Here is a 57,080-nt window from a genome sequence, read left to right as displayed (position 1 = left end):
TTCATGACCGGTTCCCTGCTTCTGCGCGGCATGTTCGTCGGCATCCTTGCCGGCTTTCTCGCGTTCAGCTTCGCCAAGTGCTTCGGCGAACCCCAGATCGACCAGGCATTTGCCTTCGAGGAACAGCTGGACCAGGGCCCTGCTCCCGAATTATTGGGCCGCGAGCTGCAAAGTGGAATAGGCCTGATCAGCGGCGTGGTGGTGTACAGCGCCAGCATGGGTGCGCTGTTCGCCCTGGCCTTCGCCAACTGCGTAGGGCGTGTGGGGCGCCTGGGGCCGCGTGGGCTGGCGGCCTTGCTGGCACTGGCGGCATTCGTGGCGGTAATCGTGGTACCGGCGTTGAAATACCCGGCCAACCCACCGTCCATTGGCGACCCGGAAACCATCCGCGAGCGCACCCACCTTTTCTTGCTGATGGTCATGCTGTCGGTGGTGGCCATGGTCATTGCGGTGAACTTCGCGCGTAACCTGCTACCGCGCCATGGCGTCTGGACCGGGGCACTAATCGGCATCGCCCTGTACCTGCTGGTGGTGAACCTGGGGGGCTCGGTGTTCCCGCCGGTGAACGAGGTGCCCGAGGGCTTCCCGGCGGAAAACCTCTGGCAGTTCCGCCTGGCCACCCTGGGTATCCAGCTGGTGATGTGGAGCGCCCTCGGGCTTGTTTTCGGCTACCTGACCGAGCGTGATTTCAAGCGCCAACGTCTGTTGGCCGGGCGCTGAAACAGGGTGCTGCGAAAGCCGGCGCAAGGCCGGTTTTCGCTTCACAAAAGCGCCCACAAATCCACACATTTATATTTGCTCACGCCCCCCGTTTCCCTCTTCTCAACCGCGCGGCGATGCCTAGAATAGGCGCTCGGTTGCGGTCCTCGTCCTGAGTTCGCCGCCCGTATCGAATCCAGCCTCCATCATGTCTGATAACAACCCTTGCGTGAGTTGCGGCGCCTGCTGCGCGTTTTTCCGTGTGTCTTTTTATTGGGGCGAATGCACCTCGGGGGGCGGCCTGGTACCCGACGACCTGACCGTGCAGGTCAGCCCCAACCACGTCGCCATGCGCGGCACCGAGGTCAAGCCAACGCGCTGCACCAGCCTGGCGGGTGAAATCGGCTGCTCGGTGGGTTGCACCATGTATGAACAACGCTCCAGCACCTGCCGCGAATTCGAGGCATCGTGGGAGACCGGCGCGCACAACGAAGCCTGCGACCGCGCCCGCGCGCACCACGGCCTGCCAGCACTGGAGCCAGGCTGGGCACTGAGCGCCTGAAAACAAGGCGAACGCCTGGTACTGGCACATTGTCTAGAGTGATGGCATGCCGCCTTTTCCAGGAACCGACCGTGGACCCCAAGACCCTGCAGGCCTATGACCAGCGTGCGCCCGACTATGCGCGCGAATGGAACCACCAGGCGCCCCCCAGCGACATGTACGCCCTGCTGCTGCGCCACTTCCGCCCCGGCCCCACGGTGGACGTGGGCTGTGGCAGTGGCCGCGACCTGGCCTGGCTCAGCGCCCAGGGCTTCGATGCCCTGGGCGTGGAAGCCAGCAGCGGCCTGCTGACCCAGGCGCGCACCCTGCACCCCGACCTACGTTTTGCCCTGATGCACCTGCCCGAACTGGAAGGGCTGCAAGCCGGCAGTTTTCAGAATGTGCTGTGCGAAACGGTGATTATGCACCTGCCCGAAGACCAGGTGGCGGTGGCCACACGGCGGCTGCGCGCGCTGCTGCGCCCGGGCGGGACCTTGTATTTGAGCTGGCGGGTGACCCCGGAGGTGTCCATCCGCGACGCGGCCGGGCGCCTGTACAGCGCCTTCGATCGGCGGCTGGTGCGGGAGGCGTTGGGGAGTGTGGAGGTACTGCTGGATGATGAATCGACGAGCCTGTCGTCGGGCAAGCGCGTGCATCGGTTGATCGTGCGGGTGTGACGCGTGACGCGGCCTGTTGCATGTTGTGGGTCACGATGATCACGGTGAACTGCTCTTTGAGTTCGGTGATCAACTGCTCGATGCGGCCGGTGGAGATCGGGTCCAGCGCCGAGGTCGGTTCGTCCAGCAGCAGCACCTGCGGTTTCAGCGCAATGGTGCGGGCGATGCACAGGCGCTGTTGTTGGCCACCCGACAGGCTCTGGGCGCTCTGCTTGAGCTTGTCCTTCACTTCACCCCACAGGGCTGCGCCGTGCAGTGCCTGCTCGACGCGGTCGTCCATCTCGCGGCGGCCCAGTTTTTCATGGTGGCGCACGGCGTAGGCGATGTTGTCGTAGATCGACATCGGGAACGGCACCGGCTTCTGGAACACCATGCCCACGTGGCTGCGCAGGCGGTTCATGGAGTAGCTCGGCGCCAGGATGTTTTCGCCGTTGAGCAGTACTTCACCCTTGGCTTCCTGTTTCGGGTACATCGCGTAGATACGGTTGAATACACGCAGCAGCGTGGACTTGCCGCAGCCGGACGGGCCAATGATGGCGGTCACGCGCTTCTCGGGAATGTCCATGTCGATGGATTTCAGCGAGCGCTGCTGGTCGTAGAAAAATTCAAGGTTGCGCACACGGATTTTGGTGCGTTCCTGGGCAAGACTTGTCATTAGTGAGACCTATTGCGCAAAAGGATCAATCGGGAAAGCAGGCTCAGGCACAGGACGAACAGCGTCAGCACCAGGGCCCCGGCCCAGGCGATGGCATGCCAGTCGTCGAACGGGCTCATGGCGTACTGGAAGATCACCACCGGCACGCTGGCGATCGGCTTGAGCAGGTTGCTGCTCCAGAACTGGTTGCCGAAGGCGGTGAACAGCAGCGGCGCGGTTTCGCCGGTGATGCGCGCCAGGGCCAGCAGCACACCGGTCACCACGCCCGCCTTGGCGGCGCGCAACACGATCTGCAGGGTCAGTTTCCACTGCGGCACACCCAGGGCCAGCGCGGCTTCGCGCATGGTGGAGGGTTGCAGTTGGAGCATTTCATCGGTGGTACGCACCACCACCGGGATTACCAGCAGCGCCAGGGCCAGGGCACCGGCGAACGCCGAGAAACCGACGAGGTGGTTGGTGAGGTGGTTCAACGGCAGAATCACCGCGGTGTAGATGAACAGGCCCAGCACGATGGACGGCGCCGACAACAGGATGTCGTTGATAAAGCGCACGGTGTTGCCCAGTTTGGAATGGCGCGCGAACTCGGCCAGCCAGATACCGGCAGCCAGGCCAATCGGGGTGCCAATGATCAGTGCCAGCACCGACATCAGCGCGCTGCCATAGAAGGCGTTGGCCAGGCCACCCTCAGTGCCCGGTGGCGGGGTCATCTGGGTGAACAGGTTCAGGTTGAGGGCCTGGAAGCCGTTGATGACCGTGGTGATCAGAATCCACACCAGCCACAACAGGCCGAAGGCCGTGGCGCCACAACTCAAGGCCATGGCCAGCCGGTTCTTCAGGCGGCGAACACGGTACAGCCGCTCGTTGTCGTTCATAGTCCCTCTTTACGCGACAAGCGCATCAACATCAGGCGGGCAGCCGCCAGCACCACGAAAGTGACGATAAACAGCAGGAAGCCCAGGGCGATCAGTGCCGAACGGTGCAGGTCGGTATAAGCCTCGCTGAACTCGTTGGCGATCACCGAGGCGATCGAGCTGCTGGGCATCAGCAGGGAAGCGGAGAACTGGTGGGCGTTGCCCAGCACGAAGGTCACCGCCATGGTTTCCCCCAGCGCGCGGCCCAGGCCCAGGAAGATGCCGCCAACCACCGCCGAGCGGGTGTAAGGCAGCACGATGTCCCAGACCACTTCCCAGGTAGTGTTACCCAAGGCGTAGGCCGATTCCTTCAGGGTGGTAGGCACGCTGCGGAACACCTCATGCATCACCGAGGTGATGAAGGGGATGATCATGATCGCCAGCACGATACCGGCGGTGAGCATGCCGATGCCCAGCGGCGGCCCCTGGAACAGCGAGCCCACCAAAGGCAAGGCGCCCAGGTGGTCGTTGATCCACGGCGCCAGGTGCGCGGCCATGAACGGGCCGAAGATAAACAGCCCCCACATGCCGTAGATGATCGACGGGATACCGGCCAGCAGCTCGATCGCCGAGGCAATCGGCATGCGCAGCCACATGGGCGCCACTTCCGTAAGAAAAATGGCGATGCCGAAACTCACCGGAACGGCGATCAGCAACGCCAAAAGCGAGGTCACCAGGGTACCGAAAATAGGCACCACGGCGCCGAACTGGCCGTTGACCACGTCCCATTGGGTACTGGTCAGGAAGCCGAAACCAAAGGTGCGAAACGCCTCGCTACCGCCCCACAGGGTGGAACCGGCGATACTCAGCAGCAGGACCAGCACCAGCATCCCGGCGCCCATCATGGTGCGTCGAAACCACATGTCGTGGCGATGGTCGCGGGCCGCGCGGGCTTCGCTGGCATCGGTGGTGGAACTGGTCGAGGTCATGTATTGGGTGTTATCTGTCATGGCAATCCACTCGCAAGGCAGACGCCCCCGCAAGACTGTTCAGGGTCCGCGGGGGCGCGCCGGTTTACTTCACATCAATGGGCGAAATCGGATTTCCAGTAACCTTCGATCTTCTGCACCAGCGAGCTCGGCAGCGCTACGTAGTCCAGCGCGCTGGCCTGCTGCTGACCGTTTTCCAGGGACCATTTGAAGAAGTCGAAGGCGGCCTTGCTCTGCTCGGCGTTCTTGGACTGCTTGTACATGATGATCCAGGTAGTGGCAGTGATCGGCCAGGCGTTGTCGCCCGGGGCGTTGGTCATGATCAGGTTGAAGTCCTTGGCGCTGCCCCAGTCGGCGGTGTCGGCGGCAGCCTGGAAGGCCTTGGCGTTAGGCTCGACGAACTTGCCGGCGGCGTTCTTCAGCTGGGCAGTGGCCATTTTGTTCTGCAGGGCGTAGGCGTATTCGACGTAGCCGATGGAGCCCTTGATCTGCTTCACGTAGGCAGCCACACCTTCGTTACCCTTGCCGCCCACACCTACTGGCCAGGCCACGGTGGTGCCGAACTTCAGGGTTTCGTTCCAGCTAGGGCTGACCTTGGCCAGGTAGTTGGTGAAGTTGAACGAGGTGCCCGAGCCGTCCGAACGGTGCACGACGGTGATGGCGGTTTCAGGCAGTTTGACGCCTGGGTTCAGGGCTTCGATGGCCTTGTCGTTCCACTTGGTGACTTTGCCCTGGAAGATGTCAGCCAGGGTCTGGCCGTCCAGCTTCAGCTTGCCGCCTTCAACGCCTTCGACGTTGAACACCGGCACGATACCGCCGATGACGCTGGGGAACTGGCCCAGGCCGGCTGCTTTCAGGTCGTCAGCGCTGAGTGGGGCATCCGATGCGCCGAAGTCAACGGTAGCTGCCTTGATTTGAGCGATGCCGCCGCCCGAACCGATGGACTGGTAGTTGATGCGGTTGTCTTTTTGCTTGCTGTAGTCCTGGGACCATTTGGACAGCACTGGGTAAACAAAGCTGGAGCCCGCACCGGTTACATCGGTCGCGTGGGCCAGGCCCGAAAGGCACAGGGAGGCCAGCAAAAGCGACAGACGATTTTTATTCAGCAGCGTCACGGCAACACCTCGGCAAATTGGTTTGAGTGGGTCCTACCCACACTGGTTTGGCCGTGACGATTTAATGCTTTGAATATTTCGGTTTAATGACAGTTAGTCGAATGGCATGTGAAATTATTGCATTGGGCCAGCATCGCCTGCCCCCAATGGGCCAGAAAATCGCCATGACCAAGCCTTTGATTTGCTTCTGATCTGCTTGTGATCTGCTTGTGATCTGCTTGTGATCTGCTTGTGATCTGGCTTGTGATCTTGATTGTATGCCCCGTAAAGCGCCCGGGCCGACTGGAGGCGTCGATCAACGGGCTGCCCGAAGGGCCGAGGCCGCAGGCCGAAGAGACGGTAACCCGCAGGCTTCTATAGCGGGTGCCGTCTGCCCGTTGAGCGGCGCCGGAAGGAGGGGACCCGTAGCGCAGCGCAGGGCCCAAGCAGGGGCAAGCGTTTTTTGCTTACTTTTTTTGGCGTCTGAAAAAAAGTGAGTCGGCGTAAGGCCGAAACGGTCGGTGGTCGCACCGCGAAAATGGATATGTCTGAAATCGCCGAAGCGAGCTGCGCCAGGGGACCGCTTGGCCAACGCCTCCAGTCGGCCCTGGCGCTTTATGGGGCACACAATCAAGATCAAAGGCCTCACGGGATCAAGCTCAAGATCAAGAGCGGTGTGTATGTGACGCTGAAGCGTTTAAATGAATTTCACCCCCAGACGCGCCCTTTCATCCACCACCAACTCAAACACATCCGGCCGCGAATAGTGCCCAACCACGTCGAAATCATACCGAGCACGCACCAACTCCTCACTATCGATCTCAGCCACCAACAACCCCCGCTCCCCTACCAACGGCCCTGCCAGCACATCACCCAGCGGCCCGACAATGACGCTGCCGCCATTGATCAAAGGCCGTTCCAACGGCCAGTTGGCCACCTCTGTACCCAAGGCAGCCGGCGAGTCCTGCACCTGGCAGGCGCTGACCACGAAACAGCGCCCCTCACAGGCCACATGCCGCATGGTCACCTGCCACATTTCCCGCTCGTCCACGGTGGGCGCACACCACACGTCCACGCCCTTGGCGTACATGGCCATGCGCAGCAGCGGCATGTAGTTTTCCCAGCACACCGCGCCGCCAATGCGCCCGGCAGCGCCTTCCACCACCGGCAAGGTGGAGCCGTCGCCCTTGCCCCAGATAAGCCGCTCGGTGCCGGTGGGCATGAGCTTGCGGTGCTTGGCCACCAGGCCCTGTTGCGGGCAGAAGTACAGCACCGTGCAGAACAGCGTGTGGCCGCTGCGTTCGATCACGCCCAGCACCAGGTTGGCGCCGGTGCGTTGCGCAAGGGCGGCCAGGGCGTCGGTCTCGGCGCCGGGCACGTCAATGGCGTTGGCGTGGTAGCGGGCGAAAGCGTCGCGGCCTTCGGGCAGGCGGTAGCCCAGTTGGGTGCCGAAGGTCTCGCCCTTCGGGTAGCCGCCCAGCAGGGCTTCGGGCATGACCACCAGTTGGGCGCCGGCGTCGCGGATGGCGTCTTCGTAGCTGAGGATTTGCGCCAGGGTGTCGGCCTTGCCGCCCGGCAGCGAACCGATTTGCAGGGCGGCGACGATGGATTTCGACATAGCGGTGTGGCTCCGTGTGCAGGACTGATTGCACATTGTCGGCGCCTGATGAATCATGAATAAAGCCCAGTTCAATACTGAATGATATGAGCCATATGAATATCGTCGACGTCGATCTCAACCTGCTGAAAGTCTTCGAGGCTTTGCACGACGAAGTCAGCGCCAGCCGCGCGGCGCTGCGCCTGGGCGTGACCCAGTCGGCGGTGAGCGCGGCCCTGCGGCGCCTGCGCGAGGTGTATGGTGACCCGCTGTTCGTGCGCACCGGGCGCGGCCTGGCCCCCACGCTGCGGGCCAATCAGCTGAAGCCGCTGATCAGCGAAGCGCTGAACAAGTGCCGGCAAAGCCTGACCCTGCTCGACCCCAATGCCCTCGATTACCAGGGCCGCGCGGTGAGCCTGGGGCTCTCGGATGACTTCGAAATTGCCTTCGGCCGCGCCCTGATCGAGGAAGTTGACCGCCGGGCGCCGGGCCTGCGCCTGATTTTCCGCCAGACCCACACGCAAATCGTCGCCCAGGCCCTGAGCGAGCGTACCCTGGACCTGGCCATCACCGCCGGCGGCTTCAACGAACGCATGCTCAGCCGCCAGGTGCTGGGCGACGGGCATTACCTGAGCCTGGTGGACCCGGCCAGCCTGGCACCAGGCCAGGCGCATATCGATGTGGACGAGTTCGTCGCCCGTGAGCAGATTTTGATTTCTTCGGGAGGGTTCATCGGCATCATCGATGAAGCGCTGGCAGCCTTGGGCCGTGGCCGCCAGGTGCGGGCCTCGACCACGCATTTCGCCGCCCTGCCCTACTTGCTCAAGGGCTCGCGGGCGATTGCCACGGTGCCGGCGCATGCGGCGTGGCGCATTGCCGAGGTGTGCGGACTGGCGACCGTGCCTTGCCCGTTGACGCTGCCGCGCTACCCCATCGAGATGGGCTGGCGCACCCACGCGCAGATCGACCCGGCGCTGCTGCGCGTGCGCGAGGCCATCAGCGCCTGCGTGGGCGAGGCGTTACTTGTTGGCGGCCATTAGCCGGTTGACCTCGGCGCGCACCATGTTGGCGTACTCGGGCGGCGACATGCCGTCCAGCTCGGCGCGTACCCACTCGGCCCAGCGACCCTTGCGCTTGGACTTCTCACTGATCAGGCGGGTGGCGTCGGCCTTGGCCTTGCCCAGGTTGGACTGCCAGAGGTCGAACAGGCGGGATTTCTCGTCCTCGATCATCGCCCGCTCGGCGAGGCTCATGTTGGCCAGATTGAAACTCATGGGGTAACCCTGCAGCGTGAAAATTGGCCGCTATCTTACACTGTCGGGCAGGCGGACCTGAACACCGCTGCAACTTTCGCCAACCGCTGCAATCCATTGTTCACTGCCATCAATTACCAGGAGCACCGCATATGGCCCGTAAAACTGCCTCGCAAGCCGCCGATCAGATCAAGGATCAAGCCTTCAGTGAACTGCAGGCGCTGATCGAGGAATCCGAAGCCCTGCTCAAGAATGGCGCGGAACTGGTGGGTGAAGAAGCCGAGACCTGGCGCGAACAGGTCAGCCTGAAACTCAAGCAAGCACGTGAGTCGGTGAGCGGCGCGCGTGACCGTGCACAACCGGTAGTGGACGCCACCCAGGAATACATCGGTGGCCACCCGTGGCAGACCGTGGCCATTTCCGCAGGCTTTGGCCTGGTGGTAGGCCTGCTGCTGGGCCGCCGTTCCTGAAACGCCCCGTAGCAGCGGCCGCCTGGCGGCAGCTGCTACATCCTGTGGGAGCTGGCTTGCCAGCGAGCTGTTGGGGCCATAAAAGCTCGCTGGCAAGCCAGCTCCCACAAGACAGTTGCTGCTACGCCAGCGCCTTGAGGCGCGCGAGTTCCTCCACGCCGATCTTGATCCCTTCCTGCAATGCCTGGGCCCGCGCGCGATAGCGCCGCTCCCCGGCCATTCGTGTCACCCCCACCTCCTGCATGCGCTCCACCAGCTCGCGACTGCGCGCGGCGAAGTCGTTGCCGGCTGATTTGCCGGGGTCGATGACGATGATCAACTGGCCGGTCCAGGGCGTCTGCGCGCCGGGGTGCTGGCTCCAGTCGAAACCGAACGAGAAGTTGCCGCCGGTCAGTGCCGCTGCCAGCAGCTCGACCATCATCGACAGCGCCGAGCCCTTGTGCCCACCGAACGGCAGCAACGCACCGCCATCGAGAATTGCCTTGGGATCGGTGGTGGGCTGGCCGTGGCGGTCCACGCCGGTGCCGGGCGGCACGGCCGCGCCCTGGCGCGCAGCGATCTGCACATCGCCGTGGGCCAGGGCGCTGGTGGCCATGTCGAATACGATCGGGTCATGACCCTCACACGGCGCGGCGAAGGCGATGGGGTTGGTCCCGAACAGCGGCTTCTGCCCGCCATGGGGCACCACGCAGGTCATGCTGTTGACCACGCTCAGGGCCAGCAGCCCCTCGCGGGCGAACGGCTCGACGTCAGGCCACAGCGCGGCGAAATGGTGCGAATTACGAATCGCCAGCACTGCGATGCCGGCCTCCCGGGCCTTGGCCACCAGCAACGGCCGGGCCGCTGCCAGCGCCGGCTGGGCGAAGCCGCGGGCGGCGTCCACGCGCACGAACCCCGATGCCACGTCCTCGACCACCGGCACCGCTGCACCGTCCACCCAGCCGCTGGTGATGGACGACACATAGCCCGGCACGCGGAACACGCCGTGGCTGTGGGCGCCATCCTGCTGCGCGGTGGCACAGTTGTGCGCGAGCACCTGGGCCACCGACGCCGAGGCACCATGGCGCTGGAAAATCTGCCCTAGCAGTTGCACCAGCGCATCGAACGCCAGCGTCGTGGTTTGCGCATTGCCGACAGCCGTCATCACCTACTCCTTGCGTGGGTAAGCCCGATTAATCGCACCGCCACGGCGCGGGTGTCAATACCAGCAGCGGCCAGACGGCGGCGGTAAATAGCTAATGCCGCGAACAGGCATGGAAAAACTATCGTCGCGTTCCCATTTCGCGCCATCGGACCTTCACCATGCCAACCTTGAACGTACCGTTCTTTCACCCCGACGCGCTGTTCGCGCGCTTCAGCCACGATATCAACACTGCATTAATCAACGAGACGCTAAGCGAGATTGAACACGGCTGGCTCATGCAGTGCAGGCTGCCACCTGCGTTCATCCGCACCGACCAGCCATTGTTGGCCGAAGGCCTGCAACTGGACCCGCAACTGGCCTGCGCACTGGTGTTCAGCCACGCCGACGGGAATAACCCGGCAACGTACCTATGGACTGTCCTGGACGGAATTCAACCCTTCAACAACCGCGACGGCCTGCACGAGCGCCTGCGCGAGCTGCAAGACAGCACCTCGGTGGAGTTCGAGTTGGAGCGCACCGGCCCCACCCCCTTCGACGCCCTGGCTAACACCTACGTATTGAGCCGCGGCAAACATCTGGACGAGGTGGCGGCCTGGTTCGCCGCCCTGCCCAACCTGGACCAGCAACTGCAGGCGGGGATGGCCGTGCGCCTGGCCACCCACTTCCCCGGTGAAATCGCCGACCCGGAAATCGTCTGGCTGCAGGTGACCGACGAGCACACCCGCAGGGTGCTGCGCACCATGACCCTGGCCGAGCGCCACTTGCAGGTATTTGCCGGGCAGGCACTGGGCAAGGATGAACAGTTGCGCTGGCTGAGCCATGGCGACGACGTCATCACCGATGAGGAACGCGACGACCTGCAGCGCACCATGACCACCAGCCACGAATGGCTACCCGACGCCTACGTGAAATCCTTGGGCGTGGATTGGACAAACTACCGGGAAAGCATCGCCCGGCTCTACGGCGCAGGCTTCTACCAGGCGTTGCTGCAGGCCCGGCACAACTACGCCATCGAGGACGACCATTGGCCATGGCTGCGCGCGGCGCTGGTCGAAGGCAAGGTGGAGGGGGTGGCGGTGGCCGAGCATGGCGCGACCACGCCTTTGCTCAGCATTAACGGCGTGATGCTGATCAGCGATCCGACCCATGACGCCGTGTATATCTACGACGGCGCCGATGGCCTGCAACGTCATGCCAATCGCGCGTCCTACATGCACTACATGCTGGCCATGCCCGTGCTACCACCGTCAGTGGCTCGCGAGGACCAACTGGCTTGGCAACGCCTGCACCGCCCCCAGGTGTTCACCCCAGCGCTGGGGGCCACCCCGCTGCTGGCGTGCACGGATGCGATCCGCCAATGCCAGCTGCGCAACCTGCGCACCTGCCTGCTGCAGCAAGCCGGCAGCGGCGCCAGGGCCATGGTGCGGGTGGACGAGGCGCTGGATGTGCGTGAACTGATCGATACCCGCCTCATTGGCCTGGATACAAGCTACCGCTGGACCGCCGTGCCCCTGCGCAATCAATCGGGCTTGGTGCCACGCCCGGATGCCCTGCCCACCACTGCCCGTTGGATGAAGCAGATCAACCGCCTGGGTAACCGCTACCAGGGCCTGCGCAGTGGCGTCACCGACGTGCGACAGAGCGCGGCCGACGTGCTGGCCGCCCCCCTGTGCGTGATCAGCCCAATGCTGGGCAGCAAGACTGTGATCTTCGACCTGCCGACGACAGACGAACAAGCCGCCCGTTCGATCAACCTGGGGGATGTGCTGATCGAACGGCTCACACTGCCCGCAGGCCACACCCAGGCTCTGCCGCCCGCAGTGGGAATAGACGGTGCGCCCCTGCACACGCTGCCGGCTACGCTGGTGCAGGCCATTGTGCAGCAAGCTTCACAACAGTTGTCAGACCGCCTCAAGACGCGCCTGGAAAGTGATAGCGGCTGGTGCCTGCAGGGGCTCTGGGAGTGGCCGCAACGTGAGTCCCGGCAAATTCGCGAAGCGCTGTTGCGCATCGAACTGAGAATGCAACGCCAGTTCGGGCAGATACAGGCCAGTACCTTGGACCACTTGCAGCAAGTCCTCGACTACCCGCTGGAAAGCCAGCGCAAAAACCTTGTCCGGCGTACCGAGGCCTACGGTGTGTCGGTAAAATTCAGCGACCACGCCGGAGCCGTGCTGAGCAACGCCTTCGTGCTGCAGCTGCACGACGCCGCGAACGGGCCGCTGCTGCTATGGACCGTGCTGGAGGGGCTGCAAACCTTCGACACAGACCAGGCACTCAGCCAATGGCTCATTGCCAGCCTGCACAACCCGCCCGAAAACCGCGATTGGATGCAGCTGTTTGACCCCGACGACCAACAAGCCTTTGCCGCCGCGCTGAAAACCAACAAGGCGCTACCGCTGAAAATAGTGCTGTGGCGCATTACCGATTCACTTCCCCAACGCCTGCAGGAGATCGAGTGGCAGCGCCAACAGGCGTCATCGCTGGCTGCCTGGCAGCAAGCCTGCGACTTTCACTTTGAAGGCGACCTGGCACGCGACTATGTCCACAACGTGGCCCTGGACGGTGCCCTCAACAGCCACCTGCTGGGCCTGGCCCACGCCGTCGAATATTGCCACCTCAAGACCACCCTGCCCGCCTGGTTGACCACCGCGGGCATGGAAGACTTCACCACCTACACCGCCCTGGTGCAAACCTGCGAGCGCCTGCAACGCGAGGATAACGACTACCTGTTCGGCATCGCCGACCTCGGCACCTTTACCCACCGACGGGTCAGTGAGCGGCTGCGCAAGGACCTCGGCACGAGCGCACCAGACCCCGATTCCGTGCTGATCACCCTGCGCCATTTCGAGCCGGCAATGGTCGGCGCCGGGGACATCCCCTCGCACCTGCCTGGCCTGACCCAGGAGCGCCGTGAATCCCTGACCGAAGCGGCCATCGATCAGCTCTCGATGCTGCCCGGCACACCCTTGGTCCTGGAGATGAGCGACGCCAGCCCGTTGCCCCAGGCGCTCAACGCCGACTACGTGCACAAGCTGCTGCGCGAGCTGGACGTGGGTACCCACTACCGCGCCCTGCTGAAGGAAAAATTCGACGAGGGCCACCCCCAATACCTGGAACGCCAACGCCGCTTCGCCCGCCAGCTGACTGCCGAACTGTTGACCAACGCCTTCCAGCAGCGGCTGATGGGCACCCTCAGCGACAAGGCGTTCCGCTACATCCAGACCATTCTGGTGATGCCGGATGCGCAAGCCCGCACACCCTGGGAGGGCGTTGACATCGTCATGCGCCCCTTGCAATTCCAGGCCGCGTCGTTCCTGCCCCCGGACCAGGCCACCGGCCTGCACCTGATCGGCCCCAAGGACATGAGCCAAGGCCCGTTGGTTCTGTATACCGTGTACGCCGTGGGGCATGTTTTCCGGGAGTACGCCAACAAGGATGACCTGCTCAAGCAACTGCGCGCCGACGCCGAGTTGCAAGCGCTGGTGCTGGGCCGCCTCGACCCCGCCATCGACGGGCGTTACGCCCGCCATGGTTTCGTCAACCCGCACCTGACGGGGATCGGCGGCTCGGTGCTGGATGTGGAACTGCGGCCAGTGGGCACGGTGATCGCCGAAGCGCCGCCGGCGCCCGGCCACGCCTTGCACTACCTGTTTGTCGACAACCTGGCCTTGCTGCAACGCGTGACCTCAGAAGCAACTGTCACCAGCGACGAGGCCTGGTGGAAAACCTTTCGTTACCTGATGACCCTGGGCTTGGAACAGGGCTCTATCCTGCTGCCCGGGCCGTTGGCCAAGGTGGTCAACCTGTGGCAGGCCAGCAGTTGGTTCGAGGCATCGCTTGGCGATGCCGCGCAACAGCGTTGGGGCCAGGCGCTGGGCAAATTTGTCGCCGCGCTTGGCCTGCTGGGCGGCTCCCGCGAGAGCGCCGAGCGCATGATGAGCGGCGGCAGACAACACCTGCTGCCCTACCGTTCGCGGCCGCCCGCCGCAAGTACGCCAAGCCAGCAGGCCGCCAAGCTGGCCCGGGTCGGCACCTTCGAGATTCTGAACCTGGACCTGCGGCAGATGACATTCGACAGCACCCTGCGGCTCTACACCTGGCGCGGCCGTTACTACGCGGTGGTGCTGGGCAAGGTCTGCGAGGTGAAAAAGGTCGACGATGAGTGGCGCCTTGTCCAGGACGAACGCTTGGGCCCGGTGATCCGCTGGAAAGATGCGGCAAGGGACTGGCAGCTGCTCGATGCGCTCGCCCCCCTGAGTTGCGGCTACAACATCAAGCGAATCCTGCAGCAACGAGGCACCCAGGAAGAACTGAAGAAATGCTTCACCGCCCAGGCCCAGGGCATGGATGCGTTCTTTGCCCTGGACCCGCAGAACGCCCAGGGTTTCAGCCTGAGCTATGAGCAAGCGCAGAGCTACCTGCTGACGGCACTGGACAACCTCAATGCGCGCAAGCCCTGGAAGCCGTTGCCGGCCGCGACCGAGCAACGCTTGTGCGAGCTGTTCGGTGTGACTGCCAGCACACCGCCCCTGCTGGACAAGCTGCGCAAAAAAATGCGCACCTTGCTGCGACACCTCATCGACCCGACCATGGACCCGCAGCATTCACAACGCTATGTATTCGGGCAAAACATGCCCGGCTACGAGAACACCCATGCGTTCATCTTCCAGGCCGACCACTACCGGCGTATTTTCTTCACCGAACGCTTCCTGCGGGTGGACACACGTTACCTGCAGAACGTGGACACCACTCTGTCGCTGGTGGACCCGCTGCGGCACGCCCAGGCGGCCACGCTGATTCATGAGATTTCCCACCTGGTCACGGGCAGCGTCGACATCGCCTACCTGCACACCTGCATCCCTGACCCGGACATCATGTTCAGCAGCACCGCCGCGCAGCGCCAAATCGTCGACGAACTGACAGAAGTGCGTAATCGCCTGTCGACGGCAATCGACCCGGCCGACCTGTTCGAGGTCCAGGACAGAGTGACCGGGCTAATGCGCGACATTGACCTGGACGACGGCCGGACCCTGGACAAGATTCTTGAACTGACGGGTGCCGAGGACCTGGGCTTCGCCCGCGACGTATTCACCAACGACGAAAGCCGGCGTGCCGATGTGATCCTGGCCAACGCCGACTCCATCGCCCTGCTGGCCACCCAACTGGGGCGTGAACGCTGGTAACGGCGAGCCCGGCGGCGGCCGAACGGCAGTGTTCGGCCGCCGCCCATAAACAATTCGCGCCGGCCGATAAGCGAATTGCCATGATTGACGGGTTCCAGCATTTCGGGGTGAGAGGTTAGAATGGCGAACGTTTACCGGAGCTTGCCATCGAAATGCCCGCCACCCCTGACCACCCTGACGCCATCACCGAGGCCGCCGCCCAGTGGTGCATGCGCCTGCACGCCGACGACTGCACGGCCCAGGAGCGCGCGCAGTTTCAGGCATGGCTGGGCGAGCACCCGCTGCACGCCCAGGAGTTCGAGGCCATGGCCGAGATCTGGGACCTCTCCGACCAGTTGCCACGCAATGCAGCGCCCCCTGTTCTGCCGTTCACGCCGCGGCCACGGGCCTGGCGGCGCCTGGCTGTGGCTGCGGCAGTCACCCTGGTGGCGCTGCCCGTGGCGGCCTACACCGGCTGGAGCGCCGGCTGGCTGCCCAACGACTACCAGCACGAGGCCAGCCAGGGGGCGCTGCGCCACGTGGTGCTGGGCGACGGCACCCGGGTCGAGCTGAACCTGGACAGCGAGCTGAGCTACACCAACTTCAAGGACCGCCGCCAGGTGCGCCTGAGCCGTGGCGAAGCCTTCTTCGAGGTGACCCACGACGCCCAGCACCCCTTCGTGGTGAAGGCTGCCGAGGGCCGCATCAAGGTGACCGGCACCCGCTTCAACGTGTGGAAATACCAGGACCAGGTGCGGGTGACGCTGGTGGAAGGCTCGGTGCTGGTGAGCAGCGTCAATGCCGACCCCGATGGCGGCTTCCGCCTGGGCCCCGGCATGCAGGCGCGGTACAAGGCCGGCGACTATGAACCACAGCTGAGCCAGACCTATGCCGGCGACAACAGCCTGGCCTGGCGTGACGGCAAGCTGATCCTGGACAACCTGCCGCTGGCCGACGCCCTGCCGCTGATCAACCGTTACCTGGAAAAACCGCTGGTACTGGGCGACGACCACAGCGCACATATCCGCATTGGCGGCATGTACGACACCTCGCGCATCAAGAACCTGGTGGCCAGCCTGCCCAAGGTGCTGCCCATCTACCTAACCCAGAACAACGAAGGCGACACGGTGCTCAACAGCATCCCTGCCCAGCCTTGATGTGAATCTTTACCAACCTGTACACATGGAAATCACGAATTTTCCACAGTCGGGGGTTCATGATTCAAGCGGTCCATTCGTCCTATATGTAGGAGCGACATTTCACCGGACCTGCTCTGGAACAGGAGTTTTCTCATGCAAAATTCGCCAATGCCCACCTCCGCCCTTGCCGCCGCACGCCCACAGGCTGTGGCGCAGCCCGCGCCCGAGCGCTGCAGCAACAGCCAGATCAAGGAATTGCTCAAGGCCTACGGCCTGCGTACCAGCCTGATCCGGTTGAAGGTGATCGACGCCCTGCTGGGGGCCGAGCGCGAGGGCCGCAGCATTGGCGTGCGCGCGGTGCACACGCATTTGCAGGAGCTGGACATTCCGCTGTCGTTCCTCAGCGTGCGCGAGGTGCTCAAGCGCTTGGGCAGCGAAGGCGTGATCGAGATGCACACCGACAAGACCTATGGCCTGAGCGAGCACGCGCTGGCCATGCTGCGCCCGCACTGACGCAGCCTGCGGCAGCTGCTACGCGATTCCCCCGTAGCGGCGGCCACAGGCCGCGTCAAGGCACGCCTGGCTTCAGGGCTTGACCTTGCGGCGCATGATGCCATTCAGTACTACCACCACCACCGCGACGCCAATGGCGATGTACTGGAACATTTTCTCGCTGATCATGCCGTCCTTCTGCATCCACGACAGGCCGAGCATGATGGCCAGCACGGCGATGGAAATGAAGACGGAATAGATCAGGCGTTGCTTCTGGGTCATGGGGTACTTCCTGGTTCATTTGTATCGAATGGGTGTCAACAACCACACCAAGCACATACCCGATCGCGGGGATGCGCCGGGGTTTTCAGGGTCTCATAGTACAGTGCCCATCCTGCTTTGTGGACGGGTGCTTCACTCTATGAGGATTTACCCATGCTGCGTCGAATCACTCTGCTGATTCCCCTTCTCATGATCGCATCGCTGAGCGGTTGCTGGATGTTCATGCCACCAGGCGGTGGCGGTGGTGGCCACGGTGGCGGTGGTGGTGGCGGCGGTTTCGGTGGCGGCCATGGTGGCGGCCCCGGTTTCATGCAAGGACGCTGATTACCGAAGCGAGCCCCCGGGCTCGCTTTTTCATGCCTGCGGTATCAATTGTTTATGCCACACCACCTGGTTTAACCACCCAGCCCTCGGTAGCCATTCGCCACATTGCCAGTTCCCGCGACGCTCAAGCTCCTCCCGCCGATTAGCACTACGTAACAACGCCCACTTTCCTACCGCACGCATCACCGTTGCCGCCTGTAGCCGCGCGCGATACGACTTAGAATTTGCTTGGCACAACGCCCCCATTTGGAAGGGCGCCCAGCCCCCTTCGCCATTACAAGGACGTCACCATGGACATCAACGACCTCAAGCAAGTCGACATCAGCCAGCTGCCCCATTCCCTGCAACGCCTGATTGACTGCATTGGCGTGGAAAACGCCTATCACCTGACCTGCCTGTACGGCGGGCGCCCCAAGTACATCCCCAAGCACCCGCAGCGCACGGCGCTGGCCAAACACCTGCCACCCGAAGCCCTGGCACGCCTGATCGAGCGGTTTGCAGGGTTGGCGTTGGAGATTCCCAAGGCTGATCATTTCTGCCGGCAATTGCGCAACCGGCAAATCCAGGAGGAAAGCTCCAAAGGCAGCTCACGCAGTGAACTGGCAGACAAGTACGGCTTGAGTCTGCGCCAGATTGGCAACATCAGGCGCCAGGAAGCAGCGGCCCTGGCCGAGCAGTCGTAATAGAGGTGAGAAGGCAGTGTTTGTAGCCACTGCCGCGCGCGGCGCTGGCCCGCGACCAGGCTGGAGATATCCAACGTGGTCGGGGGCCAGCGCAACGTGCGGCAGTGATTACGCCGGCAGTCAGAAGTCGCGTTTGTAGAAAATATCCAACGAGCTGGCCACGCCGCTGGCCACTTCCACATACACTTTCTTGCTCAGCTTGTAGCGCAACGCGATGGTGTTCGCGGGCTCGAATACGCCCACGCCATAGCGCAGGGTGAGCTTCTCCGAGAGGTTGCCACTGGCGACCACGCTGGTGGTATCGCCGCTGCCCTGGGTATCGAGCTGGAAGTCCTGTATACCCAGGTCCTTGGCCAGCGTGTCGGTAACCTTCGAACTGCCCGCCAGGCCCAACCCCAGCGCCGCTTGCGCGAGCATGTTGTTATCCTCGCCCGTGGTGCTCAGCGGGCGCCCCAGCACCAGGTACGACAGCGCCTGCTCCTGGCTCATGGTGGGCTCGGAAAACACTTCGGTGGTGGGTTGTTCGGCGCTGCCGCTGAGGCGGATGCCGGCGATCACGTCATCGGTCTGGCGAATGGCTTCGATATCCAGATACGGCTGGGCAATGGGCCCGGCGAACAACAACCGTGCGCGGCGGATGGTCAGGCGCTGGCCGTAGGCGCGGTAGCGGCCGTCGTTGAGGCTCAGCTCGCCACGGGTGTCGAGGTTGTCACCAATGTGCACGTGGCCCGCCAGGTTGGCGGTGAGCCCGAAGCCGCTGAAGCTGAGCTTGTCCTGCCCCACCTCGACGTTGATGTCCATGGCCATGGCCATCGGCGCGGCGGCCGGCGGCGCCTGGTGGCCGATGATGACCGTGTCCTCGGAGACCTTCACCGTGGACGGCGGCAACTCGCGCACAGTAATCGCGCCGCTAGGGATCAGCACCTTGCCGGTGACCGCCAGCTTGTCGTCGGCCAACTGGATGTGCAGGTCGGGCGCCGCTTCCAGCTCGGCATAGGGCTCGACAGTGACTGGCAGCCGCGTACCCTTCAGGCTGATGTCCGCCGCCAGTGCCTGGCCCCATTGCAACTGGCCGCCCAGGCTGCCCTGCCCGGCCTTGCCGCTTTTCCAGTCGCCCTGCAGGTGCAGGCTTTCGCCAGCGATCTGCGCCTGCAACTGCAGGCCTTCGAAGCTGACCGGCAGCTGTGCACCGGAAATTTCGCCATCGCGCAAGGTGACCGTACCGTTGACCTGGGGCGCCACCAGTGTGCCGCCCAGCTGACCGCTGCCGTCGAGGTGGCCGGCGAGCTTCTCGACCATGGGCGCGAATGGCCGGCCGATGCCGATGTCCAGGCCCTGCAGGCGGAAATCACCGGTCAGCGGCTTGTTGCGCGCCAGTGGATCTATGCGTGCGTTTACCTGCAACTGGCCCAGCCGTTCACCCTGGAACTGCAATTGGGTGTCGATGCGCCGCGGCCCAAGGGTGCTGGTCAGGCGCAGGGTCTGGTACGGGAAATCCAGCCATTGGTCCTTGTCCTTCAGGCGCAACGTGCCGCCGCTGGCATCCACCAGCACCTGGCCTTTGGGCCCGCTGGCGGGCAGGTCCAGTTGCAGGTCGGCGTTCAGCAGGCCCTGCCAGGCGAAATCCTTGGGCAACCATTGGGCCAGGCTTTGCAGCGGGAACTGCTTGAGGTGGTAGCGCAGCTTGGGCTCGGGCATCAACCGCTGGTCTTCGCCGCACAGGCTGGCGCTGCCGGACTGGAAGCAATGGGCGCCCAGGTTGACAGTGCCGTTGGCCAGCCGCTCAAGCTTGGCGGGGCCGCCCAGGCGCCAGTCCTGGCCGCCGGCCTGGATATCGGCGCTGGCCAGGCGGCCACGCCAGTTGCCTTTGTCCAGGGTACCGTCGAGGGCAGTAGCAAGCACCAGTTGCGGGCCCTTGAGGTCCAGTTGCAACTGTTGCTTGCGCAGGTCACCGCCGGCCTTGGCGGTCAGGGTGCCCAGCGCGGTTTCACCAGCACGGATGCCGGAAGCCGTCAGCGCGAGCGTGCCCTGCTGGGCCTTGTTCAAGGTGGCGGCCAGGTCGATGGCCTGCAGGCGGTTGTCGCCCAGGGCCAGGCCCTGCCCTTTCAGGGCAAGCTCGCCCTGGGGCGCCTGCAACGTGCCTGCGGCGTCGATACGGCCTTTCAACTGCCCCTGCAACTGCGGCCACAGCTGGCCCAGGCGCGGCAGGTCGAGGTCGATGCGCCCTGCCAGGCGCTGGTCCAGGCTGCCGCTGCCATTGATATGGTTATCGCCCAGGCGAATGTCGAGGTTGGCCAGGGTCCAGCGCTGGTCGGCGCCTTGGGCTTTAACCTGCAGCACGGCAGACTGGCCGCGCAGGCGGCCCTTGAGGTCAAGGTCGGCGTTCAGTTGCAGCGCGCCGTTCACCAGCTCGCCCTTGCTGCGCAGCGGCCCTGCCAGGTTGCCGGGCAGCTCCGCCACCCAGAAGGCCGGGTCCAGGTTGCTCAGGTCCAACGCCGCCTCCCAGCGCAGGGCATCGGCGAAATACAGCTTCAGGCTGCCGGCGGCGGTGCCCTTGCCGGCGCTCAGGTTCAACTGCGGCAGGAACACCGCGCCCAGGTCGCCGCTGAACGGGCTGGCCAGGCTGAAGGCGCCAGCGGGGCCATTGAAGTCGCCGCTGAAGTTGCCCATGTACTTGCCGTTGCGGTACGCCACCTCAGTGCTGAGGCGGTGCACGCTGACCTGCGGTTCAGCGATGTCCGGGTACAGGTGGTGCCAGGGAAAGTCCAGCCAGTCCAGCCGCGCGTCAGCGCTCAGGCCATCCTGCCAGCTCAACTGGCCGTCGAGCTTGACCCGCTGGCTGTCGTTGGCACCCAATTGCAGGCCCTGCACCTTGGCCCCCTTGGCATCGGCGATGCCGCTCAACGCCAGGTTCATGGCTTCGCCCTCGGCAGGCAGCTGCGCCTTGCCGACGATCTGGTAGCCAGCCTTGAGGTCGCCCTTGGCGCTCAGGTCCAGCTGGTTGAGTTGCAAGGTATCGGGCAGGCCCGGCGCGGCCTTGAACGCATCGGCCACAATGTGCAGCTGCGCTGGCAGGTTATCGGCCAGCGGCTGCAGTTGGCCACTGACGGTAGCGGGCAGGTAGCCACTGCTCTGGCCGTGCAGTTGCAGGCTGTCGAGCAGGTTGCCGTCGATGTCCAGCGCCAGCTGCCACGGCTGCTCGCCCACCTTCGGCAATTGCAGCTGCGCCGTGGCCTTGAGCGGCCAGCGCCCGCCTGGAGCGATGGTGCCGCTCAGGTCCAGGGCCAAGTCGTCACGCTGGGCGTGCAGGGAATCGATGCGCAGGCCGTCGGCGGTCCACTGGGCCGCCAGTTTCAGCTTCTGCACCTGCTCGCTGCCGTCGATGGAGAGGCTGCCCAGGTAGATTTCGCCAATCTGCAGCTTGACCGGCAGTTTCAGGTCCGGCAGCTGCAAGGGGCCAGTGCTCTCGGACGGCGCGCTGGGCGGCAGGGTCAGGCTGATCTGCTCTACTTCCAGGCGCTCGATGCACAGGGTCAGGTGCAGCAGGCACGATGGCGACCATTCCAGCAACGGCGTTTTCAGCAGCAGCCGCGTACCGCCCTGCTCCCAGCGCACCTCGTCGGCGCTCCAGTGCCCACCCAGGTGGCCACGGAAATTGTCCACGGCAAGCCCGGGCACTCGGGCCAGGGCCCAGCGGCCGCCGCCGGTGGTTTCCAGCACCAGCACGGCGCCTGCCACCACCAGCCCCACCACGACGGCCACGCCGCCACCGGCCCACAGCAGGCCGCGTTTCAACACCCGGTTCAAAGCTCAGGCCCTATGGAGAAGTGAATACGGAAACCGCCCGGGTCTTCCAGGGCGTGCGCCAGGTCGACACGTATCGGCCCCACCGGCGACACCCAGCGGATGCCCACGCCGACGCCGGTCTTGAGGCTGGGCAGTTCAAGGTTATTGAACGAGTTGCCCTGGTCGACAAAGGTCGCGATACGCCATTTCTCGGCAATGGAATATTGGTACTCGACACTGCCGGCCACCAGGTAGCGCCCGCCGATCTTGTCGCCGTCGGAGTTTTCCGGGGACAGGGTCTGGTAGTCGTAGCCGCGCACGCTCTGGTCGCCGCCGGCGAAGAAGCGCAGTGACGGCGGGATGTCCTTGTAGCCGTTGGTGACACTGCCGCCAAACTGCACGCGGCCCAGCAGGCGGTGGTTTTCGCCCAGGGTGGTCAGGCCCTTGAGCAGCACGTTGCCGTGGATCAGGTTGGCGTCCGAGCCTAGTCCTTCCTTCGCCACCTGGGTGTCGAACTGCAGGCGGTAACCGTTGTGCGGATCGACCTTGTTGTCGCTTTTCAGGTACGAATAGCTGATGCCCGGCATCAACAGGGTGCTCAGGCCGCTGTCGTTGCCCAGCCGGTACTCCTCGCGCTGCCACTTCAGCGAGATCACCCGCTGCCAGCCGCTGGGCAGTTTACTGTGCCACTCGGGGCCCACGGTCAGCAGCTTGCTGAGGCTGTCGGTGTCGGCTATTTCCTCATACTGGTAACCCGCGGCCCAGCGCAACTTGTCGGTCAGTGGCGGGTCCAGGGGGCGGTCGTACCATAGGCCGATATTCTGCCGGGGCGCCGATATTTCGGCTTCGGTGCCGTAGCTGTCGCCGTGGGAATTGACCCAGTGGCGGGTCCAGTTGGCCTTGATGCGCGGCCCCACATCGGTGGAGTAGCCGGGGCCTATGCCGATGGTGCGTGGCTTGCGGGTCTTGAGCTGCACGTCCACCGGTATCACCTGCCCTTCGGCGGAGGTAGGCGCGGCGTCCACGCGCATGCTTTCGAAATAGCCGCTCGACTGCAGGGCCTGGTTGAGTTCGGCCACCAGTTGCGAGTCATAGGGGGTGCCGGCCTTGAACGGCACCATGCGTTGCAGCAGGTCGTCGTCGAATGGCGTGTCGCCTTCGAAGTGCACGGCACCGAGGGTGAAGCGTGGGCCGCTTTCATACACAAGCTCGATGTCGGCGACACCGGCGGCCGGGTCCACGGCCAGGCGTTGCTGGGTGAAGTGGCCTTTGAAGTAACCGTAGCGCGAGGCCTGGTTGAGGATGAGCTGCTTGGCGTCCTCGTAATGGCCATGGTTGAGCACCGCACCGGGGCGCAGGTCGGCGCTGTTGGGCAGGCGGAAGCCCTTGAACTGGCTGGCCGGCCCTTCCACACGGAGGGTGACGTTGCGCAGGTGAATGGGCTCGCCCGGCTCGATGCTCAGCACCAGTTGCGGGTTGGCACCCTCCTTCACCCGGCTGGCAATGTGCGCCTGGTAAAAGCCGAGGGCCTGGGCGGCTTTGGCGGCCTGCTCTTCGGCGCCCCGGCTGAAACGCTCAAGGGCTTCGGCGTCACGGGCGCCGAGGCTGCCAATGTAGCCTTCGATATTGGCCTTGAGCTCGGAATTGGCTGGTTTTACCTGTACCACCAGTTCGCTCTGCGCTTGCGCGGCAAAACTCGTGAACAGCAACACCAGACCGCGGGTAAATCGTCCTGAAAACTTCATGGCGCGGATGCTATCACGGTAAAGCGGCGTTTTAAGAGCGGATCAGCCCTCGCAAGATTCTGATTCTAGACGCGAATGTGTTCCAAATGTTGCGGGCTTGCATGAAAAAACACATGTTCCCGGACCGGTCCCACGGCAATCTCGCCAATTTCCTCGTAGCCCTGGCGCTGGTAGAACGCCAGATAACGAGGGTTGCCGGTGTCCAGCACCACGCCATCGGAGTGCTCGTCGTCGGCGCACCAGTTATGCACCGCCGTCAGCAGTTGCTCGCCGAAGTGGTGCCCCTGGTATTGCGGGTGAATGGCCAGCAGCGGCAACACATGCACCGCTTCGCTGGGCAGGCAGGCCAGCACCGACTGGTAATATTCCAGGTAGCGACGGGTGCAGTTCAGGCCCGTGCTCAACAGCATGCGCAGGCGCCACGCCCAACTTTCGGTGATGCCCAGCCGGCGCTGCGGCGGCGCGATGAGCGCCACGCCCACCAGCCGGTCCTCGTGCAGCAGGCCGATGCCGGGCAAGTCCTGGAGGAAATGCTGTTTGACCAGTTCGCGCACCGTGGCCCGTACCCGTTGCTCGTAGCCTGTGCGCTGCGCCTCGAATACGTAGGCAAAGGTCGGTTCGTGACGGTAGGCGTGGTACAGCAGCGAACGCACTTCGCTGGCGTAACCGCCGTCCAGCATCACCACCTGGGCCGTTTCGCTGGCAGTCTGGGACATGGTCAAGCTCCTGTGCACAACGGCGCCGCTTGAGTGCGGCACGTTCTTGTATTGGGGTACGGCAGGGTTGCGAGGTTCCATCTATCTGGACGTTAGCAGTGCGCGCAGTGGCTCGCCATGCTGGCCCCGGCACGGCCCATCCGTTAGCATCGGCGTTTTACCCAGGACTGCCGCCTCCATGAAGATTGTCTCGTTCAACATCAACGGCCTGCGCGCCCGGCCCCATCAGCTGGCGGCGCTGATCGAAAAACACCAGCCCGACGTCATCGGCCTGCAGGAAACCAAGGTCAGCGACGAGCAGTTCCCGCTGGCCGAGGTGCAGGCCCTGGGCTACCACGTGCACTACCACGGCCAGAAAGGTCACTACGGCGTGGCCCTGCTGTCGCGCCAGGCGCCGCTGGCCCTGCACAAGGGTTTCAGCACCGACGAGGAAGACGCCCAGCGCCGCTTCATCTGGGGCACCTTCGCCGACGCCAACGGCAACCCGGTGACCATCATGAACGGCTACTTCCCCCAAGGCGAAAGCCGCGACCACCCCACCAAGTTCCCCGCCAAGCAGCGCTTCTACGCCGACCTGCAAGCGCTGCTGGAAGGCCAGTTCAGCAACGACCAGGCGCTGGTGGTGATGGGTGACGTGAACATCTCCCCTGAAGACAGCGACATCGGCATCGGCCCCGACAACGCCAAGCGCTGGCTGAAGACCGGCAAGTGCAGCTTCCTGCCCGAGGAGCGCGAGTGGATGGCGCGCCTGAAGAACTGGGGCCTGGTGGACAGCTTCCGCCACCTGAACCCGGACGTTGCCGACCGCTTCAGCTGGTTCGACTACCGCAGCCGCGGCTTCGAGGACGAACCCAAGCGTGGCCTGCGCATCGACCTGATCATGGCCTCCCAGGGCCTGCTGCCGCGGGTGGCGGATGCCGGCGTGGACTATGAACTGCGCGGGATGGAAAAGCCGTCGGACCATGCGCCGATCTGGTTGAAGTTGAGCTGAGTGCAACCCGTGCCGCGATAGCCCGGTAGCCGTTGGCGAAGGCGGCGCCGGCCCTTGTTCACGTTGGAGACCTCCAGTGAACGCCAGGGCCAGCGCAGCCTGGCGGCAGCGGCTACAAGCCGCCGGGTCACGTCGGGGAGCAAACCCAGGCGCCCTGCTCGTTCACATACTGGTAACCTGCTTGTCTTATTCTCCCCGACACCCCTTCGGCCTCCCCGGTGCCTGCGACGATGCCCCGCCTTCCCCGCCTTCTGTCTGTACTCTGCCTGGCATTGCCCCTGGCCGCCTGGGCCCAGGTGCCGGTCCTGCGCATCCAGGGTTCCAATACCATCGGCGCCGAGCTGGGCCCCGCGTTGGTGCAGGCGATGCTGCAGGACCAAGGGCTGAAGCAGGTCGAGGTGCAGCCTGGCACCCATGCCAACGAACAGCAGGTGTCAGCCGTAACCGTGGATGGCCAGCAGCTGCGCATCGAGATTGATGCCCACGGCTCCAGCACCGGGTTCAGCGCCTTGGAGCATGGCGAGGCAGACCTTGCGGCCGCCTCACGCCCCATCAAGGACAGCGAACTGGTGGCCCTGGACCGCCTGGGCGACCTGAGAAGCGCCGAGGCCGAGCAGGTGATTGCCATCGATGGCGTAGCGGTGATCGTGCACCCCGACAACCCGTTGCGGCAGTTGAGCACCGAGCAACTGGCGCGCATTTTTGCCGGCGAGGTGCGCGACTGGGCCGAGGTGGGCATGGGCCACGGCCCGATTCACCTGTATGCCCGCGATGATCAGTCCGGCACCTGGGAGACGTTCAAGGAATTGGTACTGGCCCCGCGCGGCAAGGCGCTGGCGCCCCAGGCGCGGCGGCTTGAGTCCAGCGAACAACTGTCGGATGAGGTCAGCCATGACCCCCAGGCCATCGGTTTCATCGGCCTGCCCTATGTGCGCCAGGCCCGCGCGCTGGCCATCGGCGACGGCGCGGCCCAGGCCATGGCGCCCAGCATCAGCCTGATCGCCACCGAGGACTATCCACTGTCGCGGCGCCTGTATTTCTACTTGCCGCCGGCGCGCAACAACCCCTGGGCGCAATCGCTGGTGCGCTTCACCCAGAGCGACAAGGGCCAGGCCATCGTCGCCCGCTACGGTTTCGTCTCACAGACAGTGCAGGCCATCCAGGTGCCTGCCACCGCGAACATGCCCGCCGACTACCGTCAGCTGGCGGCCGAAGCCCAGCGCCTGTCGGTGAATTTTCGCTTTGCCGAAGGCAGCGCCAGTCTCGACAACAAGGCCCTGGCGGATGTGCAGCGGGTGCTGGCCTACCTGCGCGCACGCGGCAAGACGTTCAAGGACGTGACCCTGGTGGGCTTTGGCGACGCCAAGGATGACAGCGCCCGCGCCCTGCTGCTGTCGCGTTTGCGCGCCATGACCGTGCGCCGCGAACTGGCGCGCAGCGGCGTGGTGCTGCGCGACATTCGCGGGCTGGGGGCGGAGATGCCGGTAGCCACCAACGACCTGGACGAAGGCCGCATCAAGAACCGGCGGGTGGAAGTGTGGGTGTATTGAGTGCGGACGCGGCCTACGGCCGCTGCTACGGGGCCCCGTGTACCTCGTCTATTGCGGCGGCTGCATCGCGGCCAAGGCCGGCTCCTACCAGGTACGGTGTAGGAGCCGACTTTAGTCGCGATGCAGACGACGCCGTTTCAGGACAGTTGCTGCTACGCCGGGGGGTCAACCCTGCTCGCGCGAGCTGCGCAGCAGCTCCTTGGGCACGTACTTGCCAATCTCGTATTTGCCAATGGCCGCGCGGTGTACTTCATCCGGCCCGTCGGCCAGGCGCAGGGTGCGCTGCATGGCGTACATGTAGGCCAGCGGGAAGTCGCCACTAACGCCAGCGCCACCGTGGATCTGGATGGCGCGGTCGATCACCCGCAGCGCCACGTTGGGCGCCACCACCTTGATTTGCGCAATCTCGCTCTTGGCCACCTTGTTGCCAGCGGTGTCCATCATGTAGGCCGCTTTCAGGGTCAGCAGCCGGGCCATGTCGATTTCCATGCGCGAGTCGGCGATCTTGTCGATGTTGCCGCCCAGGCGCGCCAGCGGCCGGCCAAAAGCGGTGCGCGCCACCGAGCGCTTGCACATCAGCTCCAGCGCGCGCTCGGCCATGCCGATGGAGCGCATGCAGTGGTGGATGCGCCCCGGGCCCAGCCGCCCTTGGGCAATCTCGAAGCCGCGCCCCTCGCCCAGCAGCACGTTCTCGTAAGGCACGCGCACGTTGTCGAACAGCACCTCGGCGTGGCCGTGGGGCGCATCGTCGTAGCCGAACACCGGCAGCGGCCTTACGATCTTCACCCCTGGGGTATCGACCGGCACCAGAATCATCGAGTGCTGCTGGTGGCGCGGGCCATCCGGGTTGCTCAGGCCCATGAAGATGAGGATCTTGCAGCGCGGGTCGCAGGCGCCCGAGGTCCACCATTTGCGGCCGTTGATCACCCACTCATCACCCTGGCGCTCGGCGCGCGCGGCCATGTTGGTGGCGTCGGACGAGGCCACGTCGGGCTCGGTCATGGCGAACGCCGAGCGAATCTCGCCGCGCAGCAGCGGTTCCAGCCAGCGGCGCTTGTGCTCCTCACTGCCGTAACGCACCAGCACCTCCATGTTGCCGGTGTCGGGCGCCGAGCAGTTGAACGGCTCTGGGCCCAGCAGCGAGCGGCCCATGATCTCCGCCAGCGGCGCGTATTCCAGATTGGTCAGGCCGGCACCCAGTTCCGATTCGGGCAGGAACAGGTTCCACAAGCCTTCGGCGCGGGCCTTGGCTTTCAACTCTTCCATGATGGCGCTGGGCTGCCAGCGGTCGCCTTCGGCCACCTGGCGTTCGAACACCGGCTCGGCGGGGTAAACGTATGCATCCATGAACGCGGTCACGCGTTCACGCAATTCCTGAACCTTGGGCGAATAAGCGAAATCCATGGGGCGGCTACCTTTGAGCAAGGGTTGTCGTGGGCATGGATTCGATGCTAGAACAGGCACCAAGATTTATCTAACCTATTCTCGGCGTCTATTATCATTCATCACCGATATAGGATGACGCGATGCATCGGCATAACCACAACAAGAGCGCTGCCACATGAATCTGAGCAAGGTCGACCTGAATCTGTTCATCGTCTTCGACGCCATCTACACCGAGGCCAACCTTACCCGCGCCGGGCAGATCGTCGGCATCACCCAGCCGGCGGTGTCCAACGCCCTGGCCCGGCTGCGCGAAACCTTCAATGACCCGCTGTTCGTGCGCACCGCCCAAGGCATGGTGCCCACGCCCATGGCGCAGAACATCATCGGCCCGGTGCGCAACGCTCTTTCACTGTTGCGCGTGTCGGTACAGGAAAGCCGCATCTTCAACCCGTTGCAGGCCAGCAAGACCTTCCGCATCAGCATGACCGACCTCACCGAGGCGGTAATACTGCCGCCCATGTTCCAGCGCCTGCGCCGCCTGGCGCCAGCGGTGGTCATCGAGAGTTTCCTGTGCAAGCGCCGCGAGACCACCAAGGAGCTCGCTGCCGGGCGCCTGGATTTCGCCGTGGACGCGCCGTTGAACACCGACCCGCAGGTGCGCCACGTCAAATTGATGGAAGACCAGTACGTGTGCGCCCTGCGCAAGGGCCACCCGCTGACCAAGGAGAAGATCACCCTGGACGACTACCTGGCGCTGACCCACATCCACATCTCCAGCCGCCGCAACGGCCTGGGCTACGTGGACCTGGCGCTGGGCAAGATGGGCCTGCAGCGCAAGATTGCCTTGCGCTCGCAGCATTACCTGATGGCCTCCCAAGTGCTGCAGCAGACCGACATGGTGATGACCGTGCCCGAGCGTTTCGCCCGCCGCCACGACCTCAACTACGTGGCCCTGCCGGTGAACGACGTGCCACCGGTGGAAACCCACCTGTATTGGCACGAAAGCACCGACCAGGACCCGGCCAACCGCTGGATGCGCGAGCAGATGATCGAGCTGGGCCAGTTGGTGACCCGCGCCGACCACCTGCCCCAGGCCGCCAACGCTGGGCGCTGACGGCCGCCGGGGTTACGCCTCCAGGGGCTGGAAGTGCTGGCGCGCCTGGGCCGGGCTGATGGGGCTGCGCCACACTTTCGCCGGTGTATTCTGCGCTTCCCATTGCGCACCCAGCCGCGCCTGGTCGGCACGCTTCACGTGGGCGGCGGCAAAGTTGTCGAAGGCGTGGCGCATTTTCCCATAGTGGAAATGCGCCACCCACAAGTCCTCGCCGCTGGCCACGTCGACCATCACGTACTCCTGCAGGAACTGCTGCGTGTCGAGTTCCGGCACCCGGCCGATGCGCCGCTCCAGGCGGATGGCCTGCTGGCCCAGCAGGTACTCGGCGTGGGCCATGCTGGGCTGTGGCATGCCCTTGCTCAAGCGAATGCGCAGCCCGGTGGCCTCGGTGATTAATTGCGCACCCCGCCCACGCAGGCGCGCCACCAGCGCCACGGTGTCATCGCTGGCAGTGGACAGGCGCTCTATGCTTGCCGCCAACTCCAGCAGCCCGCGCCCTTCGTTGCTGATCAGATCATCGACACTGGCCAGGGCCATGCCGCGCCGCGCGTAGCCTTCGGCACGCAGCACCAGGCCGTCGCTGTTGGCGAGCTGCATCCGCGCCTGGGCTTGCAGGTCGGCCAGCCGGGCCTGGGTCACCGCCGCTTCACGCAAGGCCCAGCGATTGTTGCCCTGCAAGTCATAATGGCGGACGGTGCCGTCACTAACCTCGACTTGCATGGAGCGTTGTGCGCCCTCGCCGACCTCGGTGCCGATCAACACGCGGTCGTCCACCGTCTCGAACACCCGTTTGCGCGCGCCGCCCTCCGGCTGTGGCCGGGCCGGATGGTCGATGGCCCCATCCAGATCGCGCTGTGCTTCATTGAGCATGGCCTTCAGCACGCGTAGCAGGCGCTTGCGGTAGCGCAGGTCGATATACTGCGGGAACATCGCCGTCCATTCCTCGACCTGCCAGCCAAACGCTTCAATGGCAGTGACGAAATCAGACAAGATGCGCCGCCGCTGGGCGGCGCTGAGATTGAGCACCTCGGTATCGCGCCAGGTGGCGAGCAGTACATCCAGGTGCCGGACGTCGCGCACGATCATGCCGCTGAGAAACATCCGCTCCGGGTCAAGCGTCATCTCGGGCTTGAGCACCAGCTTGAGCAAGTCATCCGCCTGGTCGGCACTGTATAACCTGGGGCGATACTGGTAGCGGTGCTTTTCCAGCAAGCGGGTCAGATCGGCATCGTCGCCAGACCCCAGCTTCCCGCGACTCGACTCCTGATGGAAGCGCAGGCTCCATTCGGCAATGGCATCCGATTGCGCCAACACGGCGACCCGCGCATCGCGAAGCGCGACCAGCTCGCCGCTGATACGGCTGACGAACTCGTCGACGCTGAGGGTGCCTTGCTCGACCGCGTCGATCAGGTGCTGGTGCGCAGCATGCCGCACCATGAATTCGGCTTTCAACGACTGGCGCAGCAACTGACTGGCATGAATCATTAATTGCAAACGGTGCAGCAGCTGATAGCGCACCTTACCCAGCATGGTCGGGTATTTTCGGGCTTGGAACAGCGCTTTGTTTTCCCGGATACCCAGCAAAAACCGGTCACACGCCTGTATATGCTCGACTACCACCACAAAGGCGGCTTCACGCAGCGTCTCGTCCCGCGGGTTGGACCGGGCATAACGGTCCCAGGCGTCATTGGCAGCCTCCAGTAGCCGATCCACCTCCTCCTGGCCTGCGCTCAGCTGCCGAATCGTAGCGCGCCGATTACGCTGGGTCGCATCGCCCAGCCACTCCGGCAATTGCCGCTGCACGGCCAACGGCAGGCGCTCGGCGGTGCTGTCGAGCATGGCCCCCACAGCGTTTCCCCCTCCCTGGAGCCCGGCGTCCACCAGGCGACCGAAAATTGCCCCGTGGGTTTGCCACTGGCCACTGCCATCCAGCCTCACCGGCTGGCGATAGGTTTTCAGCGCCGTGCCGCTCAAGCGCCACGTGTTGTAGGTGGCGTCCCACTGCACCGCATAGGCGCTACCACCGCGCAAAATGTAGTGACTGCCCCCATGGCTGTACACACCGCCCTGTGCCGACTGCAGCAAGGCAGGCACAATATCGCTCTCGTAACCGCGAAAGGCCGACACATGCCCGCGCCCAGTGACCGGCGCCAGGCGCCTGGCCGCCTGGGGGCCGAGCTGACGTGCACGCACACCAGCGCGCAGGCTCGTGACGTTGCCAACTCCACCGGCCACGGTGCCCGGTAGAATGTCCATCGCCGCGCCGATCAGCGACGCCAGCATGTTTTCCAGTTCCAGCAATCCGTCCGCCGAATCGCCACGGCGGAATGCCTGCACCGCCTGTACCGCGCTGTCGATAGCATCGAAGACGGCCACGGCGGCGCCCACGAACGGCAGCAGCCCGACCACCACCTTGATGATGACGAAAATGCTCTCGTGACTACGGGCGGCGGCCTCCAGCCACAGCTGGTCCTGGGTGCGCGCCGTAGTGCGATGGTGGCTGAGCATGCGCCCCATCTGCAGGTTCAGTTGATACTCGGCGACACTGCTGGCCGGACCGATGCGCTCGCCGGGCACCAGCCAGCCGTCGTAATTGCGCAGCTGTGCCTCGCGCATATAGGCGCCATGGTCGGCGGCCAGGCCGCTGGAGGGCAATGCCGCCAGGTAGTCGACCATGCGCGACTCCAGGCTCATTTGCACCAGCAGGCGGCAGGCCTCGGCCATGTTGTCATGCTGGGTCAGCACCTTGCCGTTAGGCGCGTCGGGCAGGTAAAGCAGAGTCAACCCGCCGGCCGGATGGTTGATCAACACCACCCCGGCCAGGGCGCTGCCGGTTGGGGTGCCGGTGCCCTTGAACTGCACCCAGTGCAGTTGCGCCGCAGGGTTTTCCAGCAGCGCCAGCGCCGCGTCGTCCAGCCGCGAGCGGCGCAGCGCCAGTTGAGCTTGCAGGCGCAGGCTTGCCTGCCAGGGCGCCAGCAATGTGGTACGGCGGGCCTGGATGGCCTCCGGCCCCTCGCCGGGCAGCCCTTTGAAGGCGTCGCGCAAGGTACTTTCGTAGCGGGCCGGCAGGTCCAGCTCCTCGAACAGCGCCTTGAGCTGGGCCAGGGTTGGCAACACTGTGCTGGCGGCCACGCCGCGCGGTTCGACGCGAGCGAAGTGCAGGCGCTTGGCGAGATCTTCGTCAATGCCCGCAAGCGCCAGCTGGACCAGGGACAGCTGTTCGCGCGCCTCACTGGGCTGGGTGATCATTTTCGCCGGGGTGCCTGGCGCCCCGGAGCCGGGAACGGTCTCGCGCACCGTGGCCACCGAGACCGGCAAGTCGATGACCAGGTTTTCCGGTTGCAGGTTGAACGCCAGTTGCAGGCGCCGCGCCAGGGCTGCGGCGACGAACTCATCGCGGGGCGGCACGTCACGCGCCAGCAGGTTTTGCGCCTTTTCCAGCGCGTTCAAGTAGTCGCCGAGGCGCTGGCCAAGCTCCTCCCGAGCCTGCTGGTTCAGGCCGCGCAGCCAGGTGGGCAAGCCCTCGGCCAGGGTCACGGTTTCGTCCTCGAACAACACGTCGAGGAACGCCTGGTCGCGAGCGTCGTGACGCGGTGCTTCCAGGGCCGCCAATGCCTCGAGGCGCCAGCGCTGCAGCGAGGCCTCCGGCGTCCCGGCATCGGCGTATAAACGCTCGCCCCGTTCGATGGCTTGGGCATGGAGGTACAACGGGCGCCACTGGCGCTTGAGGCCCACGTCGAAGGCGTTACCGACAATGGGCGCGTAGGAAAATGAAACTTGCCCATGCAAGGTCGGGTCGGCCTCGGCCAACCCCTCCAGCACGGCCACCTGGAAGGCATCCAGCGAATCGAACTGCGCCAGGCCGCCATGGGCCCCTGGCCAGTAAACCAGCACTCCCCAGCTACCGGCGGTGTCGTGCACGGCATTGGCATGGGTAATGACCATGACCCCGGCCAGCACGTCGTTACCGCTGGCGCCCAGCAGGGCCACATCGGCGATCAAGGTGTTACCGGTGTTGCGGTCGGCATCGTCGGGTGTGTCGAGCAGCGCTTCCAACCGGGTGGCCTGTTCGCCCTTGAGTTGCCCCAGGGCCTGCATCATGTCGAACTCGGCGCGCAGAGCCTTGGCGTGGGCGGCACTGAGGTTGTCGAACAGAATGTGGCCGGGGGCCAGTTCAGCCCAGGCTTCAGTACGCCCGAGCAGTGGCCGCGCAGCCAGCAGGCAGGCTTGGCGCGCCGCGCCTATGGCCTGCTGGTAATCGCGCAGCGTGCGCCATTGCGCGGACTTCAGGTCGGCATTGCCACCCACGGTAGCGCGAATGGCAGCGAGTTGCTGGCTGACCTGCCATTCACGCCAATAAGGGTCGATTTCTTCGGCAAAGGCGCCAAACAGCAATGCAGGCGGGGCAAGTGGTGTGTCGTTCATGGGCTGCAGTCCTTGCAGGGGGAATGAGCGCCCATTGGGCCCGGCTGCCCGGTTTGCCAGGTGGTAATTACCTAGGCGCATCTTGACGTTAACGTCAAGCAAGGTTTACGTTGACGTCAACCGCCCTGTCGAGCCCGACCATGACCTACAGCATCTCCGACCTGTCCCGCGAACTGGACATCACCACCCGCGCCATCCGCTTCTATGAAGAACAAGGCATGCTCAGCCCGGAACGCCGTGGCCAGGAGCGTATCTATTCGCCCCGCGACAAGGTCACCCTGAAACTCATCCTGCGTGGCAAGCGCATTGGTTTTTCCCTGGCCGAGTGCCGCGAGCTGATCGAGCTGTACGACCCCAGCGGCAACCACAGGCAACTGACCAGCATGCTGGCGAAGATCACCGAGCGCCGCGCGCAACTGGCCCAGCAGTTGCTGGACATACAGCAGATGCAACTGGAACTGGACACCGCCGAAGAGCGCTGCACCCAGGCCCTGGCCGAGCTCGGCGCACAACCTGTTACCACCCAGGAGTAACACCATGGCCCTGCCCCACAGCGTGCGCCTGATCGAAGTCGGCCCCCGTGACGGCCTGCAGAACGAGGCCAGCCCCATCAGTGTCATCGACAAGGCGCGCTTGGTGAACGAGCTGGCCGCCTGTGGTTATTCCTATATAGAAGCGGGCAGCTTCGTCTCGCCCAAGTGGGTGCCGCAGATGGCCGGCTCTGCCGAGGTGTTCGCCAGCCTCCAGCGCGTGCCGGGGGTGACCTACGGCGCGCTGACGCCCAACCTGCAAGGTTTCGAGGCGGCACTGGCGGCTGGCGCGGACGAGGTGGCGGTGTTCGCCGCAGCGTCCGAAAGCTTCTCGCAGCGCAACATCAATTGCTCCATTGCCGCCAGCCTCGAACGCTTCGCGCCGGTGATGGCAGCGGCCAAGGCCGCCGGGGTGCCGGTGCGCGGCTACGTGTCGTGTGTACTGGGCTGCCCCTACGAAGGCGCCATTGCCCCGGCACAAGTGGCCGCCGTGGCGCGCGAACTGCACGCGATGGGCTGCCGGGAAATTTCCCTGGGCGACACCATCGGCGTGGGCACGCCCGGCGCCACGCGCAACCTGTTCCAGGCGGTGGCGCGGGAGGTGCCGCTGGCGCAGCTGGCCGGGCACTTCCATGACACCTACGGCCAGGCCCTGGCCAATATCTACGCAGCGTTGCTGGAAGGCATCAGCGTGTTCGACAGTTCCGTGGCCGGCCTGGGCGGCTGCCCCTATGCCAAGGGCGCCAGCGGCAATGTCGCCAGCGAAGACGTGCTGTACCTGTTGCAGGGGCTGGGCATTCACACCGGCATCGACCTGGACGCCGTCATCGCCGTGGGCGAGCGCATCAGTCAACAGCTTGGCCGCGCCAACGGCTCGCGGGTAGCACAAGCGCGCCGGTGTGGCTGAGGGGTGTTACCCCTCCCGCGTTTTCCGAGTATCAGGGAAACACTTTGAGCGTTCCTTTTCCGACACCCGCGTGCCTTGGAGCGACCAAACCCCCGTTTTCATTGGGTTTCGAAAAGTTGGCACGGCATCTGCTTTATCTCTCGTACAACAAAAACAACAAACTCAGTACCACCCAATAAAAACAACACGTAACGGCTCTGGCATAACAAGAACAAACGCGGCAGAGGCGAAGCTAACAGATTTTTTTGGAGAGGATGCGCCACCGGGGCTTGCCCCACACCGTACACAGAACAACAAAACTGCCCTGAGGCAGCGACGTACCGGTGACAGGCGAATCAGCGCTCAAAAAAATACGTTTGCTCTTGACCCAGGATGTGGGTCACACGAAACAGCGGTAAAGGGTCACGGTCGCCAAAAACAACAACAGGCCGCCCCTCAATAATAAAAAAAGAGCAGGCAACAATACCTTGAGGGGAGCTTCGGCTCCCCTCAGTGCTTTCCGCAACAACCCAAATCCCACAGAAATGGCACGTTCCAACAAACGTAGGCGCCGGCCTTGGCCGCGACAGGCCGCGCGGGCGGCCGGTGGTTGCCGTGATTGAGTATCCCGTCGAGTGAATTTGACATCCCGCACAGGGGTGCGACAAAGTGTCACCTCACCCGCACACTTCCCCACGAAACGGGTAACAGGGAAACACATCGGGATGTGAAATCTGGTGAAAAATTCCTGAAAACGGCGAAAGCCCCGAATTCATTGGGTTTTGAAAAGTTGGCACGGGACCTGCTTTATCTCTCGTACAACAAAAACAATAAAACTGCAGTACCCAATAAAAACAACACGTAACGGCTCTGGCATAACAAGAACAATCGCGGCAGAGGCGAAGCTAACAGATTTTTTTGGAGAGGATGCGCCACCGGGGCTTGCCCCACACCGTACACAGAACAACAAAACTGCCCCGAGGCAGCGACGTACCGGTGACAGGCGAATCAGCGCTCAAAAAAATACGTTTGCTCTTGACCCAGGATGTGGGTCACACGAAACAGCGGTAAAGGGTCACGGTCGCCAAAAACAACAACAGGCCGCCCCTCAATAATAAAAAAAGAGCAAGCAACAAGACCTTGAGGGGAGCTTCGGCTCCCCTCAGTGCTTTCCGCGATTTATTCCCTCCCCCTTCCCACCGCACCGATTTGACAGCCCGCGCCAGCAGGTTTACGTTAACGTAAAGGTCAGCATTCATTCCATAAAAACAATCCATGAAGGGCCACCCATGCGCTACCCGACCCTGAATTTCGCCTTGGGCGAAACTATCGACATGCTCCGCGACCAGGTGCAGGCGTTTGCCGCCGCCCAGATCGCCCCGCGCGCCGCGCAGATCGACCGTGACAACCTGTTCCCCGCCGACCTGTGGCGGCAGTTCGGCGACATGGGCCTGCTGGGCGTTACCGTGCCGGAAGAATATGGCGGCGCAGGCCTTGGCTACCTGGCCCACGTGGTGGCCATGGAAGAAATCAGCCGCGCCTCGGCGTCAGTGGCATTGTCCTACGGCGCCCACTCCAACCTGTGCGTGAACCAGATCAACCGTAACGGCAGCCACGCGCAAAAGCTCAAATACCTGCCCAGACTGATCAGTGGCGAGCACGTCGGCGCCCTGGCCATGAGCGAACCCAACGCCGGTTCCGACGTGGTGTCCATGAAGCTGCGCGCCGACAAGCGTGGCGACCACTACGTGCTCAACGGCAGCAAGACCTGGATCACCAACGGCCCCGACGCCAACACTTATGTGATCTACGCCAAGACCGACCTGGAAAAAGGCGCCCATGGCATCACCGCCTTCATCGTCGAGCGCGACTGGGCCGGCTTCACCCGCAGCAACAAGTTCGACAAGCTGGGCATGCGCGGCTCCAACACCTGCGAGCTGTTCTTCGACGACGTGCAGGTGCCCGAAGAGAATATCCTCGGCGTGCTCAACGGCGGCGTGAAGGTGCTGATGAGCGGCCTGGACTACGAGCGCGTGGTGCTCTCGGGTGGCCCCACCGGCATCATGCAGGCCTGCATGGACTTGATCGTGCCCTACATTCACGACCGCAAGCAGTTCGGCCAGAGCATCGGCGAGTTCCAGCTGATACAGGGCAAGGTCGCCGACATGTACACCCAGCTCAACGCCAGCCGCGCCTACCTGTACGCCGTGGCCCAGGCCTGCGAGCGCGGCGAGACCGCGCGCAAGGACGCCGCCGGGGTGATCCTGTACACCGCCGAGCGCGCCACGCAGATGGCCCTGGACGCTATCCAGATTCTGGGCGGTAACGGTTACATCAACGAGTTCCCCGCCGGGCGCCTGCTGCGCGACGCCAAGCTGTACGAAATCGGCGCCGGCACCAGCGAGATCCGCCGCATGCTGATCGGCCGCGAGCTGTTCAACGAAACCCGCTGACGGAGCGCGCCCCATGGCTACCCTGCACACCCGACTCAACCCGCGCGCCGCCGACTTCCTCGCCAACAGCGCGGCCATGCTCGAACAGGTAGGCGCCCTGCGCAGCCTGCTCGCCCAGGTGCACGAAGGCGGCGGCGCCAAGGCCCAGCAGCGCCATACCTCGCGCGGCAAACTGCTGCCACGCGAGCGCATCAACCGCCTGCTGGACGCCGGTTCGCCGTTCCTGGAAATCGGTCAGCTGGCAGCTTATGACGTGTACGACGAGGCCGTGCCGGCCGCCGGCATCATCGCTGGTATCGGCCGCATCGAAGGCGTGGAATGCATGATCATCGCCAACGACGCCACGGTCAAAGGCGGCAGCTACTACCCGCTGACGGTAAAGAAGCACCTGCGCGCCCAGGCCATCGCCCAGGAAAACCGCCTGCCCTGCGTGTACCTGGTGGACTCGGGTGGCGCCAACCTGCCGCGCCAGGACGAGGTGTTCCCCGACCGTGAGCACTTTGGCCGCATCTTCTTCAACCAGGCCACCATGAGCGCCCAGGGCATCCCCCAGATCGCCGTGGTGATGGGTTCCTGCACCGCTGGCGGTGCGTACGTGCCGGCCATGTCGGACGAAACCATCATGGTCCGCGAGCAGGCGACGATCTTCCTCGCCGGGCCGCCACTGGTGAAGGCTGCTACCGGCGAGGTGGTGACTGCCGAGGCACTGGGTGGCGCCGACGTGCACTGCAAGGTCTCCGGCGTCGCCGACCATTACGCCGACAACGACGAACACGCGCTGGCCATCGCCCGGCGCTGCGTGGCCAACCTCAACTGGCGCAAGCAAGGGCAGTTGCAGTGCCAGGCGCCCAACGCCCCGCTCTACCCTGCCGACGAGCTGTACGGGGTGATACCGGCCGAAGCGAAGCAACCCTTCGATGTGCGCGAAGTGATCGCGCGGCTGGTGGACGGCTCGGTATTCGATGAATTCAAGGCGCTGTTCGGCACCACCCTGGTGTGCGGCTTCGCCCACCTGCACGGCATGCCCATCGCCATCCTCGGCAACAATGGCATCCTCTTCGCCGAAGCGGCGCAAAAAGGTGCGCACTTCATCGAACTGGCCTGCCAGCGCGGCATCCCGCTGCTGTTCCTGCAGAACATCACCGGCTTCATGGTTGGCCAGAAATACGAAGCCGGCGGCATCGCCAAGCACGGCGCCAAGCTGGTAACCGCGGTGGCCTGTGCGCGGGTGCCTAAGTTCACGGTGATCATCGGCGGCAGCTTCGGCGCCGGCAACTATGGCATGTGCGGCCGCGCGTACGACCCGCGCCTGTTGTGGATGTGGCCCAACGCGCGAATCGGCGTGATGGGCGCCGAACAGGCCGCCGGCGTGCTGGTGCAGGTCAAGCGCGAGCAGAGCGAACGCGCCGGTGGCAGCTTCAGCGCAGAGGAAGAAGCGGCATTGAAGCAGCCGATTCTCGAACAATACGAACGCCAGGCCCACCCTTACTACTCCAGCGCCCGCCTGTGGGACGACGGCGTCATCGACCCGGCGCAGACCCGCGACATCCTCGCCCTGGCCCTGTCGGCCGCCCTCAACGCGCCCATCGAAGCCAGCCGTTTCGGCATTTTCAGGATGTGACCATGAACGACTTCAGCACCCTGCAACTCGAACATGACCCGCGGGGTTTCGCCACCCTGTGGCTCAACCGCCCCGACAAACACAACGCCTTCAACGCCCAGATGATCCGCGAACTGATTTTGGCACTGGACACCGTGGCCGCCGACGCCAGCCTGCGTTTCCTGCTGATTCGCGGCCGCGGCAAGCACTTCTGCGCCGGTGCCGACCTTGCCTGGATGCAGCAATCGGCGCAGCTGGATTTCAACACCAACCTGGACGACGCCCGCCAGCTGGCCGAGCTGATGTACAACCTGGGCAAGCTCAAGCTGCCGACCCTGGCCGTGGTTCACGGCGCCGCCTACGGTGGGGCGCTGGGGCTGATCAGTTGCTGCGACATGGCCCTGGGCACCGCCGATGCGCAATTCTGCCTGTCGGAGGTGCGCATCGGCCTGACGCCTGCGGTCATCAGCCCCTTTGTGGTCAAGGCCATCGGCGAGCGTGCCGCGCGCCGCTATGCGCTGACCGCCGAGCGCTTCGACGGCCAGCGCGCCCACGAGCTGGGCCTGCTGGCCGAAACCTGCGCCAGCGCCGAGCTGGAACAGCGCCTGGCGCACTGGGTGGACAATCTGCTGCTCAACAGCCCCCTGGCCATGCGCGCCTGCAAGGAGCTGCTGCGTGAAGTCGCCCACGGCGAAACCACCGCGGCGGTGCGGCGTTACTGCGAAAACGCCATCGCCCGCATTCGTGTCAGCGGCGAAGGCCAGGAGGGCCTGCGCGCGTTCCTGGAAAAACGAGCACCGGCCTGGCAGGAGCAACAGCCATGAGCACTATTACCTCCCTGCTGGTGGCCAACCGCGGCGAAATTGCCTGCCGGGTAATGCGCACCGCCAAGGCCATGGGCCTGACCACCGTGGCCGTGCATAGCGCCATTGACCGCGACGCCCGGCACAGCCGCGAAGCCGACCTGCGCGTGGACCTGGGCGGCAGCAAGGCCAGCGACAGCTACCTGGATATCGACAAGATAATTGCCGCCGCCCACAGCAGCGGCGCCCAGGCCATTCACCCCGGCTACGGCTTTCTTTCCGAGAACGCCGCATTCGCCCGCGCCATCGAACAGGCCGGGCTGATTTTTCTCGGCCCACCCGCCTCGGCCATCGACGCCATGGGCAGCAAGTCGGCGGCCAAGGCGCTGATGGAAACCGCCGGGGTGCCGCTGGTGCCTGGCTACCACGGCCAGGCCCAGGACCTGGAAACGTTCCGCGCCGCAGCCCAGCGCATCGGCTACCCGGTGCTGCTCAAGGCCACGGCCGGCGGCGGTGGCAAGGGCATGAAGGTGGTGGAGCGCGAAGCCGAGCTGGCCGACGCCCTGGCCTCGGCGCAACGTGAAGCGCAGTCGTCGTTTGGCGACGCGCGCATGCTGGTGGAAAAATACGTGCTGCAACCCCGTCACGTGGAAATCCAGGTGTTTGCCGACCAGCATGGCCAGTGCCTGTACCTCAACGAGCGCGACTGCTCGATTCAACGCCGCCACCAGAAAGTCGTCGAGGAAGCCCCGGCGCCAGGCCTCACCCCACCGTTGCGGCAGGCCATGGGCGAGGCTGCGGTGAAAGCCGCGCAGGCCATCGGCTACGTCGGCGCCGGCACCGTCGAGTTTCTGCTGGACGCCCGCGGCGAGTTTTTCTTCATGGAGATGAACACCCGCCTGCAAGTGGAACACCCGGTCACCGAGGCCATCACCGGCCTGGACCTGGTGGCCTGGCAGATTCGCGTGGCCCAGGGCGAGCCACTGCCCATCACCCAGGCGCAGGTGCCGCTGCACGGCCACGCCATTGAAGTGCGGCTGTACGCCGAAGACCCGGACAATCAGTTCCTGCCCGCCACCGGCACCCTGGCGCTGTACCAGGAGTGCGCCCCAGGCCCCGGCCGCCGGGTGGACAGTGGCGTCAGCGAGGGCGACAGCGTGTCGCCGTTCTATGACCCCATGCTGGGCAAGCTGATTGCCTGGGGCGACACTCGGGAACAGGCGCGGCTGCGCCTACTCGCCATGCTCGACGAGTTCGCCGTGGGCGGCGTGCGCACCAACCTGGCGTTCCTGCGGCGCATCATCGGCCACCCGGCGTTCGCCGCCGCCGAGCTGGACACCGGCTTCATTCCCCGCCACCAGGCCGAGCTGCTGCCCGCTTCGGCCCAATTGCCCGAAGCGTTCTGGCAGGCCGCGGCTGCCGCGTTCGTGCAGCCAACCAGCAACGATCCATGGGGTGCGGCCAATGGCCTGCGCCTGGGCTTGCCGGCGCAAACCGTGGTGCACCTGCGGTGCCGCGACCAGCGCCAGGTAGTGCACCTGCAGCCCTGCCCTCCCCACGCGCCAGCCTTCATGCGCGGTCACACCCTGTACCTGCGCTGGAACGGCGAAGTGCATCCGGTAACCCGTGTCGACCCCATCGCCGAAGCCGACGCCAGCCACGGCCAGCAAGGCGGCCTCAACGCGCCCATGAACGGCAGCATCGTGCGGGTGCTGGTGAGCGTTGGCGAGCAGGTGGAGGCCGGCGCACCGCTGGTGGTGTTGGAAGCCATGAAGATGGAACACAGCATTCGCGCGCCGGAGGCTGGGGTGGTGAAGGCGTTGCATTGCCAGGAGGGCGAGATGGTTGCGGAGGGGGATGTGCTGGTAGACATGCAACCCGAGTGATTGGACGCGGCCTGCGGCCGCTGCTACAGGAGATCCGTAGCAGCGGCCGAAGGCCGCGTCTCTTCAGGCAGCCACTTCGTAAAGCTTGACCACCGCAGCCTCGCCGTCACGCAAACACTGGCGCAAGCGCTGCGCTTCCTGCTCGGCCACGCCAACCGCCTTGTCCTTCACGTGCCCGTACCCGCGAATCTGCTCCGGCAAGCGCGCCAGGCTCAGCGCCGTGTGGCGGTTAGCCGGGGTCAGGTGCTGAAGAATCAAAGCGATGTCAGCCTGGTAAGCCTCGATCAGCGCCCGCTCCTGGCGCCGCTCCTGGCTGTAGCCGAACGGGTCCAACGGCGTGCCGCGCAGGAATTTCAATGGCGCCAGCAGGCCGAACGCCTTGAGCATCCACGGGCCGAAACTGCGCTTGCCCTGCTTGCCCAGCCACGACGGCGCCAGGTGGAACTGCAGGCGGTAGTCGCCCTCGAACTGGCCCTGCAACTGGCGGGTGAACTCGCCGTTACTGTACAGCCGCGCCACTTCGTATTCGTCCTTGTAGGCCATCAGCTTGAAGGCATAACGGGCCACCGCCTCGGTCAGCGCCAATGGCTGGCCGGGCAGCTGGCGGGTTTCGCTGGCGCGCACCTGCTCGACCAGCGCCAGGTAACGGTCGGCATAGGCCTGGTTCTGGTAGTCGCGCAAGGTTGCCGCGTTGGCGGCCACGCGCTCTTCCAGGCTCGGTTCTACCGGGGCCTGCACCACCGGCTTCAGCACCGCTTCCACCGTGCGCACGTCATGGGCTGCGCGGCGCCCCCACAGGAACGCCTGCTGGTTGAGGTTGACCGCCACCGCGTTGAGCTCGATGGCTTTTTCGATGGCTTCGGCGGTCAGCGGAATCAACCCCAACTGGTAGGCGTAGCCGAGCATGAACAGGTTGCTGGCAATGCTGTCGCCCAGCAGCCCCACTGCCAGGCGCGTGGCATCGACGAAGTGGGTCTTGTCGGCGCCCACTGCGTCGCTGATCGCCTGGGTCATGGCCGCCGCCGGGAACTGCGCATCGGGGTCGCGGGTAAAGGCGGCCGTGGGCGTCTGCTGGCTGTTGATGACGGCGTGGGATTTGTCCAGGCTCAGCTTCGCCAGCGCGTCAGGCCCGGAAGCCACCAGCAGGTCGCAGCCCAGCAGCAGGTCGGCATCACCGGCGGCGATGCGCACGGCGAACAGGTCTTCCTGGCGCGCGGCGATGCGAATGTGGGTCACCACCGGGCCGAATTTCTGCGCCAGCCCGGCCTGGTCGAGCACGCTGCAGCCCTTGCCTTCCAGGTTCGCGGCCAGGCCCAGCATGGCGCCCACGGTAGTCACGCCGGTGCCACCGACGCCGGGCAGGAGGATATTGAACGGGCGCGCCAGGCTCGGCAGTACAGGTGCCGGCAGCGCCGCGAAGGCCTGGTCACGGCTGGGCAACTGCGGCTTGCGCAACTGGCCGCCGTGCACGGTGACGAAGCTGGGGCAGAAACCCTCCACGCAACTGAAATCCTTGTTGCAGGCGTTCTGGTCGATCTCGCGCTTGCGGCCCTGGGCCGTTTCCAGCGGCAGCACCGACAGGCAGCCCGACTTCACCCCGCAATCGCCACAACCCTCGCACACTGCCGGGTTGATCAGCGCGCGCTTGTTCAGCTCTGGCATGGTTCCGCGTTTGCGCCGGCGACGTTTTTCCGTGGCGCAGGTCTGGTCATAGATGATCACCGACACGCCCTTGAACTCGCGCAACTCGCGCATCACCGCGTCCAGGTCGCGGCGGTGGTGGAAGGTGGTGATAGGCGCAAACCCGGCGCGGCTGGGGTATTTATCCGGCTCGTCGCTGACCAGGGCGATGCGCTGCACGCCTTCGTCGAACACCTGGCGGCTGAGCTGGTCGACCCGCAGGGTGCCGTCGATGGGCTGGCCACCGGTCATGGCCACGGCGTCGTTGTAGAGAATCTTGTAGGTGATGTTCACCCCGGACGCCACTGCGGCGCGAACCGCCAAGTGGCCGGAGTGGAAATAGGTGCCGTCGCCCAGGTTCTGGAACACGTGGGCGGTCTCGGTGAATGGCGCCTGGCCGATCCAGGTCACGCCCTCGCCGCCCATCTGGGTGAAGGTATCGGTTTCGCGGTCCATCCAGATAGTCATGTAGTGGCAGCCGATACCGGCCAGCGCGCGGCTACCCTCGGGTACCTTCGTAGAGCTGTTGTGCGGGCAGCCAGAGCAGAAATGCGGGGTACGCTGCACGTTGTGCAGCGGCGCCTGCAGGGCCTGCTCCTTGTCCTGCAGGAAGCGCAGCCGCGCCTCTATCTGCGGGCTGCTGTAAATGGGCGCAAGGCGCCTGGCGATGACCCGGGCGATCATCGCCGGGGTCAGCTCGCTGAGGTTGGGCAGCAGCGAGCGGCCTTCCTCGTCGAACTCGCCCACCACCCGCGGGCGCTTGTCCACGGGCCAGTTGTACAGCTGGCCGGTGAGCTGGTCTTCGATGACGCTGCGCTTTTCCTCCACCACCAGGATCTCGTCCAGGCCCTGGGCGAAGTCGTGCACCGAAACCGGCTCCAGCGGCCAGCTCATGCCGATTTTCAGCACGCGAATGCCCACGCTGGCGCACAGCTTTTCATCCAGGCCCAGCTCTTCCAGGGCCTGGCGCACGTCCAGGTACGACTTGCCGGTGGTGACAATGCCCAGCCGCGGCTGCGGCGAGTCGAGCACCACCTTGTTCAGCTGGTTGGCGCGGGCAAAGGCGCGTGCGGCGTAGATCTTGTAGGTGTTAAGGCGCGCTTCCTGGGCCAGCGGCGGGTCGGGCCAGCGAATGTGCAGGCCGCCCTCGGGCAAGGCGAAATCGGTGGGCTCGCAGGTTTGCACCCGCAGCGGATCGACCTCGACCACCGCCGAGGAATCGACGTTCTCGGCAATGGTTTTCATCGCCACCCAACAGCCGCTGTAACGCGACAGTTCCCAACCGATGATGCCGTAGTCGAGCATTTCCTGGACGTTGCTGGGGTTGAGCACCGGAATCATCGCGGCGATGAACGCGTGCTCACTTTGGCTGGCGATGGTGGAGGACTTGCAACCGTGGTCGTCACCGGCCAGCACCAGCACGCCGCCCTTGGGCGCCACGCCGGCCGAGTTGCCGTGCTTGAACACGTCGCCGCAGCGGTCCACACCCGGGGCCTTGCCGTACCACAGGGCGAACACGCCGTCGTACTTGCCCTGGGGAAACAGGTTCACCTGCTGGCTGCCCCACACGGCGGTGGCGCCCAGTTCTTCGTTGACCCCGGGCTGGAAATGGATGGCGTTCTTCTGCAGGTAGTCGCGGGCTTCCCACAGGCTTTTATCGAGATTGCCAAGGGGCGAACCACGGTAACCGGAAATGAAGCCTGCGGTATTCAGGCCACGGGCCTCGTCGCGCTGTTTCTGCAACATGGGCAGGCGCGTGAGGGCTTGGGTACCCGTGAGGTACAGGTGCCCGGTGGCGAGGCGGTACTTGTCGTCCAGGCGGACGTCGGCTAGGGACATGCGGCACTCCTGTTATTTTTATGGTTGCCATGACTCATCAGTCAGTGGCTAAAAATATGCCTTTCGGAGTGAGGCTTTTTCTTTCTAAATTCGGGCGTTTCTGCTGTTATGGCGCATGAACGTTGCGCCAAAAACAAGAAAAGGGAAATGATCATGCAGTCCAAACTGAGCGCCCTCGACCGTCGCATCCTGCGCCTGCTGCAGCACGACGCCGACCTGTCGGCGGCCGAGATCGCCGAGCGCGTGGAGCTGTCGCAGTCACCGTGCTGGCGGCGCATTCATCGCATGCAGGAGGAAGGGCTGATCGAACGCAAGGTGGCCCTGCTGAACCCGCAGAAGCTGGGCCTGACCATGACCGTGTTCGTCAACGTCAAGCTGTCGGGGCACGGGCGGCGCTACCTGGCCGAGTTCGAGGAAGCGATCACCGGCTACCCGGAGGTGCTGGAGTGCTACACCATGGCCGGCGGTATGGATTACATGCTCAAGGTGGTGGCCCAGGACATTGGGGCCTACGAACGTTTCCTGCGCGACCATCTGTTGCAGAAGCCGCATGTGCAGGAAGCGCATTCCAACATCGCCATGAGCGAGGTGAAACGCACCACGGAGTTGCCGCTGGACTGAGCGAAATAAATTTTCACAAACGCGGCAACAAATCATTTGACTTGCAAATGATAACGATTATTATTGAGCCAACTGATCGCGAGATCGGTTGGGTAATTCGAAAGGCCTTAGGTCGGACTTTCGAATTATCTCCTCATCAGGCTAATCACGGTTTTTGACCCGGCTTTTTGCCGGGTCTTTTTTTTAGTTTCTTCAGGCTAATGAAGAAGGGTGTTGCTTGAATTCGATGGCGCGCATGATAGCAAAGGACTATTGCGACAGGAAAGTGCTCATCGCTAATTTTCAGCTAGCAAATCAATTATTTAGCCAGCCAGATGACATATTTGCACTTGAGAATCACTCTCAAAAATATTAAGCTGCGGCAGCGTCAGGGAAGACGCCCCCTCACGGATGCTCTCGCAGCCCGCTATCGACCAGGCCCCATGGCGGCCAGGAGGACGTTTCGATGACCCATCTGCTCACGCCCCTGCACAACCTTTTCCAGCACCAGCCGGTCGACCAGGGCCAGGATGCACTGTACCTGCGCCTGAAGAAATTGCCGCGCCGCGTGCAACAGGTGTTTCTGCTCAGCCGCCTGGATGACCTGCCCTACCCCGCCATCGCCCAGCGCCTGGACCTGAGCGTGGAGCACGTCGAACGGGACATGCTGCAGGTGCTTGAACAGTGCCGCAGCCCTGCCGGCAGCCAAGCCGCCAGCGCCTGGTACGTGAAACTGCAGAACCCGCACACCACCGCCAGCGACCGCATCGACTTCCGCCGCTGGCTGGACGCCGACGCCACGCACCTGCAAGCCTTCCACGCCACCGAACTGCGTTGGCGCCAACTGCTGGCCGCAGCCCGGCACCTGGGCGAGTCCGGCTGGCAGCACCGTCGCCGCCACACCGGCCTGCTGGGCTGGGGCATGGCGCTGCTGGGCGCGTTGCTGCTGGGTGGGTTGGCCGGCTGGATCTGACTGGCGCCACGCTTGCGTGTAAAGTACGGGCGTCCTCGACTTTATAAGGAAGCGAACAATGGCCGCGGCCCCCCTTACCATCAGCGCCGATTTCGACAGCGGCAATGTCCAGCTGCTCGACGCCAGCGACCCTCGGCAGGTGCGCCTGGCAATGCGCCCGGACACCCACAGCGCCCATTTCCAGTGGTTCCATTTCAAGGTCGACGGCCTCTCGCCTGGCCAGCCTTACGGCTTCAGCCTGACCAACGCCGGGCAGTCTTCCTACAAGAACGCCTGGGCCGGCTATAACGCCGTGGCCTCCTACGACCAGAAGACCTGGTTCCGCGTACCCAGCCACTTCGACGGCCAGGCGCTGACCTTCAGCTTCGAGCCCGAACAGCCCCAGGCCTGGTTCGCCTATTTCGAGCCCTACAGCCGCGAACGCCACGACTGGCTGATCAGCGAGGCCGTGACCCAGGCCGGCCTGCAGTTGCTGGCCGTGGGCAAGAGCGCCGAAGGCCGCGACCTGCAACTGCTGCGCAAGGGCGACGGCAGCGAAGGCAAGAAAAAGGTCTGGCTGATTGCCCAGCAGCACCCGGGCGAGCACATGGCCGAATGGTTCATGGAAGGCATCATCGAACGCCTGAAGCATCGTGACGATGCCGAGCTGAACGCCCTGCTGGCCGAAGCCGACCTGTACCTGATCCCGCACATGAACCCCGATGGCTCGTTCCATGGCCACCTGCGCACCAACGCCAAAGGCAAAGACCTCAACCGTGCCTGGCAGGACGCCAGCGCCGAGTTCAGCCCCGAGGTGTTCTTCGCCCTGCAGCAGATGCAGAAATACGGCGTGGACCTGTTCATCGATGCCCACGGCGACGAGGAAATCCCTCACGTGTTCACCGCCGCCTGTGAAGGCAACCCGCAATACACCCCGCGCATCGCCGAACTGGAACAACGCTTCCGCGACCTGCTGTGCCAGCAGACCCCAGACTTCCAGCAGGTGCACGGCTACACCCGCGACGAGCCGGGCCAGGCCAACATGACCCTGGCGTGCAACGCCGTGGGGGCGAAGTTCGACTGCCTGTCGCTGACCCTGGAAATGCCGTTCAAGGACCACGACGACAACCCCGACACGGTCACCGGCTGGTCGGGCAAGCGCTCGGCGCAGTTGGGCAAGGACGTGTTGAGCGTGATCGCGACAATGGCCCGCGACCTGCGGTAACCGTGGACGCAGCCTGCGGCAGCTGCTACGGGATTGCTTTTGTAGCAGCGGCCGCAGGCCGCGTCATGGGCTACGGGGTGTTGGCCTTATCCCCCGAAGTCATGCTCTGTAGCACGCCGTCGCGGCGGATCCAGCCGTGGTACAGCGCCGCGCCCAGGTGCGCCAGCACCGTCAGGAACAGCAGGTACGCCAGCACGCCATGGGCCTTGCGCAACAGCGCATAGGTATGCGGCTCGGCCGGCAATATCGGCGGCAGGTGCAGTGAGGCGCCCAGCATCACCGGGTCGCCCGCCGCCGAAATCATGGCCCAGCCCACCAGCGGCAGCACGAACATCAACGCATACAGCAACCAGTGCGACAGCTTGGCCGCCAGTTTCTGGATGCCCGGCAGGTCGGCCGGCAACGGCGGTTGGCGGGTACACCAGCGCACCAGCAGGCGCACGATCACCAGCGCCAGAATGGCGATGCCCAGCGGCTTGTGCAGGTGCAGCAGCCACTCATGGCGCTCGGACACGGTGCTGACCATGCCCACGCCAATGAACAGCATGGCAATCAGCATGATCGCCATCACCCAATGCAACACCCGCGCGGCCGGGGCAAAATGTTCAGGACGTGCTTTCATGGCTTGGCCTCCCCGGCAGGTGCGTTGGCGCTGAGCTGGTCGACTTCCGAGGTGCGGCGCAGGTACGAGCTGGCGTAAGCCGCCGAGCGCGCGGCCAGTAGTGGGTCGTTGGAGGCTTCGATGCCGCTGGGCAGTATGGTCGGGTCATAGTTGACGTCACGGCACTGCCCAGTGATTTGCGGTTGCATGCGCTCCACCACCAGCGTGCCGGCGTCCACGGTCTTGCGCCCGGCGGGCCAAGCCTTGCTGGCGTCGTCCACCGGGTCGCCGGGTTCTGCCAGGGTCATGCGCAGGGTCCAGCGCAGCGGGCCGCCGGCCAGGCGTTGGGCCAGGTCAGCCTGGAGGAAATCGGCGCCGGCGTTGGCGCCGGCCGGCGTGCTGTCGGTGGCGTCAGGCACCACCGACCAGCGCGCGGCCTGGCGCTGGCCATCGGCATTGTCGAGGTAGAAGGCATTGATGCTGTTATAGGTTTCCGTGGCGTAGCTGGCCGACGGCTTGGCGCCCTTGACCCAGGCCAGGAACGGTCCGGTCTCGGGGTGGGTGGCGAAGAATGCAGGCATGGCGTCCGGCTTCGGCTTGCCGGTGGCCGGGTCCGGGGTGCCGGCCTTGAGCATGGCGTAGAACGCTTCGGGCGTACCTACCGGGAACACCGGCATGCTGTTCATGCCCGTGCGCCACTGCTGCCCGTTGGCCAGGTTGAAGCGCAAGGCGAAACTGCGCAGCGGCACACTGCTGTCGGGCGCATAGGGGTTGCCGCTGGGCAAGGCGAAACGCCCCACCACCGGCGTCCGCCCTTGGGCGAACACGCTGCTGCTGGACAGTGCCTGCAACTGGCCGTTGCCTTCGAAATAGCCGATCACGCACACGCCCTTGGCGTGGTTGCGGCGGTAGCCGGGGTGTACGCCATTGTTGGTCTGCAGCGCGTTGACCAGGTCGCGGGGCTTGAGCCGCTCCGGGTCCAGGCGCCCACTGACATAGGCGAAGGCGGCCACGGCGACGGCCAGGATGGCGGCGATGCCCAACAGGCGCACGGCCTTGTCGAACAGGGTCAAGGGTGGGGGCGTTGGTTGCGGCATGAGCGACTCCGGAATCGGTGGGGTGCTATGAGACGAAGGCCGGCGCGTTTTATTCCCTGTCCCGCCGCTGAATAATTTGAGGTTAGGCCCGGTGGAATAAAACGCCTCGTCATTCGTCTTGCTAGTCTTGAAACAGAGCCCCACCGTGCAGGCCGCCATGAACGAGTTTGATGATCAATTGCGTACCCTGTTGCCGCGCCTGCGCCGTTTCGCGCTGTCCTTGACCCGCGAACCCAGCAGCGCCGACGACCTGGTGCAGACCTGCCTGGAGAAGGCCTTGAGCCGGCGCGCCAGCAAGGACGCGGAGGGCGAGCTGCGCGCCTGGCTGTTCCAGATCCTCTACCGCCAGTTTGTCGACAACCATCGCCGCGCGCGTCGCTATGCGCGGCTGCTGGAGTTTTTCACCGGCCGCGACGACTATCAGCCGTCGGTGGAGCGCACGGTCATGGCCCAGTCGGCCCTGCAGTCCTTCGACCGCCTCAGCGACGAGCAGCGCGCGCTGCTGCACGCCGTGGCCGTGGAGGGCCTGAGTTACCAGGAGGCCGCCACCGTGCTGCAGGTGCCCATCGGCACTGTCATGTCACGCTTGTCGCGCGCGCGCCAGGCTTTGCGCCAGCTCAATGAAGGCGAGATCCATCGCCCTGCCCTGCGGATACTGAAATGATTACCTTGCCGCCGACCGAACACGACCTCCACGCCTACGTGGACCTGCGCCTGAGCCCCGCCGACCGCCAGCGCCTGGAAACCTGGCTGAACAGCCACCCCGAGGCTGCCGCCCAGGTGAAGGGCTGGCAGAAGGACGCGCGCCTGCTGCGCTCGGTGCTGGGCAGCTCGCCCCTGGCCGACAACCCGGCGCTGGACCCGACCACCCTGCGCGTGCGCCGCCGCCACCGTTACCAGCAACACCTGGCCCGCGCCGCCGTGCTGGTGCTGGCCGTGGGGCTGGGAGGCCTGGGCGGCTGGCAGGCCCACGAAGCCCGTCACCCCAGCGTGGCGCCCATGACCGACGCGCTGCAGGCCTACCGCCTGTTCGCGCAGAAAGACGTGCTGCCCGCCGATTTCAAGGTCAGCGACGCCGACACCCTGCAACCCTGGCTGGACCGCAATTTCACCAACGCCAAGCGCCTGCCCGACCTCAGCCAGGCCGGCTTCAAGCCGGTGGGCGCACGGCTACTCAGCACCGACCAGGGCCCCGCCGCCATGGTGTTATACCAGGATACCAAAGGTGCGCGGGTCACCTTCTACATCCGCCCGCCAGGCCCGGACAACAACCTGCTGCCTCGCGGTTCGCGGCGTGAAGGCAACTTGCAGGCGGACTACTGGTCGGGGCCTGGGTACAACTACGCCGTGGTGGCCCCGGTCGACATCGCTGCCAAGACCCTGCAGAACCTGTAGCAGCGGCCGCCAGGCCGCGTCAGGGCACGGTTTTCCAGGTACACCGCGGTGTGGCCGGACGCAGCCTTCGGCAGCTGCTACGTGGTTCCTGTAGCAGCGGCCGTTAGGCCGCGTCAGGGCACGGTTTTCCAGGTACACCGCGGCGTGGCCGGACGCAGCCTTCGGCAGCTGCTACGTGGTTCCTGTAGCAGCGGCCGTTAGGCCGCGTCAGGGCACGGTTTTCCAGGTACACCGCGGCGTGGCCGGACGCAGTCTTCGGCAGCTGCTACGTGGTTCCTGTAGCAGCGGCCGTTAGGCCGCGTCAGGGCACGGTTTTCCAGGTACACCGCAGCGTGGCCGGACGCAGCCTTCGGCAGCTGCTACGTGGTTCCTGTAGCAGCGGCCGCCAGGCCGCGTCAGGGCACGGTTTTCCAGGTACACCGCGGCGTGGCCGGACGCAGCCTTCGGCAGCTGCTACGTGGTTCCTGTAGCAGCGGCCGAAGGCCGCGTCAGGGCACGGTTTTCCAGGTACACCGCAGCGTGGCCGGACGCAGTCTTCGGCAGCTGCTACGTGGTTCCTGTAGCAGCGGCCGAAGGCCGCGTCAGGGCACGGTTTTCCAGGTACACCGCAGCGTGGCCGGACGCAGCCTTCGGCAGCTGCTACGGGGACTGGTGTCCGCTAGAACGCCACATCCACCACCACACTATCCAGATACCCCCCCACCGGCGGCGTCATCTGGTCGGTGTACACCCTGCCATTGAAGTTGAACACCTGGCTCCCCGTTCCCGTGCCGTTGCCCGGGTTTACCTCGGCATCGCTGCTGCTGCGCCGCGCCGCTCCGGTGCTGCCCCAACGCACCGTGCCGGCGCCCTTGAACAGGTCGTAGGCCAGGTAGTTGCTGCCAGAGATCATGCGCCGCCGCCCCCCGGCGCTGACGGGGTAGCCGCCATCGCTGAGCCCCACGGTATAGGCACTGCCCAGGGTGCAGGCCACACTGATGCTGCTGTTCACCGTGGTGAAGCCCAGCACCAGCGGCGCACTGCCCAGGTTGATATTCGGCGCGGTGATCTGGCAGTCGTTGGTGACTTGCAGGGTGACCTGCATGGTGGTCGCCCCCGAACCTATGTCGCGCCCCAGGCAGATGGCGCCGATGCCGATGCCCGAGCAGTAGTTCCAGTTCCAAGCCAGGTTCAAGGTCTCGCTGTAGGTACCGGCCGGCACGTTGCTGCCGATGATGGTCTTGAAGTACAGCGGCACCGACTTGGGCGAGGAGCCGGCCAACAGCCCCAGCGCGTCGATGATCGAGTTGCGCGCAAAGTCATAGGCCACCCCGCGGGTCAGCGGGTAGCTGGTGCTGTCGTTGGCGTACACCGTGTAGCCGATCACCAGCCCTGCGGCACCCACCTGCAGCCCGGGCTGGCTGGAGCTCACCGTCAGGTTGAAATGATCACCACTGCCCAGCAGGCTCAGCAGCGAACCGGTGCAGGTCAGCGCACCGTTAAGGGTGGAGGTGGACTGCACCGTGGTACGCAGCAGCACCGAACTGACCTGGCCGAAGGTGGGCGGCGTTGGCGTGGAAATAGCGCAGACTGCCTGCGCCCCCGCGCTGGCCATCAGCAACACCGGCCCCGCCAGCCACCGCTTCATTGGCACACCAACGGCCCCAGCAAGGGCACGTCGCCCTGCTGCTGCACGTCCAGGTCGAATTGCACCCGGCACTGGCTGCCATCCACGCGCTCCACCACCAGGCTGTTGTGCGCCGCCAGGTTTTCCAGGTACACCAGGCCGTCCCAGCCGACCACGGTGCGCGCACCGCTCTGCTCGTGCAGCACGTTGCTGCTCAGGGCCAGGTGTTGCTGGTTGGCGTCCACCAGCACCAGGCTGGCGGCCACCACCCGGGTCAGCGGGAACTCCAGCAGATAGCCACTGCCGCGGCGCACGGCCACGCGCTGTTCCACCGACGGGCTGCGCACGTTGGCCGGCAGGTTGAGCGGGTCGATCTCGTATTTGCCGCGGTAGTAGCCACTGGTCCACGGCACCAGCAGGTGCCCGCTGCGGTCGGTGTCGCCGACGCGCTGGTTTTCGTAGCGCACCGGCACGCCGCCATAGCCGTCGGTGCTCACCAGCACGAAGGCATCGTCGATGCGGTTGGCGGCGAACACGCTGCCGTCCATCCACACCAGCGAACCGGCGGCGTCGGCCCAGCGCGTGGTCTGCTCGCTGGTACCGTAGGCGCCCACCTGCAACTGCACCGACTGCAGGCGCCAGGTCAGGTCGGCCTGGCGGTAGGTCTGCTGGTCGCCGCGCGAATAGCCCAGGTTGTAGCCGACGCCACCCTCGGTTGGCACCGCCTGGCTGTAGTTGACCCGCTGCTGGGTCTGGCCCTGCTGGCTGCGCTCGATGCCAACGCTGAGGTTGCCGCGCAGGTCGATCGGGATGGTGACCTGCGCCTGAACCGCCCAGTTGCTGGCGCCGATTTCATGGTTGGCCGACAGGTAGAAGCTGCTGTTGCCCCACAGCGGCTTGCTCCAGGTGAGGTTGAGCAGGCGGGTGCGCGAGTCATCGCCGGCGCGCACGTCGAAATAGCCGGCGCCGAGGCTGCCGTAGCGGTCCAGGTTGACGCTGAGGGTGGCCTGCTGGCTGCGCTGGCTCATGCGCGTGTAGGGCGCGTCCACCAGGGTCAGGTCGGCGTAATCATCACGCCGTTGCAGGCGCTGGTAATTGAAGCTGAAGCGCGGGCTGTTGTACTGGTAACCCAGGCTGTACTGCTGGCCGCCGAGGCCGTCGTAGCGGCTTTGGCTGACGGCGGTATTGAGCACGCCCAGGTTACCCAGGCGCAGGTTGCCGCCCACGCCGCCCAGGTTCAGCGCCTGCGCAGCCTCGGCGTGCCCCTCAAGCGTAAAGTAGTCACTGAGGCCGTAGCGCACGCTGGCGGTGGAGGCGCCGGGTCCGTAGGCAAAATCCTTGAGGCCGTAGTCCCGGCGCACGCTGCCCGCCGCCACGGAAAAGTCCATCAGGCCTTGCTGCAACAAGGTGCTGGTGACGTAGAACGGCAGCGTGGTGGACACCTGCCGGCCCAGGGCATCAGTGGTCACCACCACCGCCTCACCCGCGCCATTGATGTAGGGAATGTTGGTGAGGGTATAGGGCCCCGGCTGCAACTCGGCGCTAGTGCTTTTGTAGCCGTTGATGAACAGGTCCACCGAGGACGGCACCGCCGCCTCGCCGGCAAAGGCAGGCAACGGGTAGGTGACCAGATCCGGCCGCACGGAAAAGTCTCGTGACAGCTGCACCCCGCCCAGGCGCACCGAGTTGCTCCACGGCAAAGAACCGCTGACCAGGTCGCCGGCCTCGACGGTCAACAGGTGCTCGTCGTCGCTGTAGCGCCATGTCGTGTCGTAGCGGCGGAAGCGGCTGGTGTCGGCGTAGGCATTGCCCGACAGGCTCTGGCGCAGCTGCCCAGTGCTGGACACCGTGCCCCAGCTGTCGAAAAAGCGCAGTTCGTTGTAGGCCGCCAGGTAGCGGCCCGCGTCGTCAGTGTCGTTCAGGTACAGGTCGTAGTTGAACAGCGCACCGAAGCTGCTCATGGCCTGGCTACGCGGGTACGCCTGGCTGCTGCCGATGCGCTGGGCCGGCAGCCAGTCGGGCGGTACGTCCAGCAGCAGGCGCTGGGCCTGGCTGTCGTAGTCGGTGTGCAGGCCCTGCACGCTGTCCAGCGCCACCTCGGGGCCGTCAATGCCGGGCAGTGTCAAACCGGCCGCCTGCAGGTCGGCCAGTGGCAGGTACAGCTGCCCGGCGCGTTGCTGCACCTGCACCACGCGGCCGGTGCTCATCCGGTTGACCACCAGTTCAAGGTACAGGGGCGCATCGGGCTCAGCCTCCAGGCCGGTGGGCGGTGGCGGCAGCTCCCCTGCCAGCGTGGCACAGGGGTACAACAGCCACCCCAAGGTGAACCACGCAAGTGTCGAGGGGCATCCGTGCCGATCGATGGGCCATCTCCCTTATCAAGCCAACCCCACCCACGCCAATCAGCGCGCAGGCGCCACGGTTTGCGGCGCCGCACTACCATTCACGCGGCCTTGCAACGCCGACACCTGCGCGGTTTCCGGCAGCGGCCAGCGCATGCTCGCGCCCGGCAGCACGTACCCCAGCAGGCCTTCGCCCAACGGCCGGCGCTGGGCACCCTGCTGCACTGCCACGTCGGTGAGGCGCGCGTGCACCGGCCCCTGGTTGCGCACCTCGACAAAGTTCCGGCCGTTCTCGCTGACCGTGCGCCAGCTCAATGCAGGCACACCCGCACCCTTGGGGTCGCGCTCGCGGCTGGGGTCGGGCTTGCTCCACAGGCCGGCACCGTAGGCGAACAACGGCACCGAATAGCGCATCTGGAAGCGGATGGCGGCAGCCGTCTTGCCCTGGCCATCCTGGCCGGGCGGCTGGGCTGCCGGAATCTCGTCGATGATGATGCGGTAGGCCTGCTCCTGGCCCGGCGGTATTTCGCGGGTGCGGGTCAGGCGTACCAACTGCTTCTGGCCAGGCTCGATGTGTGCCACCGGCGGGCTGCCGATCACGTCGCGCTGGTTCTGGTACTGGTCATCGAAACCCGTCTGGCTCCAGGCGAACACGCGCACCTGCAGGTTCGCAGGCTCGCTGCCACGGTTCTCCAGCCACAGTGCACTGGCCTGCTGGTCAGCTTCCAGCACCGGGTCGATGGGCCAGATCAGCACCGAACTGGCCGCCTGCACCGTGAACGGCAACAACACCCCACAACACACACTGCCCCAACGCCACATACACACACTCCACAGGCAAAATTCGATGGCCGCCCCGGCTTACCAGGACAACTCCACTTGCAAGACATCGCTGTAGCTGCCGGCCGGCACGTTGCCGGGCAGGCTCAGCCGGCCGTAGATGGGCAGGCTGATGTTGGTTGAATCGGCGTAGGCCACCGTCACGGTCTGGCTGATGCCCAGCGCCTGGCTGTAGGCCGCGTCGCGAAACAGCTGGTAGGCCACCAGCGCCGTGCCCGCCTTGAGGTTGCGCGAGGTTCCGGCGTTCTGGCCGCCGTCCACTTTCATGTTCAGGGTGACCCCCGGGGTGCACTGCAGGGTCACCCCGGTACCGGGCACTGCCGCCGACGCCGTGCCGGTGGCCAACGCCGACCAGCTGCCGAAATTGAGGCTGCCGTAGTTGCTGCCGCCGCCCACCACCAGGCAACCGCTGGTGATGGCGGCGCTGACCTGGAAGGTGCTGGTGGTGGCGGCGTCCAGCGGCCAGGGCGCCGCAAGCGTCGCCAGCAGCAGCGCGGTTTTGAGGCCCGGCATGGCTAGAACGTCAGCTCTACCGCGACCGTGTCGGTGTAGGTGCCGGCGGGCAGGCCCGCCACGCCGATGGCGCGGCCGTACAGGTTGACCGTCTGCGCCACGCCGGTGCTGGTGGCCAGGCTGATGGTGCCGTCGATGGCCAGCAGGTTGGCGAAGCCGGTGTCGGTGAAGAAGTCGTAGGGCACGAAATGCCCGGCGCCGTCGGCCAGCGCGCGGGCGCCGCCGGTGGCCTGGCCGTCATGGCTGCCGGCGCGCACCTTGACCACCGGCACCGTGCCGGCCGAGCAGAGAATCGACATGGCCCCGCCACCACCGCCCAGCACCTGGCTGCTGGCCTGGGTGAACAGGCTGCTGGTGGTGCCGAAGTTCAAGCTACCGAAGTTGATGTTGGTGCTGCCGGCCACGCCGTTCACCAGGCAGCTGCTGGTCAGCACCAGGCTGGCGGTGACTTGCCCGGTGACCGT

44 protein-coding genes and 1 pseudogene (1 of these 45 only partly in view) are annotated in these 57,080 nt (G+C 64.9%); 24 read left to right on the top strand and 21 right to left on the bottom strand.

From position 1 onward, the window contains the following. Positions 1-3 precede the first annotated feature (3 nt). The 3 genes from AC0SZ7_RS09975 (at position 4) to AC0SZ7_RS09965 (ending at position 1,917) form a co-directional block, all read left to right on the top strand. Complete coding sequence (locus AC0SZ7_RS09975) at positions 4-720, top strand: CbtA family protein (protein WP_475504245.1); 717 nt, start codon at positions 4-6, stop codon at positions 718-720. Positions 721-907: 187 nt separating this feature from the next. Continuing rightward, on the top strand, positions 908-1,261 hold the full coding sequence (locus AC0SZ7_RS09970) for a YkgJ family cysteine cluster protein (protein ID WP_475504244.1): 354 nt from the start codon (positions 908-910) through the stop codon (positions 1,259-1,261). Positions 1,262-1,302: 41 nt separating this feature from the next. Beyond that, positions 1,303-1,917 carry a class I SAM-dependent methyltransferase gene (locus AC0SZ7_RS09965; RefSeq protein WP_475504243.1) on the top strand — a complete coding sequence of 205 codons (615 nt, stop codon included), beginning with the start codon at positions 1,303-1,305 and terminating at the stop codon, positions 1,915-1,917. Here AC0SZ7_RS09965 and AC0SZ7_RS09960 read toward each other — a convergent pair. The 5 genes and pseudogenes from AC0SZ7_RS09960 to AC0SZ7_RS09940 form a co-directional block, all read right to left on the bottom strand. After that, positions 1,856-2,572 (bottom strand): annotated as a pseudogene (locus AC0SZ7_RS09960) (phosphate ABC transporter ATP-binding protein); the annotation flags it as partial. The gene AC0SZ7_RS09965 and the pseudogene AC0SZ7_RS09960 overlap by 62 nt on opposite strands. Continuing rightward, positions 2,572-3,444, bottom strand: coding sequence for a phosphate ABC transporter permease PstA (pstA, locus tag AC0SZ7_RS09955; protein WP_475504242.1), 873 nt, complete (start codon positions 3,442-3,444; stop codon positions 2,572-2,574). The pseudogene AC0SZ7_RS09960 and the gene pstA, both read right to left, overlap by 1 nt. Beyond that, positions 3,441-4,433 carry a phosphate ABC transporter permease subunit PstC gene (gene pstC / locus AC0SZ7_RS09950; RefSeq protein WP_475504241.1) on the bottom strand — a complete coding sequence of 331 codons (993 nt, stop codon included), beginning with the start codon at positions 4,431-4,433 and terminating at the stop codon, positions 3,441-3,443. Before pstC ends, pstA begins: the two co-directional genes overlap by 4 nt. 74 nt (positions 4,434-4,507) lie before the next feature. Then, positions 4,508-5,527: a phosphate ABC transporter substrate-binding protein PstS gene (pstS, locus tag AC0SZ7_RS09945; protein WP_475504240.1), complete on the bottom strand. Its 1,020-nt coding sequence runs from the start codon at positions 5,525-5,527 to the stop codon at positions 4,508-4,510. Positions 5,528-6,203: 676 nt separating this feature from the next. After that, positions 6,204-7,124, bottom strand: coding sequence for a carbon-nitrogen hydrolase family protein (locus AC0SZ7_RS09940; protein ID WP_475504239.1), 921 nt, complete (start codon positions 7,122-7,124; stop codon positions 6,204-6,206). A gap of 86 nt (positions 7,125-7,210) precedes the next feature. On the opposite strand from AC0SZ7_RS09940, the gene AC0SZ7_RS09935 reads away from it, so the two are divergent. Beyond that, entirely contained in the window at positions 7,211-8,143 is a 933-nt protein-coding gene (locus tag AC0SZ7_RS09935) for a LysR family transcriptional regulator (RefSeq protein ID WP_475504238.1), read from the top strand. On the opposite strand, the gene AC0SZ7_RS09930 is transcribed toward AC0SZ7_RS09935, so the two are convergent. Beyond that, positions 8,123-8,377 carry a hypothetical protein gene (locus AC0SZ7_RS09930; protein WP_475504237.1) on the bottom strand — a complete coding sequence of 85 codons (255 nt, stop codon included), beginning with the start codon at positions 8,375-8,377 and terminating at the stop codon, positions 8,123-8,125. The genes AC0SZ7_RS09935 and AC0SZ7_RS09930 overlap by 21 nt on opposite strands. Before the next feature lie 131 nt (positions 8,378-8,508). Between AC0SZ7_RS09930 and AC0SZ7_RS09925 the strand changes: the two genes are divergently transcribed. Then, positions 8,509-8,826 (top strand): ElaB/YgaM/YqjD family protein, encoded by a 318-nt coding sequence (locus AC0SZ7_RS09925; protein ID WP_475504236.1) that lies wholly within the window; start codon positions 8,509-8,511, stop codon positions 8,824-8,826. 121 nt (positions 8,827-8,947) lie between these two features. Here the strand turns inward: AC0SZ7_RS09925 and AC0SZ7_RS09920 are convergent, their stop codons facing one another. After that, positions 8,948-9,970, bottom strand: a complete 1,023-nt coding sequence (locus tag AC0SZ7_RS09920; RefSeq protein ID WP_475504235.1) for an Ldh family oxidoreductase — start codon at positions 9,968-9,970, stop codon at positions 8,948-8,950. 158 nt (positions 9,971-10,128) lie between these two features. Here AC0SZ7_RS09920 and AC0SZ7_RS09915 point away from each other — a divergent pair, with 158 nt between their 5' ends. The 3 genes from AC0SZ7_RS09915 to AC0SZ7_RS09905 all read left to right on the top strand — a co-directional run bounded on the left by AC0SZ7_RS09915 (position 10,129) and on the right by AC0SZ7_RS09905 (position 16,787). Next, positions 10,129-15,156 carry a dermonecrotic toxin domain-containing protein gene (locus tag AC0SZ7_RS09915; RefSeq protein ID WP_475504234.1) on the top strand — a complete coding sequence of 1,676 codons (5,028 nt, stop codon included), beginning with the start codon at positions 10,129-10,131 and terminating at the stop codon, positions 15,154-15,156. A gap of 152 nt (positions 15,157-15,308) precedes the next feature. Continuing rightward, the gene (locus AC0SZ7_RS09910) at positions 15,309-16,292 is read left to right on the top strand and encodes a FecR family protein (protein WP_475504233.1); all 984 of its coding nucleotides are present in this window, start codon (positions 15,309-15,311) and stop codon (positions 16,290-16,292) included. Positions 16,293-16,427: 135 nt separating this feature from the next. Continuing rightward, positions 16,428-16,787: a fe2+ zn2+ uptake regulation protein gene (locus tag AC0SZ7_RS09905; RefSeq protein ID WP_475504232.1), complete on the top strand. Its 360-nt coding sequence runs from the start codon at positions 16,428-16,430 to the stop codon at positions 16,785-16,787. 72 nt (positions 16,788-16,859) lie between these two features. Here the strand turns inward: AC0SZ7_RS09905 and AC0SZ7_RS09900 are convergent, their stop codons facing one another. Beyond that, positions 16,860-17,048 (bottom strand): hypothetical protein, encoded by a 189-nt coding sequence (locus tag AC0SZ7_RS09900; protein ID WP_475504231.1) that lies wholly within the window; start codon positions 17,046-17,048, stop codon positions 16,860-16,862. Between the two features lie 153 nt (positions 17,049-17,201). Here AC0SZ7_RS09900 and AC0SZ7_RS09895 point away from each other — a divergent pair, with 153 nt between their 5' ends. Continuing rightward, positions 17,202-17,372 carry a hypothetical protein gene (locus AC0SZ7_RS09895; RefSeq protein WP_475504230.1) on the top strand — a complete coding sequence of 57 codons (171 nt, stop codon included), beginning with the start codon at positions 17,202-17,204 and terminating at the stop codon, positions 17,370-17,372. A gap of 290 nt (positions 17,373-17,662) precedes the next feature. Next, positions 17,663-18,055, top strand: a complete 393-nt coding sequence (locus AC0SZ7_RS09890; protein WP_475504229.1) for a Mor transcription activator family protein — start codon at positions 17,663-17,665, stop codon at positions 18,053-18,055. A 120-nt stretch (positions 18,056-18,175) separates the two neighbouring features. Here AC0SZ7_RS09890 and AC0SZ7_RS09885 read toward each other — a convergent pair whose 3' ends face one another. The 3 genes from AC0SZ7_RS09885 to AC0SZ7_RS09875 form a co-directional block, all read right to left on the bottom strand. Continuing rightward, the gene (locus AC0SZ7_RS09885) at positions 18,176-21,850 is read right to left on the bottom strand and encodes a translocation/assembly module TamB domain-containing protein (protein WP_475504228.1); all 3,675 of its coding nucleotides are present in this window, start codon (positions 21,848-21,850) and stop codon (positions 18,176-18,178) included. 8 nt (positions 21,851-21,858) lie between these two features. Beyond that, complete coding sequence (locus AC0SZ7_RS09880; RefSeq protein ID WP_475504227.1) at positions 21,859-23,586, bottom strand: autotransporter assembly complex protein TamA; 1,728 nt, start codon at positions 23,584-23,586, stop codon at positions 21,859-21,861. Between the two features lie 65 nt (positions 23,587-23,651). Further along, a complete protein-coding gene (locus tag AC0SZ7_RS09875; protein ID WP_475504226.1) occupies positions 23,652-24,302 on the bottom strand; it encodes a GNAT family N-acetyltransferase in 651 nt (216 codons plus the stop codon). A 178-nt stretch (positions 24,303-24,480) separates the two neighbouring features. Here AC0SZ7_RS09875 and xthA point away from each other — a divergent pair, with 178 nt between their 5' ends. Beyond that, entirely contained in the window at positions 24,481-25,293 is an 813-nt protein-coding gene (gene xthA / locus AC0SZ7_RS09870) for an exodeoxyribonuclease III (protein ID WP_475504225.1), read from the top strand. Between the two features lie 230 nt (positions 25,294-25,523). Then, on the top strand, positions 25,524-26,843 hold the full coding sequence (locus tag AC0SZ7_RS09865; protein WP_475504224.1) for a substrate-binding domain-containing protein: 1,320 nt from the start codon (positions 25,524-25,526) through the stop codon (positions 26,841-26,843). A gap of 165 nt (positions 26,844-27,008) precedes the next feature. On the opposite strand, the gene AC0SZ7_RS09860 is transcribed toward AC0SZ7_RS09865, so the two are convergent. Further along, complete coding sequence (locus AC0SZ7_RS09860) at positions 27,009-28,247, bottom strand: acyl-CoA dehydrogenase (protein WP_475504223.1); 1,239 nt, start codon at positions 28,245-28,247, stop codon at positions 27,009-27,011. 157 nt (positions 28,248-28,404) lie between these two features. Here AC0SZ7_RS09860 and AC0SZ7_RS09855 point away from each other — a divergent pair, with 157 nt between their 5' ends. Further along, entirely contained in the window at positions 28,405-29,343 is a 939-nt protein-coding gene (locus tag AC0SZ7_RS09855; protein ID WP_475504222.1) for a LysR family transcriptional regulator, read from the top strand. A gap of 12 nt (positions 29,344-29,355) precedes the next feature. On the opposite strand, the gene AC0SZ7_RS09850 is transcribed toward AC0SZ7_RS09855, so the two are convergent. After that, entirely contained in the window at positions 29,356-33,768 is a 4,413-nt protein-coding gene (locus AC0SZ7_RS09850) for a dermonecrotic toxin domain-containing protein (protein ID WP_475504221.1), read from the bottom strand. Between the two features lie 140 nt (positions 33,769-33,908). On the opposite strand from AC0SZ7_RS09850, the gene AC0SZ7_RS09845 reads away from it, so the two are divergent. The 6 genes from AC0SZ7_RS09845 to AC0SZ7_RS09820 all read left to right on the top strand — a co-directional run bounded on the left by AC0SZ7_RS09845 (position 33,909) and on the right by AC0SZ7_RS09820 (position 41,926). Further along, positions 33,909-34,301 (top strand): MerR family transcriptional regulator, encoded by a 393-nt coding sequence (locus AC0SZ7_RS09845; RefSeq protein ID WP_475504220.1) that lies wholly within the window; start codon positions 33,909-33,911, stop codon positions 34,299-34,301. Positions 34,302-34,305: 4 nt separating this feature from the next. Beyond that, on the top strand, positions 34,306-35,205 hold the full coding sequence (locus tag AC0SZ7_RS09840; protein WP_475504219.1) for a hydroxymethylglutaryl-CoA lyase: 900 nt from the start codon (positions 34,306-34,308) through the stop codon (positions 35,203-35,205). A gap of 1,268 nt (positions 35,206-36,473) precedes the next feature. Further along, a complete protein-coding gene (locus AC0SZ7_RS09835; RefSeq protein ID WP_475504218.1) occupies positions 36,474-37,637 on the top strand; it encodes an isovaleryl-CoA dehydrogenase in 1,164 nt (387 codons plus the stop codon). A gap of 13 nt (positions 37,638-37,650) precedes the next feature. Next, on the top strand, positions 37,651-39,258 hold the full coding sequence (locus AC0SZ7_RS09830; protein ID WP_475504217.1) for a carboxyl transferase domain-containing protein: 1,608 nt from the start codon (positions 37,651-37,653) through the stop codon (positions 39,256-39,258). A gap of 2 nt (positions 39,259-39,260) precedes the next feature. Then, positions 39,261-40,061, top strand: a complete 801-nt coding sequence (locus AC0SZ7_RS09825) for a gamma-carboxygeranoyl-CoA hydratase (RefSeq protein ID WP_475504216.1) — start codon at positions 39,261-39,263, stop codon at positions 40,059-40,061. After that, complete coding sequence (locus AC0SZ7_RS09820) at positions 40,058-41,926, top strand: acetyl/propionyl/methylcrotonyl-CoA carboxylase subunit alpha (RefSeq protein ID WP_475504215.1); 1,869 nt, start codon at positions 40,058-40,060, stop codon at positions 41,924-41,926. Before AC0SZ7_RS09825 ends, AC0SZ7_RS09820 begins: the two co-directional genes overlap by 4 nt. A 63-nt stretch (positions 41,927-41,989) precedes the next feature. Here the strand turns inward: AC0SZ7_RS09820 and AC0SZ7_RS09815 are convergent, their stop codons facing one another. Beyond that, positions 41,990-45,445, bottom strand: a complete 3,456-nt coding sequence (locus AC0SZ7_RS09815) for an indolepyruvate ferredoxin oxidoreductase family protein (protein WP_475504214.1) — start codon at positions 45,443-45,445, stop codon at positions 41,990-41,992. A gap of 153 nt (positions 45,446-45,598) precedes the next feature. Between AC0SZ7_RS09815 and AC0SZ7_RS09810 the strand changes: the two genes are divergently transcribed. The 3 genes from AC0SZ7_RS09810 to AC0SZ7_RS09800 all read left to right on the top strand — a co-directional run bounded on the left by AC0SZ7_RS09810 (position 45,599) and on the right by AC0SZ7_RS09800 (position 48,222). Then, complete coding sequence (locus AC0SZ7_RS09810; protein ID WP_475504213.1) at positions 45,599-46,066, top strand: Lrp/AsnC family transcriptional regulator; 468 nt, start codon at positions 45,599-45,601, stop codon at positions 46,064-46,066. 445 nt (positions 46,067-46,511) lie between these two features. Further along, positions 46,512-47,018, top strand: coding sequence for a DUF4880 domain-containing protein (locus tag AC0SZ7_RS09805; protein WP_475504212.1), 507 nt, complete (start codon positions 46,512-46,514; stop codon positions 47,016-47,018). A 58-nt stretch (positions 47,019-47,076) separates the two neighbouring features. Then, a complete protein-coding gene (locus AC0SZ7_RS09800) occupies positions 47,077-48,222 on the top strand; it encodes a M14 family metallopeptidase (protein WP_475504211.1) in 1,146 nt (381 codons plus the stop codon). Positions 48,223-48,292: 70 nt separating this feature from the next. On the opposite strand, the gene AC0SZ7_RS09795 is transcribed toward AC0SZ7_RS09800, so the two are convergent. Next, a complete protein-coding gene (locus AC0SZ7_RS09795; protein ID WP_475504210.1) occupies positions 48,293-48,844 on the bottom strand; it encodes a cytochrome b in 552 nt (183 codons plus the stop codon). Continuing rightward, positions 48,841-49,920, bottom strand: coding sequence for a catalase family peroxidase (locus AC0SZ7_RS09790; RefSeq protein ID WP_475504209.1), 1,080 nt, complete (start codon positions 49,918-49,920; stop codon positions 48,841-48,843). The genes AC0SZ7_RS09795 and AC0SZ7_RS09790 overlap by 4 nt, the downstream gene beginning before the upstream one ends. Before the next feature lie 157 nt (positions 49,921-50,077). Between AC0SZ7_RS09790 and AC0SZ7_RS09785 the strand changes: the two genes are divergently transcribed. Both AC0SZ7_RS09785 and AC0SZ7_RS09780 read left to right on the top strand, forming a co-directional pair. Then, positions 50,078-50,584: a sigma-70 family RNA polymerase sigma factor gene (locus AC0SZ7_RS09785; protein ID WP_475504208.1), complete on the top strand. Its 507-nt coding sequence runs from the start codon at positions 50,078-50,080 to the stop codon at positions 50,582-50,584. After that, the gene (locus AC0SZ7_RS09780) at positions 50,581-51,315 is read left to right on the top strand and encodes an anti-sigma factor family protein (RefSeq protein ID WP_475504207.1); all 735 of its coding nucleotides are present in this window, start codon (positions 50,581-50,583) and stop codon (positions 51,313-51,315) included. The genes AC0SZ7_RS09785 and AC0SZ7_RS09780 overlap by 4 nt, the downstream gene beginning before the upstream one ends. Positions 51,316-51,973: 658 nt before the next feature. Here the strand turns inward: AC0SZ7_RS09780 and AC0SZ7_RS09775 are convergent. From AC0SZ7_RS09775 to AC0SZ7_RS09755, 5 genes are all read right to left on the bottom strand, one after another. Beyond that, positions 51,974-52,942, bottom strand: coding sequence for a Csu type fimbrial protein (locus tag AC0SZ7_RS09775; protein ID WP_475504206.1), 969 nt, complete (start codon positions 52,940-52,942; stop codon positions 51,974-51,976). Next, positions 52,939-55,230, bottom strand: a complete 2,292-nt coding sequence (locus tag AC0SZ7_RS09770; protein ID WP_475504205.1) for a fimbria/pilus outer membrane usher protein — start codon at positions 55,228-55,230, stop codon at positions 52,939-52,941. The genes AC0SZ7_RS09775 and AC0SZ7_RS09770 overlap by 4 nt, the downstream gene beginning before the upstream one ends. Before the next feature lie 93 nt (positions 55,231-55,323). Further along, a complete protein-coding gene (locus AC0SZ7_RS09765; RefSeq protein WP_475504204.1) occupies positions 55,324-56,085 on the bottom strand; it encodes a fimbrial biogenesis chaperone in 762 nt (253 codons plus the stop codon). A 39-nt stretch (positions 56,086-56,124) separates the two neighbouring features. Continuing rightward, positions 56,125-56,616: a Csu type fimbrial protein gene (locus tag AC0SZ7_RS09760; RefSeq protein ID WP_475504203.1), complete on the bottom strand. Its 492-nt coding sequence runs from the start codon at positions 56,614-56,616 to the stop codon at positions 56,125-56,127. A gap of 2 nt (positions 56,617-56,618) precedes the next feature. Then, positions 56,619-57,080: the 3' portion of a Csu type fimbrial protein gene (locus AC0SZ7_RS09755; RefSeq protein ID WP_475504202.1), read on the bottom strand. 87 nt of this gene lie beyond the right edge of the window; only the last 462 of its 549 coding nucleotides appear in the window; its start codon lies off the right edge, out of view — the gene reads right to left on this strand; the stop codon is at positions 56,619-56,621.

The organism is Pseudomonas sp. JC1203 (assembly GCF_056175065.1).
The sequence above is the reverse complement of the archived record's forward strand: the minus strand, read 5'-3'. Positions and strand labels throughout refer to the sequence as shown.

Excerpts from the sequence above, each read along its gene's own strand:
- AC0SZ7_RS09850 (WP_475504221.1), bottom strand. The coding sequence starts at position 33,768 with ATGAACGACACACCACTTGCCCCGCCTGCATTGCTGTTTGGCGCCTTT.
- AC0SZ7_RS09970 (WP_475504244.1), top strand. The coding sequence starts at position 908 with ATGTCTGATAACAACCCTTGCGTGAGTTGCGGCGCCTGCTGCGCGTTT.
- AC0SZ7_RS09905 (WP_475504232.1), top strand. The coding sequence starts at position 16,428 with ATGCAAAATTCGCCAATGCCCACCTCCGCCCTTGCCGCCGCACGCCCA.
- AC0SZ7_RS09880 (WP_475504227.1), bottom strand. The coding sequence starts at position 23,586 with ATGAAGTTTTCAGGACGATTTACCCGCGGTCTGGTGTTGCTGTTCACG.
- AC0SZ7_RS09805 (WP_475504212.1), top strand. The coding sequence starts at position 46,512 with ATGACCCATCTGCTCACGCCCCTGCACAACCTTTTCCAGCACCAGCCG.
- AC0SZ7_RS09935 (WP_475504238.1), top strand. The coding sequence starts at position 7,211 with ATGAGCCATATGAATATCGTCGACGTCGATCTCAACCTGCTGAAAGTC.
- AC0SZ7_RS09830 (WP_475504217.1), top strand. The coding sequence starts at position 37,651 with ATGGCTACCCTGCACACCCGACTCAACCCGCGCGCCGCCGACTTCCTC.
- pstC (WP_475504241.1), bottom strand. The coding sequence starts at position 4,433 with ATGACAGATAACACCCAATACATGACCTCGACCAGTTCCACCACCGAT.
- AC0SZ7_RS09775 (WP_475504206.1), bottom strand. The coding sequence starts at position 52,942 with ATGAAGCGGTGGCTGGCGGGGCCGGTGTTGCTGATGGCCAGCGCGGGG.
- AC0SZ7_RS09925 (WP_475504236.1), top strand. The coding sequence starts at position 8,509 with ATGGCCCGTAAAACTGCCTCGCAAGCCGCCGATCAGATCAAGGATCAA.
- AC0SZ7_RS09845 (WP_475504220.1), top strand. The coding sequence starts at position 33,909 with ATGACCTACAGCATCTCCGACCTGTCCCGCGAACTGGACATCACCACC.
- AC0SZ7_RS09975 (WP_475504245.1), top strand. The coding sequence starts at position 4 with ATGACCGGTTCCCTGCTTCTGCGCGGCATGTTCGTCGGCATCCTTGCC.
- AC0SZ7_RS09860 (WP_475504223.1), bottom strand. The coding sequence starts at position 28,247 with ATGGATTTCGCTTATTCGCCCAAGGTTCAGGAATTGCGTGAACGCGTG.
- xthA (WP_475504225.1), top strand. The coding sequence starts at position 24,481 with ATGAAGATTGTCTCGTTCAACATCAACGGCCTGCGCGCCCGGCCCCAT.
- AC0SZ7_RS09835 (WP_475504218.1), top strand. The coding sequence starts at position 36,474 with ATGCGCTACCCGACCCTGAATTTCGCCTTGGGCGAAACTATCGACATG.
- AC0SZ7_RS09920 (WP_475504235.1), bottom strand. The coding sequence starts at position 9,970 with ATGACGGCTGTCGGCAATGCGCAAACCACGACGCTGGCGTTCGATGCG.
- AC0SZ7_RS09765 (WP_475504204.1), bottom strand. The coding sequence starts at position 56,085 with ATGTGGCGTTGGGGCAGTGTGTGTTGTGGGGTGTTGTTGCCGTTCACG.
- AC0SZ7_RS09820 (WP_475504215.1), top strand. The coding sequence starts at position 40,058 with ATGAGCACTATTACCTCCCTGCTGGTGGCCAACCGCGGCGAAATTGCC.
- AC0SZ7_RS09810 (WP_475504213.1), top strand. The coding sequence starts at position 45,599 with ATGCAGTCCAAACTGAGCGCCCTCGACCGTCGCATCCTGCGCCTGCTG.
- AC0SZ7_RS09785 (WP_475504208.1), top strand. The coding sequence starts at position 50,078 with ATGAACGAGTTTGATGATCAATTGCGTACCCTGTTGCCGCGCCTGCGC.
- AC0SZ7_RS09840 (WP_475504219.1), top strand. The coding sequence starts at position 34,306 with ATGGCCCTGCCCCACAGCGTGCGCCTGATCGAAGTCGGCCCCCGTGAC.
- AC0SZ7_RS09875 (WP_475504226.1), bottom strand. The coding sequence starts at position 24,302 with ATGTCCCAGACTGCCAGCGAAACGGCCCAGGTGGTGATGCTGGACGGC.
- pstA (WP_475504242.1), bottom strand. The coding sequence starts at position 3,444 with ATGAACGACAACGAGCGGCTGTACCGTGTTCGCCGCCTGAAGAACCGG.
- AC0SZ7_RS09825 (WP_475504216.1), top strand. The coding sequence starts at position 39,261 with ATGAACGACTTCAGCACCCTGCAACTCGAACATGACCCGCGGGGTTTC.
- AC0SZ7_RS09800 (WP_475504211.1), top strand. The coding sequence starts at position 47,077 with ATGGCCGCGGCCCCCCTTACCATCAGCGCCGATTTCGACAGCGGCAAT.
- AC0SZ7_RS09940 (WP_475504239.1), bottom strand. The coding sequence starts at position 7,124 with ATGTCGAAATCCATCGTCGCCGCCCTGCAAATCGGTTCGCTGCCGGGC.
- AC0SZ7_RS09915 (WP_475504234.1), top strand. The coding sequence starts at position 10,129 with ATGCCAACCTTGAACGTACCGTTCTTTCACCCCGACGCGCTGTTCGCG.
- AC0SZ7_RS09900 (WP_475504231.1), bottom strand. The coding sequence starts at position 17,048 with ATGACCCAGAAGCAACGCCTGATCTATTCCGTCTTCATTTCCATCGCC.
- AC0SZ7_RS09910 (WP_475504233.1), top strand. The coding sequence starts at position 15,309 with ATGCCCGCCACCCCTGACCACCCTGACGCCATCACCGAGGCCGCCGCC.
- AC0SZ7_RS09795 (WP_475504210.1), bottom strand. The coding sequence starts at position 48,844 with ATGAAAGCACGTCCTGAACATTTTGCCCCGGCCGCGCGGGTGTTGCAT.
- AC0SZ7_RS09930 (WP_475504237.1), bottom strand. The coding sequence starts at position 8,377 with ATGAGTTTCAATCTGGCCAACATGAGCCTCGCCGAGCGGGCGATGATC.
- AC0SZ7_RS09760 (WP_475504203.1), bottom strand. The coding sequence starts at position 56,616 with ATGCCGGGCCTCAAAACCGCGCTGCTGCTGGCGACGCTTGCGGCGCCC.
- AC0SZ7_RS09855 (WP_475504222.1), top strand. The coding sequence starts at position 28,405 with ATGAATCTGAGCAAGGTCGACCTGAATCTGTTCATCGTCTTCGACGCC.
- AC0SZ7_RS09895 (WP_475504230.1), top strand. The coding sequence starts at position 17,202 with ATGCTGCGTCGAATCACTCTGCTGATTCCCCTTCTCATGATCGCATCG.
- AC0SZ7_RS09965 (WP_475504243.1), top strand. The coding sequence starts at position 1,303 with ATGGCATGCCGCCTTTTCCAGGAACCGACCGTGGACCCCAAGACCCTG.
- AC0SZ7_RS09815 (WP_475504214.1), bottom strand. The coding sequence starts at position 45,445 with ATGTCCCTAGCCGACGTCCGCCTGGACGACAAGTACCGCCTCGCCACC.
- AC0SZ7_RS09890 (WP_475504229.1), top strand. The coding sequence starts at position 17,663 with ATGGACATCAACGACCTCAAGCAAGTCGACATCAGCCAGCTGCCCCAT.
- AC0SZ7_RS09865 (WP_475504224.1), top strand. The coding sequence starts at position 25,524 with ATGCCCCGCCTTCCCCGCCTTCTGTCTGTACTCTGCCTGGCATTGCCC.
- AC0SZ7_RS09790 (WP_475504209.1), bottom strand. The coding sequence starts at position 49,920 with ATGCCGCAACCAACGCCCCCACCCTTGACCCTGTTCGACAAGGCCGTG.
- AC0SZ7_RS09780 (WP_475504207.1), top strand. The coding sequence starts at position 50,581 with ATGATTACCTTGCCGCCGACCGAACACGACCTCCACGCCTACGTGGAC.